This window comes from Roseibium sp. AWQ4_254, assembly GCF_056161025.1.
This window is the reverse complement of record NZ_JBSWYH010000024.1, coordinates 1-57,671: the sequence shown is the minus strand read 5'-3', so window position 1 is coordinate 57,671 and position 57,671 is coordinate 1. Positions and strand designations below refer to the sequence as shown.

Annotated in this window: 47 protein-coding genes (1 of these 47 running past the window's edge); 31 read left to right on the top strand and 16 right to left on the bottom strand. The window is 59.8% G+C overall.

The window, feature by feature from the left end; genetic code table 11:
* The 5 genes from ACXAIC_RS18095 to ACXAIC_RS18075 all read left to right on the top strand — a co-directional run.
* Window positions 1-856 carry the 3' portion of a hypothetical protein gene (locus ACXAIC_RS18095; RefSeq protein WP_475183346.1) on the top strand. It extends 623 nt beyond the left edge of the window, so the window shows 856 of its 1,479 coding nt (coding positions 624-1,479); the start codon falls outside the window, past its left edge; the stop codon is at window positions 854-856.
* Window positions 857-943: 87 nt separating this feature from the next.
* Window positions 944-2,098: a c-type cytochrome biogenesis protein CcmI gene (gene ccmI / locus ACXAIC_RS18090; RefSeq protein WP_475183341.1), complete on the top strand. Its 1,155-nt coding sequence runs from the start codon at window positions 944-946 to the stop codon at window positions 2,096-2,098.
* Window positions 2,099-2,155: 57 nt separating this feature from the next.
* Complete coding sequence (ccmE, locus tag ACXAIC_RS18085; RefSeq protein WP_475183336.1) at window positions 2,156-2,605, top strand: cytochrome c maturation protein CcmE; 450 nt, start codon at window positions 2,156-2,158, stop codon at window positions 2,603-2,605.
* A 205-nt stretch (window positions 2,606-2,810) separates the two neighbouring features.
* Window positions 2,811-4,799 carry a heme lyase CcmF/NrfE family subunit gene (locus tag ACXAIC_RS18080; protein ID WP_475183331.1) on the top strand — a complete coding sequence of 663 codons (1,989 nt, stop codon included), beginning with the start codon at window positions 2,811-2,813 and terminating at the stop codon, window positions 4,797-4,799.
* Window positions 4,800-4,804: 5 nt separating this feature from the next.
* Window positions 4,805-5,308, top strand: coding sequence for a cytochrome c-type biogenesis protein (locus ACXAIC_RS18075; protein ID WP_475183328.1), 504 nt, complete (start codon window positions 4,805-4,807; stop codon window positions 5,306-5,308).
* Between the two features lie 28 nt (window positions 5,309-5,336).
* Here the strand turns inward: ACXAIC_RS18075 and ACXAIC_RS18070 are convergent, their stop codons facing one another.
* Entirely contained in the window at window positions 5,337-6,275 is a 939-nt protein-coding gene (locus ACXAIC_RS18070) for a LysR family transcriptional regulator (protein WP_475183324.1), read from the bottom strand.
* A 211-nt stretch (window positions 6,276-6,486) separates the two neighbouring features.
* Here ACXAIC_RS18070 and ACXAIC_RS18065 point away from each other — a divergent pair, with 211 nt between their 5' ends.
* The 6 genes from ACXAIC_RS18065 (at window position 6,487) to ACXAIC_RS18040 (ending at window position 13,268) form a co-directional block, all read left to right on the top strand.
* Window positions 6,487-8,085, top strand: coding sequence for an ABC transporter substrate-binding protein (locus ACXAIC_RS18065; protein ID WP_475183321.1), 1,599 nt, complete (start codon window positions 6,487-6,489; stop codon window positions 8,083-8,085).
* Between the two features lie 134 nt (window positions 8,086-8,219).
* Window positions 8,220-9,281: an ABC transporter permease gene (locus ACXAIC_RS18060; RefSeq protein WP_475183317.1), complete on the top strand. Its 1,062-nt coding sequence runs from the start codon at window positions 8,220-8,222 to the stop codon at window positions 9,279-9,281.
* Window positions 9,281-10,216 carry an ABC transporter permease gene (locus ACXAIC_RS18055; RefSeq protein ID WP_475183313.1) on the top strand — a complete coding sequence of 312 codons (936 nt, stop codon included), beginning with the start codon at window positions 9,281-9,283 and terminating at the stop codon, window positions 10,214-10,216. The genes ACXAIC_RS18060 and ACXAIC_RS18055 overlap by 1 nt, the downstream gene beginning before the upstream one ends.
* Window positions 10,213-11,124: an ABC transporter ATP-binding protein gene (locus tag ACXAIC_RS18050; RefSeq protein ID WP_475183309.1), complete on the top strand. Its 912-nt coding sequence runs from the start codon at window positions 10,213-10,215 to the stop codon at window positions 11,122-11,124. The genes ACXAIC_RS18055 and ACXAIC_RS18050 overlap by 4 nt, the downstream gene beginning before the upstream one ends.
* Window positions 11,121-11,897: an ABC transporter ATP-binding protein gene (locus ACXAIC_RS18045; RefSeq protein WP_475183305.1), complete on the top strand. Its 777-nt coding sequence runs from the start codon at window positions 11,121-11,123 to the stop codon at window positions 11,895-11,897. The genes ACXAIC_RS18050 and ACXAIC_RS18045 overlap by 4 nt, the downstream gene beginning before the upstream one ends.
* Before the next feature lie 123 nt (window positions 11,898-12,020).
* Complete coding sequence (locus ACXAIC_RS18040; protein ID WP_475183297.1) at window positions 12,021-13,268, top strand: bifunctional alpha/beta hydrolase/OsmC family protein; 1,248 nt, start codon at window positions 12,021-12,023, stop codon at window positions 13,266-13,268.
* Between the two features lie 19 nt (window positions 13,269-13,287).
* Here the strand turns inward: ACXAIC_RS18040 and ACXAIC_RS18035 are convergent, their stop codons facing one another.
* Both ACXAIC_RS18035 and ACXAIC_RS18030 read right to left on the bottom strand, forming a co-directional pair.
* On the bottom strand, window positions 13,288-14,367 hold the full coding sequence (locus tag ACXAIC_RS18035; RefSeq protein WP_475183292.1) for a DUF2336 domain-containing protein: 1,080 nt from the start codon (window positions 14,365-14,367) through the stop codon (window positions 13,288-13,290).
* A 162-nt stretch (window positions 14,368-14,529) separates the two neighbouring features.
* A complete protein-coding gene (locus ACXAIC_RS18030) occupies window positions 14,530-15,528 on the bottom strand; it encodes a DUF2336 domain-containing protein (protein WP_475183289.1) in 999 nt (332 codons plus the stop codon).
* A gap of 132 nt (window positions 15,529-15,660) precedes the next feature.
* Between ACXAIC_RS18030 and ACXAIC_RS18025 the strand changes: the two genes are divergently transcribed.
* From ACXAIC_RS18025 to ACXAIC_RS18005, 5 genes are all read left to right on the top strand, one after another.
* Window positions 15,661-16,308 (top strand): glutathione S-transferase, encoded by a 648-nt coding sequence (locus ACXAIC_RS18025; protein ID WP_475183286.1) that lies wholly within the window; start codon window positions 15,661-15,663, stop codon window positions 16,306-16,308.
* Window positions 16,309-16,558: 250 nt separating this feature from the next.
* A complete protein-coding gene (locus ACXAIC_RS18020) occupies window positions 16,559-18,094 on the top strand; it encodes a Do family serine endopeptidase (protein ID WP_475183280.1) in 1,536 nt (511 codons plus the stop codon).
* 189 nt (window positions 18,095-18,283) lie between these two features.
* Window positions 18,284-18,970, top strand: coding sequence for a response regulator transcription factor (locus ACXAIC_RS18015; protein WP_475183276.1), 687 nt, complete (start codon window positions 18,284-18,286; stop codon window positions 18,968-18,970).
* The gene (locus ACXAIC_RS18010; protein WP_475183272.1) at window positions 18,954-20,420 is read left to right on the top strand and encodes a sensor histidine kinase; all 1,467 of its coding nucleotides are present in this window, start codon (window positions 18,954-18,956) and stop codon (window positions 20,418-20,420) included. Before ACXAIC_RS18015 ends, ACXAIC_RS18010 begins: the two co-directional genes overlap by 17 nt.
* Window positions 20,365-23,349 carry a bifunctional [glutamine synthetase] adenylyltransferase/[glutamine synthetase]-adenylyl-L-tyrosine phosphorylase gene (locus ACXAIC_RS18005; RefSeq protein WP_475183269.1) on the top strand — a complete coding sequence of 995 codons (2,985 nt, stop codon included), beginning with the start codon at window positions 20,365-20,367 and terminating at the stop codon, window positions 23,347-23,349. Before ACXAIC_RS18010 ends, ACXAIC_RS18005 begins: the two co-directional genes overlap by 56 nt.
* 118 nt (window positions 23,350-23,467) lie before the next feature.
* Here ACXAIC_RS18005 and ACXAIC_RS18000 read toward each other — a convergent pair whose 3' ends face one another.
* Both ACXAIC_RS18000 and pepN read right to left on the bottom strand, forming a co-directional pair.
* Window positions 23,468-25,840 carry a sensor histidine kinase gene (locus ACXAIC_RS18000; protein WP_475183265.1) on the bottom strand — a complete coding sequence of 791 codons (2,373 nt, stop codon included), beginning with the start codon at window positions 25,838-25,840 and terminating at the stop codon, window positions 23,468-23,470.
* A 157-nt stretch (window positions 25,841-25,997) separates the two neighbouring features.
* Entirely contained in the window at window positions 25,998-28,643 is a 2,646-nt protein-coding gene (gene pepN, locus ACXAIC_RS17995; RefSeq protein ID WP_475183260.1) for an aminopeptidase N, read from the bottom strand.
* A 260-nt stretch (window positions 28,644-28,903) separates the two neighbouring features.
* Here pepN and ACXAIC_RS17990 point away from each other — a divergent pair, with 260 nt between their 5' ends.
* The 9 genes from ACXAIC_RS17990 (at window position 28,904) to ACXAIC_RS17950 (ending at window position 40,248) form a co-directional block, all read left to right on the top strand.
* On the top strand, window positions 28,904-29,401 hold the full coding sequence (locus ACXAIC_RS17990; protein WP_475183256.1) for a class I SAM-dependent methyltransferase: 498 nt from the start codon (window positions 28,904-28,906) through the stop codon (window positions 29,399-29,401).
* 66 nt (window positions 29,402-29,467) lie between these two features.
* Complete coding sequence (locus tag ACXAIC_RS17985) at window positions 29,468-30,658, top strand: CaiB/BaiF CoA transferase family protein (protein ID WP_475183250.1); 1,191 nt, start codon at window positions 29,468-29,470, stop codon at window positions 30,656-30,658.
* A 29-nt stretch (window positions 30,659-30,687) separates the two neighbouring features.
* Complete coding sequence (locus tag ACXAIC_RS17980; protein WP_475183244.1) at window positions 30,688-31,299, top strand: NUDIX domain-containing protein; 612 nt, start codon at window positions 30,688-30,690, stop codon at window positions 31,297-31,299.
* 67 nt (window positions 31,300-31,366) lie between these two features.
* On the top strand, window positions 31,367-33,262 hold the full coding sequence (locus ACXAIC_RS17975; protein ID WP_475183239.1) for an adenylate/guanylate cyclase domain-containing protein: 1,896 nt from the start codon (window positions 31,367-31,369) through the stop codon (window positions 33,260-33,262).
* 204 nt (window positions 33,263-33,466) lie between these two features.
* Entirely contained in the window at window positions 33,467-35,353 is a 1,887-nt protein-coding gene (locus ACXAIC_RS17970; RefSeq protein WP_475183233.1) for an ABC transporter ATP-binding protein, read from the top strand.
* Window positions 35,350-37,242 carry an ABC transporter substrate-binding protein gene (locus ACXAIC_RS17965; protein ID WP_475183228.1) on the top strand — a complete coding sequence of 631 codons (1,893 nt, stop codon included), beginning with the start codon at window positions 35,350-35,352 and terminating at the stop codon, window positions 37,240-37,242. The genes ACXAIC_RS17970 and ACXAIC_RS17965 overlap by 4 nt, the downstream gene beginning before the upstream one ends.
* Window positions 37,243-37,388: 146 nt before the next feature.
* Window positions 37,389-38,414, top strand: a complete 1,026-nt coding sequence (locus ACXAIC_RS17960; protein ID WP_475183223.1) for an ABC transporter permease — start codon at window positions 37,389-37,391, stop codon at window positions 38,412-38,414.
* Window positions 38,411-39,592: an ABC transporter permease gene (locus tag ACXAIC_RS17955; RefSeq protein ID WP_475183218.1), complete on the top strand. Its 1,182-nt coding sequence runs from the start codon at window positions 38,411-38,413 to the stop codon at window positions 39,590-39,592. The genes ACXAIC_RS17960 and ACXAIC_RS17955 overlap by 4 nt, the downstream gene beginning before the upstream one ends.
* Before the next feature lie 62 nt (window positions 39,593-39,654).
* On the top strand, window positions 39,655-40,248 hold the full coding sequence (locus tag ACXAIC_RS17950; RefSeq protein ID WP_475183213.1) for a class I SAM-dependent methyltransferase: 594 nt from the start codon (window positions 39,655-39,657) through the stop codon (window positions 40,246-40,248).
* A 213-nt stretch (window positions 40,249-40,461) separates the two neighbouring features.
* On the opposite strand, the gene ACXAIC_RS17945 is transcribed toward ACXAIC_RS17950, so the two are convergent.
* Window positions 40,462-40,749, bottom strand: coding sequence for a DUF1330 domain-containing protein (locus ACXAIC_RS17945; protein WP_475183209.1), 288 nt, complete (start codon window positions 40,747-40,749; stop codon window positions 40,462-40,464).
* A 128-nt stretch (window positions 40,750-40,877) separates the two neighbouring features.
* Here ACXAIC_RS17945 and ACXAIC_RS17940 point away from each other — a divergent pair, with 128 nt between their 5' ends.
* Window positions 40,878-41,768, top strand: a complete 891-nt coding sequence (locus tag ACXAIC_RS17940; protein ID WP_475183206.1) for a LysR family transcriptional regulator — start codon at window positions 40,878-40,880, stop codon at window positions 41,766-41,768.
* A 245-nt stretch (window positions 41,769-42,013) separates the two neighbouring features.
* Here the strand turns inward: ACXAIC_RS17940 and ACXAIC_RS17935 are convergent, their stop codons facing one another.
* From ACXAIC_RS17935 to nthA, 4 genes are read right to left on the bottom strand one after another with little or no spacing between them, the layout of a single operon-like run.
* Window positions 42,014-42,466 (bottom strand): methyltransferase family protein, encoded by a 453-nt coding sequence (locus tag ACXAIC_RS17935; RefSeq protein WP_475183203.1) that lies wholly within the window; start codon window positions 42,464-42,466, stop codon window positions 42,014-42,016.
* Window positions 42,463-42,840 (bottom strand): nitrile hydratase accessory protein, encoded by a 378-nt coding sequence (locus ACXAIC_RS17930; protein ID WP_475183197.1) that lies wholly within the window; start codon window positions 42,838-42,840, stop codon window positions 42,463-42,465. Before ACXAIC_RS17930 ends, ACXAIC_RS17935 begins: the two co-directional genes overlap by 4 nt.
* A complete protein-coding gene (nthB, locus tag ACXAIC_RS17925; protein ID WP_475183194.1) occupies window positions 42,827-43,486 on the bottom strand; it encodes a nitrile hydratase subunit beta in 660 nt (219 codons plus the stop codon). Before nthB ends, ACXAIC_RS17930 begins: the two co-directional genes overlap by 14 nt.
* A complete protein-coding gene (gene nthA / locus ACXAIC_RS17920) occupies window positions 43,483-44,109 on the bottom strand; it encodes a nitrile hydratase subunit alpha (protein ID WP_475183191.1) in 627 nt (208 codons plus the stop codon). Before nthA ends, nthB begins: the two co-directional genes overlap by 4 nt.
* 210 nt (window positions 44,110-44,319) lie before the next feature.
* On the opposite strand from nthA, the gene ACXAIC_RS17915 reads away from it, so the two are divergent.
* Window positions 44,320-44,817, top strand: coding sequence for a peptide-methionine (S)-S-oxide reductase (locus ACXAIC_RS17915; protein ID WP_475183187.1), 498 nt, complete (start codon window positions 44,320-44,322; stop codon window positions 44,815-44,817).
* A gap of 166 nt (window positions 44,818-44,983) precedes the next feature.
* Here ACXAIC_RS17915 and ACXAIC_RS17910 read toward each other — a convergent pair whose 3' ends face one another.
* From ACXAIC_RS17910 to ACXAIC_RS17885, 6 genes are all read right to left on the bottom strand, one after another.
* Entirely contained in the window at window positions 44,984-45,766 is a 783-nt protein-coding gene (locus ACXAIC_RS17910) for a polysaccharide deacetylase family protein (protein ID WP_475183182.1), read from the bottom strand.
* 20 nt (window positions 45,767-45,786) lie between these two features.
* Window positions 45,787-46,587, bottom strand: a complete 801-nt coding sequence (locus tag ACXAIC_RS17905; RefSeq protein WP_475183178.1) for a methyltransferase domain-containing protein — start codon at window positions 46,585-46,587, stop codon at window positions 45,787-45,789.
* 23 nt (window positions 46,588-46,610) lie between these two features.
* Complete coding sequence (locus ACXAIC_RS17900; RefSeq protein WP_475183175.1) at window positions 46,611-47,789, bottom strand: glycosyltransferase family protein; 1,179 nt, start codon at window positions 47,787-47,789, stop codon at window positions 46,611-46,613.
* Window positions 47,790-47,794: 5 nt separating this feature from the next.
* Window positions 47,795-48,928: a glycosyltransferase family 4 protein gene (locus tag ACXAIC_RS17895; protein WP_475183172.1), complete on the bottom strand. Its 1,134-nt coding sequence runs from the start codon at window positions 48,926-48,928 to the stop codon at window positions 47,795-47,797.
* An 88-nt stretch (window positions 48,929-49,016) separates the two neighbouring features.
* The gene (locus tag ACXAIC_RS17890) at window positions 49,017-50,273 is read right to left on the bottom strand and encodes a glycosyltransferase family 4 protein (protein ID WP_475183167.1); all 1,257 of its coding nucleotides are present in this window, start codon (window positions 50,271-50,273) and stop codon (window positions 49,017-49,019) included.
* Between the two features lie 33 nt (window positions 50,274-50,306).
* A complete protein-coding gene (locus ACXAIC_RS17885; protein WP_475183162.1) occupies window positions 50,307-51,527 on the bottom strand; it encodes a glycosyltransferase family protein in 1,221 nt (406 codons plus the stop codon).
* 403 nt (window positions 51,528-51,930) lie between these two features.
* Here ACXAIC_RS17885 and ACXAIC_RS17880 point away from each other — a divergent pair, with 403 nt between their 5' ends.
* From ACXAIC_RS17880 to ACXAIC_RS17865, 4 genes are all read left to right on the top strand, one after another.
* On the top strand, window positions 51,931-54,513 hold the full coding sequence (locus ACXAIC_RS17880) for an ATP-binding cassette domain-containing protein (protein ID WP_475183157.1): 2,583 nt from the start codon (window positions 51,931-51,933) through the stop codon (window positions 54,511-54,513).
* A 97-nt stretch (window positions 54,514-54,610) separates the two neighbouring features.
* A complete protein-coding gene (locus tag ACXAIC_RS17875) occupies window positions 54,611-55,069 on the top strand; it encodes a Crp/Fnr family transcriptional regulator (RefSeq protein ID WP_475183152.1) in 459 nt (152 codons plus the stop codon).
* Window positions 55,070-55,321: 252 nt separating this feature from the next.
* On the top strand, window positions 55,322-56,146 hold the full coding sequence (locus tag ACXAIC_RS17870) for an MBL fold metallo-hydrolase (RefSeq protein ID WP_475183149.1): 825 nt from the start codon (window positions 55,322-55,324) through the stop codon (window positions 56,144-56,146).
* 282 nt (window positions 56,147-56,428) lie between these two features.
* Window positions 56,429-57,259, top strand: coding sequence for a hypothetical protein (locus ACXAIC_RS17865; RefSeq protein WP_475183146.1), 831 nt, complete (start codon window positions 56,429-56,431; stop codon window positions 57,257-57,259).
* Window positions 57,260-57,671 lie beyond the last annotated feature (412 nt).

Sequence of the window (57,671 nt, the reverse complement as noted above, 5' to 3'; positions counted from 1 at the left end):
GAAACATGACTTTGACGTCTTGCGCATGGTCGACAAATGCTCGTCGCGCTTTCCAGACCATCTGCCCCTGATCGCGTCCGCCCTGGTCGACCGCTCAGAAGTCCCCGCAGCGCTGTGCACCTTTGCCGGCCGGCTGGCGGGGGATCTGGACCCCAAGGTGATTGCCGGCAGCCCGTTTGCGCCGATTGTGGACGTGGTCATGAGCGAGGCGGAGCGGTTGCAGATCCTGGCCCTGGACCATCGCAACAACAACCCGGACCCGGTCGCCTTCTCCCGGGCCTTGTCGGATTACCACTCGCTGGTGCGCGGGGTCGAACGGGATATGGACCTGTCCATGGCCGGACGCTGGCAGCAGCGCCTGTCGGAGACCAAGCGCAACATTTCCTCGGAAGTGACGCGTGAGCTGAAAAGCGCTCATGGGGCGATCCGCAGAGCGCTTCAGGTGCCCAGACTCGACAAGGACGGCCAGTTTGAGCAGGACCAGGCGGCCATTGACGAGGCGGTGCGCATCTTGCGTGTTTTGATGATGGCCCGCGGTGCATCCGAAACGCTGGCGGTCAGCGAAGTGGAAAAGCAGACTCGGCAAAGTATAGAGCAGACGCTTGAACTTCTGACCCGGACCCTGATGACGGATCTGGGCAAGGCCCGGGGCCGGGACGTTCTGGCCCAGTTGTCCGCAGTGGATGTCGCTGTGATGCTGTCGGAAATCTATTTTGGCGCCGATTATGCCGCTCAGTTAAGACGCAGCCGCCAGGCGGCGGTGACCAAGGCTGCCGGACATGGCCCGGATGGCTCGCCTCCGCCCGTGTCCGGGCCGGAGCGCCGACTGGTGAAAAGCGCGCTCGGCCAGGGCTGAAAAAGCCTGTTGGCGGCGTGGGCCGCGACGGCGGGTCACAGCGGATCTCTCTTGCATTTGCCGGGAAGGCCTTGTCTATAGAGCGGCATGATTTTCTGGATACTGATCGCCCTTTTGACAGGCGCTGCGGCCCTGTCGGTTCTCGTTCCCCTGTCGCGGCCGGCGAAATCGCATTCCGGTGCGCAGACAAGCGCAGACGAGGCTGTCTATCGGGAACAGCTTGAAGCCATCGACAAGGAACTGGAGCGGGGGCTGATTGATGCGGAGGCTGCAGAGGCCGCACGTACGGAAACCGCACGCAGATTGCTCGCCGCCCATGACAGATCAGATCCCTCCGGCCGGGCACAGGGAGCGGGTGGCGGCATGGCGGTTGCCCGGATCTGCGCGATGGCCGTGCTGCCGGTGCTGGCGCTCGGGCTTTATGGTCTGCTCGGGTCACCGGACGATCCGGATCAGCCCCTGAAGGCCCGGCTGGAGGCCCCGGCCGAAGATCAATCAGTCGATATTCTGGTGGCCCGTGTCGAGCGCCACCTGTCTGAAAATCCGGAAGACGGTCAGGGTTGGGCGGTGGTCGCGCCGGTCTATATGACCCTTGGCCGCCCGCAGGCGTCTGCGCAGGCCTATGCCAATGCCCTGCGCATTCTGGGACCAAACCCGGACTGGCTGACGGATATGGGCGAAGCGCTGACGGTTGCAAATCAAGGCCTGGTGACGGCTGAGGCGCATCAGGCCTTTGAAGAAGCGCTCAAGCTGGCGCCGGGTGCGGTCAAGCCGCGCTTTTTCCTCGCGGTTGCCCTCGGTCAGGACGGCGACGCGGACGGTGCGATTGCAGCTTGGGAAGATCTCCTGAAAGATGCGGATGACACAGCAGCCTGGACCGGTGTTGCCCGCCAGCAGCTGGCCACCCTGAAGGGGCAGACCAGGCCGGAGCAGGCCGAAAAGGCCCCGAACACGCCGCTTGCCGGGCCCAGCCGGGACCAAGTGGAGGCCGCGCAAGACATGCCGGCGGAGGACCGGGCTGCCATGATCAGCGGGATGGTGGCCGGGCTGTCCGGCCGCCTTTCCTCGGAGGGGGGCAGTGTTGAGGAATGGACGCAGCTGATCCGAGCCTACATGGTATTGGGGCAGAAGGAAAAAGCTGAAGAGGCTTTGAGTGCAGCGCAAACCGCGTATGCGGACAGTCCGGCGGATTTGTCACGGATCAAGGACGCGGCCAGTGCGCTGGGGCTAAGTGGCTCTTAAGGGCAGGAGATGTCCAGCCGCCGGAGGGCGGCCGGACGGGAAAACCGGACGGAACACATGACACGTAAGCAGAGAAGGTTGACCCTGATCGGATCGGCAGGCGCTGTGCTGGCCGTCGCGCTTGGGCTGATTCTGGTGGCTTTGAACGATCAGATCGTCTTTTTCCAAAGCCCGAGTGACATCGCGCAACAATCCATTCCGGCCGGGCAGCGCATCCGTCTGGGCGGCCTTGTGGAAGAAGGGTCTGTGGTCCGCTCGGACAATGCCGAAGTCCGTTTCCGGGTGACGGATATGGAGAATACGGTGGCTGTTACCTATAAAGGAATCTTGCCGGACCTGTTCCGCGAGGGTCAGGGGGTGGTGACCGAAGGCATCATCGGCTCGGACGGGGTGTTCATGGCCGACAGTGTGCTTGCCAAGCATGACGAGAATTATATGCCCAAGGAAGTGGCCGAAGCCCTGAAGGATCAGGGCCATTGGCAGGGGGAAGAGGGCCGGGCCAACTAAAGCCAGTTGCGTTTTATCGGATTTGCCTTTTGCTGTTTGAAATCAGAGATTTCTCCGTAAAAGACAAAGCAGTTTGACAGCGGATGAACGCGACACGCTCTGGAGTTGTTCCAGAAAGCCGGGCAGGGGCGTGATACAGAGGCGGGCACCTCTTGCCGGACCGGCAGCGGGGCCATCGCCTTTTCGAATGAGGACGGGACGCGACATGATCGTAGAACTGGGACATTATGCACTGGTGCTTGCCTTTGCGCTGACCCTTTTGCAATCGGTGCTGCCCCTGTGGGGCGCGCTTTCGGGACAAGGGAGGCTGATGGCTGTGGCGCCGCCCGTGTCGGTCATGATGTTCGTTCTGGTGCTGATTTCGTTTGCGGCCTTGACCGCCGCCTATCTGGCGTCGGACTTTTCAGTCCTGAACGTGGTCGAGAACTCCCATTCCGCAAAGCCGCTGCTTTACAAATTTACCGGTGTCTGGGGCAACCACGAAGGCTCCATGCTGCTCTGGGTGCTCATCCTGGTGTTTTTTGGGGCGCTGGTTGGTCTCTTCGGGGGCAACCTTCCTTCGGACCTGAAGGCGGCAACCCTTGCCGTTCAGGCCTGGGTCACGGCCGGTTTTCTGCTGTTTCTGCTAGCCACCTCCAACCCTTTCACCCGAGTTCTGAACCCGCCTCTGGAAGGGGCGGATCTCAATCCGATCCTTCAGGACATCGGCCTCGCCATCCATCCGCCGCTGCTTTATGTGGGCTATGTCGGGTTTTCGATCACATTTTCCTTTGCCGTAGCCGCATTGATTCTGGGCCGTACGGATGCGGCCTGGGCCCGCTGGGTCCGGCCGTGGACGCTGCTGGCCTGGTGTTTCCTGACCTTGGGAATCGCCATGGGCTCTTACTGGGCCTATTACGAACTGGGCTGGGGTGGCTGGTGGTTCTGGGATCCGGTCGAGAATGCCAGCTTCATGCCCTGGCTGGCCGGAACCGCCCTGCTGCATTCGGCCATCGTAATGGAAAAGCGCGAAGCGCTGAAGGTCTGGACGGTGCTGCTGGCCATCTTCACCTTCTCCCTGTCGCTGCTGGGCACGTTCCTGGTGCGCTCCGGGGTGCTGACGTCCGTTCATGCCTTTGCCACCGACCCGGCGCGCGGTGTTTTCATCCTGTGTCTTTTGTGCCTCTTCATCGGCGGGTCGCTGGCGCTCTATGCCTGGCGCGCGCCCATGTTGAAACAGGGCGGACTGTTCGCGCCGATCAGCCGGGAGGGCGGTCTGGTCTTCAACAATCTGTTTCTGACCGCAGCCTGCGCGGCGGTCTTTGTTGGAACGCTTTATCCGCTGGCCCTCGATGCGGTAACCGGTGAGAAAATCTCCGTGGGCGCCCCGTTCTTCAATCTCACCTTCGGGCCCTTGATGGTGCCATTGCTGCTGGCGGTCCCCTTCGGGCCGGTTCTGTCATGGAAACGCGGTGATCTGCTGGCTGCCTGCCAGCGCCTGTACGCCGCTTTCGCGCTCGCCCTGATTCTCACCCTGTTCACATTCTGGCTCTGGGGGATGGAGAAGGTACTGGCACCGCTCGGCGTTGGCCTGGCTGTCTGGGTCATGGCCGGGGCGGTGTGCGAAATTCTAACCCGGGTGAAGATTTTCGAGATAGGCTTGCAACGTGCGGCCGCGCGGCTGGCGGGCCTGCCTGGGTCCGCCTGGGGCGCGGCACTGGCGCATTTCGGCATTGGTGTCACGGTTTTGGGCATCGTCACCGCCTCGGCCTTTCAGGAAGAGCGGATCGAGACCATGCGCCCGGGCGATACGGTCGATCTGGCCGGATATCAGGTGACTTTCGATGGCGGAGCCCCTCGCCAGGGGCCGAATTATACCGAAGATGTCGGCCACTTCACCATCCGCGAGGGCGGGGCTTTCGTGGCTGAACTCGAGCCCTCCAAACGCGTCTATACGGCCCGGCGCATGCCGACAACGGAAGCTGGCATCCATACCACCGGCTTTTCCCAGCTCTATCTGTCTCTGGGCGAGGGGCGCGGAGACGGTGCAGTGGATGTGCGGGTCTATTTCAAGCCACTGATCACCCTGATCTGGATTGGCTGCGTGATCATGTCCATCGGGGCGGTTTTTTCCATGGCGGACCGCAGGCTGCGCATCGGCGCTCCCAAACCGGCCGCGCGCAAGGCGGCCCGCAACCTGGCCCCTGCGGAGTGAGCAAGATGACCCGGATGCTGCTGATGAGCCTGGTGCTTTTTGTCACGATTTTGAGCGGACCGGTCCGCGCCGTGGCGCCGGACGAGGTTTTGAGCGACCCGTCGCTGGAGGCGCGGGCCAGGGCGCTTTCGGCGGAACTGCGCTGTATGGTCTGCCAGAACCAGTCGATCGATGACAGTGATGCGCCGCTGGCAAAGGATCTGCGCATTCTGGTGCGCGAACGGCTGGTGGCGGGGGACAGCGATGCCCAGGTCATCGATTATCTTGTGTCCCGCTACGGGGAATTTGTGCTGCTGAAGCCGCGCATGGCCTGGCACACGCTGATCCTGTGGGCTGCCGGGCCTGCCGCACTCCTGGCCGGGCTCATCGCAATTGGTCTTGCGCTTCGAAACCGCGCCCGCCGGACGGACTGGCAGGTCTCTGCATCCGGGGCGGTACCTCTGACAGCAGAAGAGGAAGACCGCCTCAAGGCCCTGCTGGAGAAACAGGACGGCACCGGTCCGGCATAGCGCCGCGCAAGCCTGCAGCCGCGTTTTTTTAAGAGAGCCGCAGCCGCTCAAGATGGCCGGTGCAGGGATTGGATTTCAAATGGGCCCAGATCGTCTCCACCAGCGGGGACGCGTCGTCGCGGTTCTTGTAAACCCAGATTTCAAGGGGCGTGTCATAGCGCCCGTTTCCTGCCAGGGCAAACTGGCCACGTCGCACCCCCTCATGGGCGCTGCAGGCGGGCAGCCAGAGCATGTTCTGCTGCATCAGCGCCAGCTGTTTCATGAATTCGCATGTGCCACTTTGGGAGGTGCAGACAAATTTTGGATCCTGGGGGGTCATCGCCGCAAAAAGCAGGTCCTCCACTCGGGAAAAATAGCCGGTCTGGCCATAGCCGATATATTCCAGCCCTCCTTCGGGCGGGGCGTCAATGTCAAATGCCGGCTTGCCATCCGCGCTCAGGGCAGTACAAAGATGCATAGTGTCTTCGCCCAATTTGATCGCGTCGAAGGCCTGATGCTCAAAAAATGCCGGAACTTCTGGCTTATAATACAGCACCACCAGATCCATCTTCCGGTCGCCCAGCAATTCGATCATTTCATAGAAGTCATAAGTGTCGAGCGAGACCGTGAAGGCGCCGCAGGCCTTGTGAATCTGGTTCAGCCATTCGGGAATGAAGCTGAGGGCAAGGGAGGTGGAGGCGCCCAGGCGCAGGTCCGGCTTGGAACCGGATTTACGCCGCAAAAACTCGACCCGGTTGATTTCCAGCTCTTTCAGGACATTCTGCGCGGTCGCATGAAACTGTTCGCCTTCCGCCGTCAGGGTGACCGGATAGCTGCTGCGGTCGAACAGGTCCGTGCCCAGCCAGGTTTCCAGGGCCTTGATCCGGCGGCTGAAGGCGGATTGGGTAATGTTGCGCTCGTCAGCGGCCCTTGAGAAATTGCCGCTTTTGCTCAGAACCAGAAAATCGGCAAGCCAGTTTGTGTCCATGGGGCAGCTCCGGGGTAATGCTGAAAAACTGAGCAGGGCAAAACTCTATGCAAAATTTGCATAACAACGCTGTTGGTTGAATTCAAGCAATCGATATAAGCTTTCACGATATGCGAAAAATTCCGTTCAAGTAACGAAACGGAACCGCATCGGACCTTCCGGGCAAGTCCCGGTTTAATTCCATCCGAATTGTTCCAAAGGGGGAATGATCGTGAAACTGACACCAGTTCTTAAAAGTCTTTCGCTTGCAGCCCTTCTGGCAACCTCCGTTGCCTTTCCGGCGCTGGCGGAAACACCGGCAAACACGTTTGTTATTGCGCGCAACACGGCTGACGCCATCACGCTTGATCCGGCAGAAACCTTCGAATTCACAGGTGGGCGGATTGTTGCCAACCTGTATGAGCGGCTGTTCCTGTTCGAGCCGGACGACCTGACCAAACTGGTCGGGGGCATCGCGGAATCTTACGAATTCTCAGATGACGGAAAGAAGATCACCGTCAAGCTGCGTCCGGACCTGACCTTCCATTCGGGCAATCCGGTGACGGCGGCGGATGTGGCCTATTCTCTGAGCCGTGCGGTGAAGCTGGACAAGACCCCGGCCTTCATTATCAAGCAGATCGGCTGGACAGCGGACAATGTGGATGAGGCGGTCGTTGCGGTTGATGACAGCACGGTGGAAATCAACATCCTGTCCGACATGTCGCCCGCGCTGGTCCTGAACCTGCTCTCATCAGGTGTCGCCAACATTGTCGACATGAAGGAGGTCCAGGCTCACGAGGTCGACGGCGATATGGGCTATGGCTGGCTGAAGGATCACTCTGCCGGCTCCGGCCCATTCAAGCTGAAGACCTGGAAGGCGAATGAAGTGGTCATTCTGGAAGCCTTTGACGGCTACCGGCAGGGCAAGCCGGCCATGGACCGGGTGGTGATCCGCCATGTGGCAGAACCCTCCGCGCAGCGCCTGCTGCTGGAAAAGGGTGATGTTGATGCGGCGATGGAACTGACCGCCGATCAGCTGAAAGGGCTTGCGGGCAATCCGGATGTGTCCGCCGAGAGCTACCCCAAGGGCTATCTGATGTATCTGGCGACCAACATGGAACACCCGGTTCTGTCGAAGCCGCAGGTGCGCGAAGCGCTGAAATACATGGTCGACTATGATGGCATGGTTGGCTCTTTTCTGGATGGCCAGTACAAGATCCATCAGAACTTCTGGCCGTCCGGCATGTGGGCTGCGGCAACGGACACCCCCTACAGTCATAATATGGAAAAGGCCAAGGCTTTGATCGCTGATGCTGGCATTGAGCCGGGCACCAAGATCACCATCGATACGCTCAACAAGTCTCCGTTCAAGGAAGTGGCCCAGAGTGTTCAGGCAAGTCTGAAGGAGCTTGGAATCGACTCCGAGATCATCCTGTCCGACGGCGCGACACTCTGGCCGAAATACCGGGCTCGCAAGCATGAGCTGATCGTGGCGCGCTGGGGTCCGGACTATTCCGATCCGCATTCCAACGCCGATGCCTTTGCGCATAATCCTGACAACAGCTTTGAAGCCAAGCTCACCGGAAAGCTGACCTGGCGCAACGCCTGGCCGGCAGACGGGCTGACGGAGCTGACCGATCAGGCCGCCGCAGAATCCGACCCGGCCAAGCGGGAAGCCATCTATGCCAAGCTGCAGAAAATGGTTCAGGAGGATTCGCCCTTCACCATCATGTTCCAGGCCATCGGCACCTTTGGTCAGCGCTCGAATGTCGAGGGCTTCGTCAATGGTGTGACGTCCGATCAGGCCTATTACAAGACGGTCACCAAATAACACCGTTCCAGCCGCCCGCTGCTTGCTTGAGGAGGCCGCGGGCGGCTGTCTGACAGGGAGGCGCAAGGCCGCGCTGACGGCGCTGTGCCATGCGCCTTTTGAAATACCAAGAAAAATCAAGGGATTCGTCCTGAATGAGCGACAGGTCCATAGCGGAGCGCTCCACAGTCGATTTCGGCCCCTATTGGGATGTGGCGCGAAAGATCGGCGGTGGCCTCGTCATGCTGGCTCTCACCTTTATCGGTCTGACCGCAGTCACGTTCATCATTGGCCGCATCATGCCCAATGATCCGGTCGTCGCCATTGTCGGCGACCGGGCCTCCAAGGAGGTTTATGATGCCATGTTCATCCAGCTCGGCCTCGATAAGCCGGTCTGGCAGCAATATCTGATTTTCCTCGGCGATATTCTGCGTGGGGACTTCGGCACGTCGGTGATGACTGGACAGCCGGTCATCGAGGACATCAAGCGCTTTTTCCCTGCCACCCTGGAACTGGCCACCATCGCGACGATTGCCGGGGTGCTGATCGGTGTTCCGGCCGGCGTGCTGGCAGCGGTCCACCAGGGCACCTTGATTGATCACATTGTGCGCATTGTTGGCCTGATCGGCCATTCCATCCCGATCTTCTGGCTGGGCATGGTGGCGCTGCTGATCTTCTATGCCAAACTCGACTGGGTGGCCGGACCCGGCCGGATCGATTTCTTCTATGACGGGATTGTCGATCCGGTGACCGGCATCATCATGATCGACGCAGCCCTGGCCGGGGAATGGGACGTCTTTCACAACGCGCTGTCCCACGTCATCCTGCCAGCCTCCATGCTGGCGGTCTATTCGCTGGCCTATATCGCCCGGATGACCCGCTCTTTCATGCTGGATCAGCTCAATCAGGAATATGTGCTCACCGCCCGCGTGAAAGGGCTGAAGGAAGGCACGGTGATCTGGTATCACGCTTTCCGAAACGTGCTGGTGCAGCTCATCACCATTATCGGCCTGACCTATGCCAGTCTTCTGGAAGGCTCCGTGCTGACAGAAACGGTTTTCGCCTGGCCGGGGATCGGCCAATACATCACCAATTCGCTGTTCAACGCGGATATGAATGCGGTAATCGGCGGCACGCTTGTGGTCGGGATCTCCTTCGTCTTCATCAACATGCTGTCCGATATGCTCTACCGGATTGCCGACCCAAGGGCGAAGTGATGACAGACCGCGCAATTGACCCAAAGTCCGGCGCAGCCTCCTGGCTGCTTGCCGATACGCCCGCCACCGCCTTTCAGGCCCGCTGCCAGCGTATCTATCTTGGCTGGCTGACCTTCCGCGCCAATCCAATTGCCATGCTCGGTCTGGCAATTGTTCTGTTTCTCTGCCTCGTCGCCCTGTTTGCGCCTGTTCTGGCGGGCGGCGATGGCACCACGCAGGATCTTGCCAACCGGCTGGCCCCGCCCAGTGCCGGACACTGGTTTGGCACCGATGAACTCGGCCGGGACATTTTCGCCCGGATTGTCTGGGGCTCCCGGGTAACGCTCTACATCATCTTTCTGGTGTCCATCATTGTTATGCCCATCGGGCTGATCATCGGCACCACGGCCGGTCTTCTCGGCGGTCTGGTTGATGCCACCTTGATGCGCATCACCGATATTTTCCTGGCCTTTCCGCGCCTGATCCTGGCGCTGGCCTTTGTGGCGGTTCTGGGGCCTGGGCTGGAAAACGCGGTGCTGGCCATTGCGCTCACCACATGGTCGCCTTATGCCCGGCTGGCCCGTGCGGAAACACTCACGCTGCGCAACAGCGAGTTCATTATGGCGGCCGAGATCATGGGCGCTTCCAAGCTGCGCATTCTGGTGGCGCATATCATGCCCATGTGCCTGTCCTCGACCATTGTCCGGCTGACGCTCGACATGGCCGGGATCATTCTTACCGCCGCCGGTCTTGGCTTTCTCGGGCTGGGGGCCCAGCCGCCCTTGGCTGAATGGGGGGCGATGATCGCCTCCGGACGGGATTTCCTCCTGGACCAATGGTGGGTGCCGACCATTCCCGGCATTGCGATCCTAGTGGTCTCGCTGGGCTTCAACCTCCTGGGCGACGGTCTCAGGGACGTGCTGGATCCGCGCAGTTCGGGAGGGAAACAACAATGAGCGAACAAGCCATGACAGTGCCCGGCCATCCGGATACCAGCGAAGCCCCCCTGATTTCGGTACGCGATCTCCATGTGCGCTTTTCAACGCCCAAGGGACCGGTTCATGCGGTGCGCGGCGTCAGCTTCGATCTTGGCCGGGAACGGCTTGGCATTGTCGGGGAGTCTGGCTCCGGAAAATCCCAGACCGGCCGGGCACTGTTGCGCTTGACCGCCGGCAATGGCGCCATCGAGGCGGAACGCATGACCTTTGACGGCATGGATCTGATGAGTGCCAGCGACAAGACCATGCGGGGCATACGCGGTTCGCGCATCTCCATGATCATGCAGGATCCGAAATATTCCCTCAATCCGGTGCTGACGGTCGGCGCGCAGATTGCCGAATCCTGCCGCCGCCATGAGAAGGTCTCCCGAAAGGAAGCCCGGGCCCGCGCGCTGGCCATGCTGGAAACCGTGCGCATCCGGGAGCCGGACAAGGTCTATTCCCTGTTTCCCCATCAGGTGTCCGGCGGTATGGGCCAGCGCATCATGATCGCCATGATGCTGATCACCAATCCGCAGGTGATGATCGCTGATGAACCCACCTCGGCGCTGGATGTGACAGTGCAGATGCAGGTGCTGGCGCTGCTGGACGACATGGTGCGCGAGCGGGGCATGGGACTGGTTCTGATCAGCCATGACCTGACCCTGGTATCCAGTTTCTGCGACCGGGTGCTGGTCATGTATGGCGGTCGGATCATGGAAAGCCTGGATGCCAGGCATCTGGATCAGGCGCAACACCCCTATACAAGGGGCTTATTGAACTGCCTGCCGCGTCTGGATGGCAAACACGAGGCGCTGCCCGTGCTCAAGCGTGATCCGGCCTGGCTGTCCGGCCCGGCTGCGACCGGGGAAGGGGGCACGCCATGATCGAAGTCAGCAATCTCGAGCTGGCCTTCGGCACCGGCAAAACCCACATTCGCGCGGTCCGGAACGTCTCCTTCAAGGTGGCGGAAGGGGAAAGCTACGGCATTGTCGGGGAATCGGGCTCCGGCAAATCGACCGTGCTGCGCGCCATGGTCGGGATCTATTCCCACTGGACGGGCCGCATTGCCATTCAGGGCAGCGCCCTGAGCCCCAAGCGCAGCATTGCCTCGCGCAAACATATGCAGATGGTGTTCCAGGACCCTTACGGTTCCTTGCATCCCCGGCGCACGGTGGATGACACCCTCGGCGAACCGCTCGTGATCCACGGGCTCGGCAACCGGGAAGAACGGGTTCTGAAGATCCTGAAGGAAGTCGGGCTTGGCCCTGAATTCCGGTTCCGGTTTCCGCATCAGCTCTCCGGCGGCCAACGCCAGCGGGTGGCCATTGCCCGGGCGCTTATTCTGGAGCCTCGGGTGATCCTGCTCGATGAGCCGACCAGCGCGCTTGACGTTTCCGTTCAGGCCGAGATCCTGAACCTCCTGTCCGACCTGCAAAGAGCCCATGGCCTGACCTACATCATGGTGAGCCATGATCTGGCGGTGGTCGGCCATCTGTGCAGCCGGATCGCCGTCATGAACCGGGGCGAGATGGTGGAGGAAATGAGCGAAGACCAGATGCGCACCGGCAACGTTGCCCATGCCTATACACGCCAGCTCTGGACAGCGTCTCAAGGGTATGATCGGGCCGCGCTGGAAAGCTTCAAGGACTTTGCCTGAGCCGCACGGGTTTACGGCAAGCTCCGCCGGACGGTGTGATTCACTCCCGCCACACCAATCCGTGACTTGCATGCGCTGCGCTATGTATTACCCCTTCGAGGAAGCGGGCCGGAGGAAAAAGGCATGGCGAAGCGCGCGGTGAAACTGGAATTTGACGGGGCCAACGGAGCGAAGCTTGCGGCACGGCTTGACCTGCCCGCCGGACAGATCCAGGCATTTGCCCTGTTTGCCCATTGCTTCACCTGTTCAAAGGACATTCCGGCCGCCCGGCATATTGCCGGAGCACTGGCTGCTGAAGGCATTGCGGTGCTGCGGTTCGATTTTACCGGACTTGGCGGCAGCGGCGGAGATTTTTCCTCAACCGGGTTTTCCTCCAATCTTGAGGATCTGAAGACTGCCGCCGCCTTCTTACGGGAGCATTATCAGGCCCCCCAGCTTCTGATAGGTCATTCCCTGGGCGGGGCCGCCATGCTGGCCGTGGCCGCGAGCGTTCCCGAAGCACGGGCTGTCGTCACGATCGGGGCGCCGGCGGATGCGGATCATGTTCTGCACAATTTCAAGGGATCGGTCGAAGAGATCCGCAAGACCGGAGCCGGGACGGTGGATCTGGCCGGGCGCACATTCACCATCCGCAAGGAATTCCTGGAGGATCTTGAAACACATTCGGTCCGCGACCGGGTGGCCGCCCTTGGCAAGGCCCTGCTGGTTCTGCATGCACCATTGGACGAGACGGTGGGGATCGACAATGCAACCAGCCTCTTTGTAGCGGCCAAACATCCCAAGAGTTTCGTTTCCCTTGACAAGGCGGACCATCTGCTGACCCGGAGCGAGGATGCCGCCTACGCAGCCCGCGTGATTGCAGGCTGGGCGAGCGGGTATCTGGAGCCGGAGCGGCCAGCCCCGAGCAGCGCAGCAGAAGAGGGCGTTGAGGTGCTGGAAACAGGGCAGGGCACCTATCAGGCCATGGTGGTCACGGGACCGCACCGGCTGCTGGCCGACGAGCCGGTGGCCGTTGGCGGGTTTGACAGCGGGCCGTCGCCCTATGGCTTTCTATCGGCCGCCCTTGGTGCTTGCACAGTGATGACCTTGCGCATGTATGCGGACCGCAAGGGCCTCGATGTTGAGCGGATCGGAACGCGCGTGCTGCATGGCAAGGTGCATGCGGCCGACTGCGAAGCATGCAGCGAGGACCAGAAGGAACGGGGCGGCCGGATCGACCGGTTCGAGCGGCTGATCACTATGGAGGGGGATCTGGATGCGGCAACCCGTCAGCGGATGCTGGAAATTGCAGACAGATGCCCGGTGCACCGGACGCTGGAGACGGGCGCGGCAGTTGTCACGCGCGAGGTGGACCCGCAGCCTAAAGGCTGAAAGAGCAGTCTGACGGGGGTCAGGCTGCCTTTTCTTCCAGGGTGTTGAGCCGGATTTTCATAAAGGACAGGAGACGCCGGGCGTCCTTTTCCGTCAGGCTCTGGTAGTCGTTGACCCAGTTCTGCACGGTGGTTTGCGGCTGCTTGTTATTGGTCGCGCGCGCGCGGCAAAGCGCGTGGTAAGCGTTGTTGTCCACGCCAAGAGCCTTGCACAGAACTGCAACGCCGGTGGCATCGTACCGCACCATGACATTGGTGACGTATTTTTGCTCAAGGCCAGCCAACTGACCCAGCAGGAAGGCGATGTCGAAAAGGTTGTTGGAGATCGCCAGCGGGCTAATCGCCTTGTTGATGTCGGCCCGGCCTTCGCGGATGTCCTTCAGAGCAACCTTCACATTGATGCGTGAGGCTTTGCGCTCCAGTTTGGTGCTGGCAACCACCTTGCTGGCCTCGTGGAACAGGGACAGGACCAGCTTTTCGTTGTCTTCACGCATCTTGCGGATCTTGGTCTGCTGTGCGCTGGGCATCTGGGAAATCAGTTTTTCCAAATCGTCTTCGGAGACGTCCGACCGTTCAACCATGGCGTCGCGGATTTTTTCATCCTGTTCGGCCAGCTTCACAAGAAGACGGCCGCCCCAATCGGAAAGTTCCGCGCCAGAGTTGGCAGCAACCGACCGTTTGACCGGGCTTTCCCCGCGCTCCAGGAGCACATCAGTGACGGTTGATTCCAGATGGTTGCGTTTGGAGATCGCCAGAAGGTGCCCCTGGCCCATGGTCTTGGCCAGTTTCAGAATGTCCTCGGAGTCCAGTGCGTTGGACTGGGTCAGCATCGGACGGGCAATGTCGATCTTGTCGCTGGCCAGTTCGTAAGCCACTTCACGTGACGTCGCATCAATGGGAGCCAGGCGTTCGGAGACTTCTTGTTTCTGGTCGTCTTCCATTGTCGGGAGCATACGCTCCAGAACGGTGTTGAACAGCGAAATTTCCTCGGTCTGGTAGCTGTTGGCCCCAGTGACAAAAAGATCTGTGACATGTTCAACCAGCTTGTGCCGTTTTTCCGGCGTGCTTTCTTGCGCTAAGTTGAGAAGATCATTGATCATGTCGAAAACCATCCATTCTTTTGAATGCGACTGTAAACTGCAGACCGTTTACAAGTGGATAAGGCGAAGCGAAAAAACTAATAAAACATAGGTATTATTGACAAGGTCTCGCTGTATTTATTTCGGACTAGTTGTTCGAGGCTTGAGGCTGCTACGCTTTTTCTAGGCAGCCTGGACCTGGGACAGGCCATTTAGTTTGATTTTCATGATGGCGAGAAGGCGCCGGGCGTCCGTTTCGTCAAGCATGTGATAGTTGGTGAGCCACTTGCTGCCGGTGCTCTCCGGAAACTTCAAATGTTTGCATCGTTCCTTGCAAATGGCCTGATATTCCATAGCCCCGATGCCACTGGCCCGGCAAAGGGTCGCAATGCCGGTGGAATCGAAGCGGACCATCAGGTTGTGAACGTATTTCATGTCAAGGCCGGTCATCGCGGCAAGCAAGCCGACCACATCCAGCAGATTATGTTCCAGGGCGAGCTGGTAAACGGCCCGGCTCAAGGTTGTCTTGCCCAAACGAATGCCTGCAATCCAGGCTTTCGGGCTGACTTTGGACGGGCGTTTGGGCAGCTCTGTGCCGGCGGCAATCTCGCCGCTGTCCTTGAACAGGTCCTCAATCAGCGCTTCATTGGATTTGCGCAAATGCCGCATCCGGTCGCCCAGCTGTTTGGGAATGTGCTTGACCAGATCCTCAAACACCGGCATGCGCATATCCGCGCCCAGATTGGCGGCAATCGTGTTCTTGACATCCTTGCTGCCGCGTTCGATCAGGATTTTGGTCAGGTCTTCGCTGACATGCTCCCGCTTGGCCATCGCCTCCAGATGGCCGTCTTCCTTGGTGGAGGCCAGAGCGTGCAGCGTTTCGTCCGTGAGGGAGTTTGATCTTTCCAGCACAGGTCTGGCGACCGTGATGTCGTCACTCGCAATGGCTGCGGCCAAAGTGGCGGAGGTGGCGCTCACATCAGCAAGCTGTTCGGACACTTTCCGCCTGAAATCAACTGTCAAAGTGTCATAGACCCCTTCGAGTATGTCGTTCAAGAGGGTGGTCTCATCGGAGCCATGGTCTTCAGCGCGACCGCACAGCAAGTCGGTGACGTGCTCGGCGAGCTTGTGTTTCTTTTCTGAAGAACAGTCCTTCGCAAGTTGAATAAGTGTATTGGTCATCGCAAGTACCTATGCCTGGAGACCTTACGGAAAGAACCTTTACATCCGGTGAAGAGCCGGGCAAATCCGGGTCTCCCGGGTGCAGCACACGGCCTGTTGACCTTTCCGGGTCCATGAGCCATGCCATGGCCTATGAGCGCGCTTCCAGTCCTTTATTCCTTCCGCCGGTGCCCTTATGCGATCCGGGCACGCCTTGCGATTGCTGCAAGCGGGGTTGCCGTCGAATTGCGTGAGATCGTTCTTCGGGACAAGGCGCCTGACTTTCTGGAAACCTCGCCGAGCGCCACGGTGCCATGCCTGAAACTGGGGGAGGGGGTTCTCGATGAAAGCCTCGACATCATGGTTTGGGCGCTTGAACAGCGGGATCCGGAGGGCTGGCTGATACCTGGGGACGGCAGCCGCGCGGACATGCATGATCTGATCGCACTCTGTGACGGTCCCTTCAAGCGGCATCTGGACAGGTACAAATACGACACCCGCTATCGGGACGTGCAGCGGACGCAGGAACGGGAACTGGCCTCCCAGTTCCTGTGGAAGCTGAACCGTAAGCTGGAGGGACGGGCCTGGCTGTTCGGCGCCGCCGGCAGTCTGGCGGACTATGCGGTTTTGCCGTTTGTGCGGCAATTTGCCAATACGGACCGGGACTGGTTCGACCGGCAGGACTGGCAGCCGCTGATGACCTGGCTTGGGAACTTCGAGACGTCTGGCCGTTTTTTGAGTGTCATGCCCAAATGGGCCCGCTGGCAGCCAGGCGACCCGCCAGTGCGCTTTCCAGGGTGAGATGAGGGCTGTGGAAAAAACGCTGCGATAGTTGCTGCTTAAGAAGTGCTGAAAAAACAAGCGTTTTTTTGCTTTTTGAGCGGGCTGCCTCAAGCGGCTGACCGGATATTTCCGCAACCTAACAGATTTGTAATCCCCCCGACAGGCAACGGTAAGGCGGGAGTGCCTAGGTTTGAGCTCAAGCCTGAAGCGAGTGACCCCGCACGCTTCTCAGAAAGGCCTTCAAAGTTACGTGCTCAGAGGAAGAATTATGCAGACCAAACGGCCAGTCTCTCCCTTTCGGACCCATCGCGCCAAATTGCTGGCAGGCGTCATGGCCCTCGGCGCTGCCGGGCTTTTGACCGCCCAGACCTTCGTTCCAGCACAAGTGGCTCTGGCGGATCCGGTTCGGGTGGATGCCAAGGTTCCGGCAGATTTTTCGGCAGTTGTTCGGACGGTCAGCCCAGCTGTTGTGAGTGTCCGCGTGAAGCAGGCAGCCGAACCGAAAATGATGAATTACAGCGGCAATGGTGAAGGCCTTGAAGAGTTCTTCAAGGGCCTGCCGCAAGGCAACCCATTTGAACGGTTCTTCCGGGACTTTGGTGGTCAGGGCGCAGATCAAGGTCAGCGTCAGCACCGGTCCCCGCGCCAGTACGGCATGTCCCAGGGTTCCGGCTTCTTCATCTCCAAGGACGGTTACGTGGTGACCAACCAGCACGTCATTGATCATGGCACGGAATTCACCGTGATTGATCAGGACGGCAAGGAATACAAGGCAACCTTGATCGGCGCGGACAAAAGGACCGATCTGGCTCTCTTGAAAGTCAATGCTGACAAGGACTTTACCTATGTGCAATTCGCCAAGGAGGCGCCTCAGGTGGGCGAGTGGACAGTTGCGATTGGCAACCCGTTCGGTCTTGGCGGCTCGGTGACGGCCGGTATTGTCTCCGCCCGTGGGCGTGACATTGGCGCCGGTCCCTATGACGACTTCATCCAGATAGATGCCCCTGTGAACCGGGGCAATTCCGGTGGCCCGGCCTTCAACATGCATGGCGAGGTCATTGGCGTGAATGCGGCGATCTTCTCGCCCTCGGGCGGCAATGTCGGAATTGCCTTTGCCATTCCGGCCTCCACCGCCCAGGGCGTGATCATGGAGTTGAAGGATGACGGAACCGTTATTCGTGGCTGGCTTGGCGTGCAGATCCAGAATGTGACGGATGACATTGCCAGCAGCATCGGCCTTGATCATGCCCATGGGGCGATGGTCGCCGAGGCACAGGAAGACAGTCCGGCCCGGAAGGCGGGCTTGCGTTCCGGAGATACCATCCTCGCCGTTGACGGTGCGGATGTGGAAGGCCCGCGCGAGCTGTCCAAGATGATTGCCGCCTATGATCCGGATACGAATGTGGATCTGACCATATGGCGGGATGGCAAGAAGCAGGACGTGACCGTCAAGCTTGGCCGGCTTGAGGACAAGGAGCAGGTGGCAGGCGGATCCCAGATCCAGCTGGAAGACGGCCGAACGGAGCTTGCCGACATGGGGATCATTGTCACCACGAAGGCGGAATTGGGCATGGAAGGCAAGGGCGTGGTCATTGACGACGTCGACCCGGATGGCCCGGCTGCGGAAAAACGCCTCTCCCGCGGCGATGTGATCCTGGAAGTTGCCGGAACGAAAGTCGAAACCGGTTCTGACGTGATCAAGGCCATCGAGAAAGCCAAGGAGGAAGGCCGCAAGGCGGTGCTCTTCCGGATTGAAACCAACGATACCACCCGCTTCGTGGCTCTGCCCATGAAGGTGGTCTGAGATCAGGCGACGGTTCCTCATGAACCGCACCTGACGGCGCAACCGGCTTGCCCTCTGCCCCAACCCCGACGGGCCGGTTGACGTCATGGGTTTGCGACCCGCAAACCCATACTGACTGGCGGCGGCGCCTCACATCCATCGCCGCCGCCAGCCATTTCTTTTTCAAATCACTCACGCTACAAGGAGGGTATGTTGCGGATTTTAGTGATCGAAGACGACCCCGAAGCAGCCAGCTATCTGGTCAAGGGCCTGAGTGAGCTGGGCCATACGGCTGACCAGGCCGGGGACGGCCAGACGGGTTTGGATATGGCGTTTCACAGCCGATACGACATTCTTATTGTCGACCGGATGCTGCCCAAGCTGGACGGCCTGTCGATCATTCAGGAACTGCGGCGGGAAGGCGATCATACACCTGTCCTCATACTGTCAGCTCTCGGCCAGGTCGACGACCGGGTCAAGGGCCTGAAAGCGGGTGGTGACGATTATCTTCCCAAACCCTATGCCTTCACCGAATTGCAGGCTCGTATCGAAGCTCTTGCCCGGCGTCCGAAATCCGCATCCCAGGTGGAAACCACCTATCAGGTGGGTGACCTGACCCTTGACCGGATGGCCCATTCCTGCCGCCGGGGGGAGACCGAAATTCCCTTGCAGCCGCGTGAATTCCGGCTATTGGAATATCTGATGCAACATGCGGGGCAGGTGGTGACCCGCACCATGCTCCTGGAAAATGTCTGGGAGTATCATTTCGACCCGCAGACCAACGTCATCGACGTTCATATTTCGCGCCTGCGCGGCAAGATCGACAAGGGCTTTGAAACGCCTTTGCTGCACACCATCCGGGGAGCCGGATACTCGATCCGTGACGCGGCTCACTAGATTTGTCCGCACGACGGCGTTCAAGCTGTCCCTGCTTTACATGGCCGTGTTCACGGTGATGTCCGGCGCAATTGTCTTTTATGTGTCTGAAAATACCGACAACCTCATGTCCGAACAGGTGGTTCAGACGGTTGATTCCGAGCTGAAGGGCCTGTCGGAGGTCTATTTGCGTGGCGGCATCCGCGATCTGGTGGAAACCATTGCCGACCGCACCCGTCACCCGGATGCAAGTCTTTATCTTCTGGTCGACTTTTCCGGAAACGCGCTTGTCGGTAACATTGCCCGTCTGCCGACAGTGGTGCTGGAAGAGGCCGATGGCGGCCTGCGCCGGGTCCGATATACTCGTCTGGGAGAGGGCAAGGAAGATGTCGAGCGCCAGGCCATGGTCCGCACGTTCGAGTTGCGCGGCGGCTTCCGGCTTCTGGTCGGCCGGGATCTGGGCGACCAGCTGAGATTTTCCAATCTTCTGGCCAACGCGTTGCGCCTGTGGCTGGTCCTGATGGTGGTGATGGCCGTCATCACCTGGCTGTTTGTCAGCCGCCGGGTGATGCGGCGCATTGATGACATTTCCGCATCCAGCCGCATGATCATGCATGGAGACCTGTCCCAGCGGCTGCCGCTTGCGGGCACCAATGACGAGTTTGACCGGCTGGCGATCAATCTCAACGACATGCTGGACCGCATCGAAGTGCTCATGCATTCCATGAAAGATGTGACCGACAATATCGCTCACGATCTGAAGACGCCCCTGACCCGGCTTCAAACCCGGATCGAAACTGCCCTGCGCGAGGCAAAGGGGGAGGCGGGCTACCGGTCGGCGCTGGAAGGCACTCTCACTGAAACCGATCATCTCCTGCGTATTTTCAATGCCTTGCTCAAGATTGCGCGGATTGAATCCATGGCTCTGGGCTCCAGTATGGAGCCGGTGGATCTGACCCGGCTTGTGGCGGAAATTGCCGAACTCTACGAACCGCTGGTGGAAGAAGAAGGCGGGCTGCTGGAAACCCATGTTCCAGATGGATTGCGGGCGGACTGCAACAAGGATCTGATCAGCCAGGTTCTGGTCAATCTGATCGAAAACGCCCTGAAATACGGCCGTCCGGAAAATGGTGTTCCGGTCCTGCGCCTTGGGGCCCGCCAAGAGGGCGGCCGGGTGGAGCTGTCGGTCACCGACAACGGCCCCGGCATTCCCGAAGAGGCCCAGGAGCGGGTTGTTGACCGGTTTGTGCGTCTGGAAGAAAGCAGATCGGAGCCGGGAACCGGCCTGGGATTGAGCCTCGTCAAGGCCGTTGCCCGCTTGCATGGGGGAGACTTGCGCTTCAAGAATGTGGACCCGGGCCTCTCGGCCCGCATCGACCTGACACCGGTCGCACAGGATAACAGCGGGAGCGGGTATGGAGACGCAACATCCGGGAGAGAAGAGCAGCCGGACGGACAAAAAACCTTCTAGCGCCGGACTGGCCGGGCGCATCCGGATCGTGCCGGACACCGCCGAGCCGGGGCGGGCGGCCCTGTTCCTCAAGGATCTTCTGGATCATCCCCAAGCAGGACCTTTGCTCAGCTGCATGGTCTGCGATCTGCCGGAGCTTGAGCCCTTTCTGCTCGGGATCATCGGCAATTCCCCTTATTTGCGCGACCTCATGCTGGCCGACCCGCAGCGCCTCGTCAGTCTTCTGGCGGCGGCACCGGAACAGCGTCTGGACACTCTGTTGGCGCAGGCGCGTGAGCTCAGAGCGGAGGACGAAGCCGGGCTCATGCGCCAGCTCCGGCTGTTCAAGCAGGATCTGGCGCTGACCCTTGGCCTTGCGGATATTGGCGGGGTCATTGATCTGGATCAGGTTACCGGTGCCCTGGCCGGATTTGCCGACGCGGCGCTCACAGCGGCGATACGGTTCTGCCTGAACGATCTGGTCCGGCGGGGCAAATTCACGCCTGCCAACCCGGAGCGGCCGGAAGTGGGCAGCGGCCTGATTGTGCTGGCCATGGGCAAACATGGCGCGAATGAACTGAACTACTCTTCCGATATCGATCTGATAGTGCTCTACGACCCGGCCAAGGCGCCCATGACAGAAGGGGCGGAGGCGCCGGTAGAGTTCGTCCGGCTTACCCGGCGTCTGGTCAAGATCCTGCAAGACCGCACGGAAGACGGATATGTTTTCCGCACGGATCTGCGCCTGCGCCCGGACCCGGGGGCGACACCGCTGGCCATGTCGGTTCCCGCAGCGCTGGTCTATTACGAATCCCTCGGCCAGAACTGGGAGCGGGCTGCGCTGGTGAAGGCACGTGCCTGTGCCGGCGACATTCCCGCCGGAGACGCCTTCCTGCATGAGATTGTGCCCTTCATCTGGCGCAAATATCTGGATTTTGCGGCCATTGCCGATGTGCAGTCGATCAAGCGGCAGATCCACATGCACAAGGGCCACAGTGCCATTGCCGTTGCCGGACACAATGTCAAACTGGGCCGGGGCGGCATCCGCGAGGTGGAATTCTTTGTCCAGACCCAGCAGTTGATCGCCGGTGGCCGCAATCCGGCTCTGCGCGGGCGGCGCACGCTCGACATGCTGGCCGCCCTGTGTGAGGCCGACTGGATCCGTATGCAGACCCGGGAAGAGATGCGCGCGGCCTATATTTTCCTGCGCATGGTCGAGCACCGCATTCAGATGCTCAATGATGAGCAGACCCAGCTACTGCCCAAGGATGAGGAGGGGCGCACGCGCATTGCCTATCTGATGGGGTTCGGCACGCTGGCCGCGTTCGAGAGCACGTTTTTAGGCCATATGCGAAATGTTCAGCATCACTATTCTGAGTTGTTTGAAGACGAGCCGGGCCTCTCGTCCGAGCTGGGCAATCTGGTCTTTACCGGCGACGACCATGACCCGGACACGCTGGAAACTCTGGCGCGGCTCGGGTTCAAAAACCCATCGGAAGCTGCCGGGATCGTCAAGTCCTGGCATTTCGGCCGCTACCCCTCTACCCGTTCCACCAAATCGCGGGAACGGCTCACCGAAATGCACCCTTCGCTGATCGGCGCCCTGGCTGCCACCGACAATGCGGATGCTGCCCTCAGGGCCTTTGACACCTTTCTGGCTAAATTGCCTGCCGGCGTGCAGCTTTTTTCGCTGTTGCGCTCCAACCCGCAATTGTTGACGTTGCTGGCAACCACCATGGGCGCTGCGCCGCGTATGGCCGAAACCGTGTCCAAACGTGTGCATGTGCTGGATGCAGTGCTGGACCCGGCCTTTTTCGGGGCTATGCCGAGCGTTGAAGAATTCCGCACCGGTCTCGACCGGACGCTGGCCCAGTCCCGCTTCTACGAAGAAGCACTCGACCGGGCGCGGATCTTCACACAGGAGCAGCAGTTCCTGATCGGCCTGCGGCTGATTTCTGACACGCTGTCGGCGGACCGGGTCGGCTTTGCGCTGGCCCGGCTGGCGGAAGTGGTGGTCGACCGGATCTTGCAGCAGGTAATGGTTCATGTGGGGGAAACCCATGGGGCGGTGCCCGGTGGCAATGTGGCGGTGCTGGCAATGGGTAAGCTGGGCGGGCGGGAAATGACAGCCGCCTCCGATCTGGATCTGATCCTGCTGTATGAGTCCCGCGATGAGGTCAAACAGTCGGACGGCCAGCGGCCACTTGCTGTCACCCAATATTATACCCGGCTGACCCAGCGGCTTGTGACGGCCCTGTCGGCCCCGACAGCGGAAGGGGCCCTTTATGAGGTGGATTTCCGGCTGCGCCCCTCCGGCAATGCGGGGCCGCTGGCGACCAACTTGGACGGCTTCATTGCCTATCAGCAGGACAATGCCTGGACCTGGGAGCATATGGCCCTGACGCGCGCGCGGGTGATTGCGTCCACATCGCCGGACTTCACCGGCAAGATACGGCAGAATATCTGCAGCACGCTGACACAGGCACGGGACCCGGCCAAACTCGCCGATGACGTTAGGTCCATGCGCGCCCGGATCGAAAAGGAAAAAGGCACCAAGGACATCTGGGACATGAAACAGGTCGCGGGTGGCCTCGTCGATATCGAATTCATCGCCCAGTATCTTCAGCTCGTGCATGCGGGGACAATGCCGGAGGTTCTTGCGCAAGGCACCGAGGACGCGCTGGAGCGGCTACGGGCTGCCGCTGCGCTCGGGCCTGCGGATGCGGAACTCCTTCTGGAGGCCTTGCGCCTGTATCAGCGGCTTACTCAGGTTCTGCGGCTGGCCCTGTCCGGAAAATTCGTTCCTGCAGACGCGCCGGGCGGCGTGCTGGATCTTCTGGTCCAGGCCTCGAACATGCCGACCTTCAACCGGCTGGAAACCGAACTGGCGGAGCTCCAGCAAAAGGTCCGCTCGGCCTTTGTCCGCATCGTCGGTGAGGTGACGGCCTGAAGAAGTATATGCCTCCGGTGCGAAGGCGCCTCCGGAAGACAGGCGAGAACGGCATATTCCCGTCTTGAGGATCTTTTAAATGGCTGAGTGCGCTGGCCGGACAGACCGCCGCGCGGCGTCAGGCGGTTTTCTGTCGGGGCTGGTCTGCGCTGTCGGCAAGCGAGAGGGTGAAGCTGACGGTCGTACCTTTTTTAACTTCCGACTCGATCTTCAGATGACCGCCATGAAGCTCCACCAGGGAACGGGCAATGGCGAGGCCGAGGCCGGAACCCTGATGGGTTTTGGTGAACTGGTTTTCCACCTGCACAAAGGGCTGTGCCAGCCGTTCCACGTCCCTTTCCGAAATGCCGATCCCGGTGTCGGAGACCTCGAAGCGCAGCTTGTCGCCGCGCGGGCGGGCCTTCAGGACCACCACACCATTGTCGGGGGTGAACTTGACCGCATTGGCCAAAAGATTCAGCAGGATCTGCTTCAGGGCGCGCTTGTCCGCGTGGACGGCAAGGTCTTCGGCCACATCGGTGGTCACGGAAATATTCTTTTCGGTGGCGGCGCCAGTCACGATCCGGCTGGCGTCAATAGCCGCATCAGCGGCGTTGACGACTTCGGTCTCTATGGACATGCGGCCGGCCTCGATCTTGGACATATCCAGAATGTCGTTGATCACATTGAGGAGATAGGTGCCGGAGGAATAGATGTCCTTGCAATAGTCGCTGTAGCGCTCCGTGCCGATCGGGCCGAACATTTCCTGGGTCATAATGTCGGAGAAGCCGATAATCGCATTGAGCGGCGTTCTCAGCTCGTGGGAAATATTGGCGAGAAATTCGGACTTGGCCTTGTTGGCGGCTTCGGCGCGTGTCTTTTCTTCCTGATACTTGTCGGCCATCTCTACCAGCTGGCGGGCCTGAATCTCCAGGGTCTGGCGGGACTTCTGCAGGTCGGTCACGGTGGCCTTGAGGCGCTTTTCTGATTCCACCAGCTTTTCTTCGTGCTTTTTCAACGCGGTAATGTCCGTGCCCACCGACACGAAACCGCCGTCCTTCGTACGCCGTTCGGAAATCTGCAGCCAGCGGCCGTCTTCCAGTTGGGCTTCGTAGGACCCTTCAGGCGCGCCGCCGCGCTGGTTCACCGTCACCGGCTGCGGGGCGACTTCCGCGTTTGAAGCGGCTGCCATCACATCCTTGTAAGGGGTGCCGGATTTCACGGCCGCGTTGGGCAGGCTGTGCAGGGACTGGTACTTGGAATTGCAGATTACCAGCTCGTTGCGGGCGTTCCACAGCACGAAAGCTTCAGAAATGGTCTCGATGGCGTCCCGGAGGCGCAAGTCAGCCATCCGGCTTTGTTCAGCCAGCTGGTGCTGTTCGGTAATGTCGATACAGATGCCGATCAGGTGCGGCTCGGCCCGGCCCGGTTCGGACTGGATTTCCCCGCGCGCCCGTAGCCAGATCCAGCTGCCATCGGAGTGGCGCATGCGGAAGGTTTCATCCACGAGGGTCTCACCGGTCTCAAGCAGGTGTTCGGCCAGTCCCAGCAGGTCGATATCGTCCGGATGGGTGATCGCGGAGACTTCAGCAAAGCTCAGGATGTCGTCCTTCGGCTCCTGACCGAGAAGCTCATAGAGGGAGGATGACCAGAACATGCGCCCGCGGGAGAGGTCCCAATCAAACAGGCCGCAGCGCCCGTGGGTGAGGGCGGTGTCGATCCGGGCCCGTGTGGCCGCATACATGTCGTCCGCCTGTTCGGCCCGGGACGCCTGGCTGAAGAGGCCGTAAATCACAGCCAGCAGCACCAGAGAGGTGCCGGCAAAAAGGGTCACATTGGCGGAAAGGCCAGTGCGCCAATCTGCATAGACCGCATTCTCCGGCTGCAGCACGGCGACCATGCCCAGCTTGCCGTCAAGATGATGCACTGTGGCCAGATAGGGCTCACTGCCCAGGCCGTTGCCAAGGTCAACCGGGACAGACAGGACCCCGGCGCGCGCACCAAACACTGTCAGGGGCTGGGAGGGGGACAGAAGGCCGGAGATCGGGCGGTTTTCCAGCCCGGGTTTGGCCGGGGCAGTTGCGGCAATGATGCCTTTCTGATCGACAATCAGGAAGATCCGGGACCGGCTGGTCGCGCCCGCAGGCAGGCTGTCGGCCAGGGTGCGTTTCAGCGTGGTGCGGAAGCCGGTTTCGGGAAGGCTGGCCTCGGCCTCATTCAGCCGGTTGGCCACAACCGTTGCCATCAGGCTGAGGGTGGTTTCTGCCGATTGGCCGGTGTCAGAATGTTCTGTCGCCAGCTCTCCGGCGCGGAACACGGCCAGGATGACGATAAAGACAATTGCAAGGCCGGGAATGATGCGCCGCATCAGGCTGTCGGGGCGCAGCAGGTTGTCCCGCAGCGTTCCGAAGAGCGTCACAAGGCGGAGGGCCGGGCTGCCGGTATGGCGTTCCGGGTTCGAATCGTTGTCGCTGCCACGCGTGGAAGCGTCGCTCGCCAGTGCTCGCGCCATAGGAAGTGTGCCTCAAGTTCCGCCGCATCGGAGCGTGCTCCGAATCACTTCCATTTGAATCAAATCTTATGTCTTTGTCCAGCCCCGCCGAAGAAGAAAATGGTTAACGTGCAGCCAATTTTACCGCTGACTTGTTAACCTTTTCCAGTAAAGCCCACTATTGCAATGTTCTGTCTACGATATCCCGGCTGTCCCTCGACAGGTCTTCGCTTGATGAAATCTTCAACAGGGCGGCTTCCGCAAGTCGACTGCGTTGTGGATCAAGTGCCCTCCAGGAGCGGAAGCTGGTTAGAAGTCGAGAGGCGACCTGGGGGGTCCGGCTGTCGATCAGGAGCGCCGATTCGGCAATGAACTCAAAGCCCGTCCCGTCGCGCCGGGCGAATTGCGTCGGATTTCCAGTGGCAAAAGACTGCAGCAGGGACCGGATCCGGTTCGGATTTCCCGCATCGTAAAGCGGGTGGGTAAGAAGCTCCTTTACCTTGGGTAAGGTTTCGTCGCCGGGCGCGGTCGCCTGGGTCATGAACCATTTGTCCATGGCCAGAGAGTTGTTCCGGTGGCGGTCCAGGAATGCGGCCAGGGCCTCGCTGCTGCGTGTCATGCGGTCATGAACCAGAAGGGTCAGGCAGGCGAGGCGGTCTGTCATGTTGTTGGCGGCGGCGAACCGGCTCCAGATCAGATCTTCGGTGCCGGCAGCACCGGAGGCGGCATAATAGTAAAGGGCCCGGTTGGCTAGAGCCCGGTCTCCGGCCGGTCCGGCCTGCGGCGAGTAGTCGCTGCCAGGCGCAAGTGCATCGGCAGTTCTCAGGAAGGCGGCCTGATGGCCCCTGGCAATCGCCGTGCGAAGGATCTGACGGGCGCTGTGTACCGCATCCGGGTCAACTTCCTTGCCAATCTCCTGGGCAATGTCCGGCTCGCTGGGCAGCGTCAGGGCCAGGGCCTTCAGGGCGGGGTCCAGATCCTGGTCCTCCAAAACCGCACCAAAGACGGCCACACCGCCGGGATCCGCCTGAGCCTCCTTCCCTTTGCCGATCAGGCCGCTCATGCGCACAAGATCTTTCAGGGCAAGGGTCTGCACCGCCTGCCAGCGGTTGAACGGGTCCGTATCATGGGCGGCCAGAAACCGCAGGTCCTCAAGACTTTGGGGCTGGTCAAGCCGCACGGGCGCGGAGAACCCCCGGGCAAGGGACAGGACCGGCGCGGCGGGCAGGCCGGAAAACGTGATCTCCTGCCGGGCCTCTTCCAGCACCAGCACATCCCCCGACAATCTGGCTCCGGCCGCATCCGGCAGGGCGATATCCTTGCCGTCCTGTCCGATCAGGCCGAAACGCAACGGGATCACGGCCGGTTTGCCGGCCTTTTGTCCCGGCAGGGGGGGGATGGTCTGCGACAAGGTGAGCGTGTAGGTCTTCTTCTGTGCGTCATGGTGGGGCTTTACGCGCACAACCGGCGTGCCCGCCTGTTCGTACCAGAGCGCAAATTGGCCAAGATCCACCCTGGCCGCTTCTTCAAAACAGGCCAGAAAGGCTTCAATCGTTGTGGCGTCCCCGTCATGGCGCTGAAAATAAAGATCAAGCCCCTTGCGGAAGCCGTCAGCTCCCAGAAGAGTCTTCAGCATCCGCACGACCTCGGCGCCCTTTTCATAGACGGTGGCCGTGTAAAAGTTGTTGATCTCGTGATAGGCGCGCGGGCGCACCGGATGGGCGAGGGGGCCGGCATCTTCCGGAAACTGGTGGGACTTCAGGAGCCGGACATCGGCGATGCGCTTGACGGTGCGCGAGCGCATGTCAGCGCTGAATTCCTGGTCCCGGTAAACCGTCAGCCCTTCCTTCAGGCACAGCTGGAACCAGTCCCGGCAGGTGATGCGGTTGCCGGTCCAGTTGTGGAAATATTCATGGGCAATCACCGCCTCGATATTGGCATAGTCCTGATCGGTTGCGGTCTCCGCATCAGCCAGAACATATTTGTCATTGAAGATGTTGAGGCCCTTGTTCTCCATGGCCCCCATGTTGAAGTCGGAGACAGCAACGATATTGAACACGTCCAGATCATATTCGCGCCCGAACACCTCTTCGTCCCAGCGCATGGAGCGTTTCAGCGAATCCATGGCCCAACCGCAGAGCGGCTCATTGCCGTGTTCGACATAGATGTTCAGGGCGACTTCCCTGCCAGATGCGGTGGTGAACCGGTCCGGAACGGCCGCCAGATCCCCGGCAACAAGGGCGAACAGGTAGGAAGGTTTGGGGTGGGGATCATGCCAGACGGCAAAATGACGGCCGCTGCCGGGAATCTCTCCGGTGTCCTGAAGATTGCCGTTGGCCAGCAGCACCGGGTAGTCCGCCTTCGAGGCCTCCAGACGGGTCGTGTAGACAGCCAGAACGTCCGGGCGGTCGAGGAAATAGGTGATGCGCCGAAAGCCTTCAGCCTCGCACTGGGTGCAGAAGGTGCCGGAAGATCTGTAAAGACCCATGAGCTGTGAATTGGCATCCGGGTTGATCCGGGTGGTCAGCGTCAGGTCGAAAGCCCCGTCCGGCGGCGAAAGAAGCTCCAGCTTGTCCGCTGTGACTGAATAGGCGGTCTCTTCAAGCAGGGTTCCGTTCAGCGCCACTGTCAAAAGATTCAGATCGTCCCCGTCCAGGCACAGGGGCGTCCCGGCCCGTGTGCCGGGCTGGCGGTCAATCCTGAGGACCGCGATAACCTTCGTGGCCACCGGGTCAAGCTGAAACGTCAGGTGAACCTTGTCGATACGGTAGGCAGGCGGTTGGTAGTCTTCCAGCCGAATGGCCGGCGCCGTTTCGGATCGCATCGAGGTCTCCCGGGAGTTTGTTCAGATGTCAAAGCCTGTCCGCGGACGATTGACCCGCATCAGGCCTTGGCAACGGCTCAATACACATAGCCGTGCCCCAACCGCGTTAACATGATCACCAAATGGGGCAAAGTCCTGATTTTGCAACTTTTGCCTTGGCGATGTTTTGTTTTTCGCATTCTGGTTGCGGGGATGAGGTTTTGACCTTCCGCGGGCCATTGACTATGTCAGAGGCGTCTTGAGTCACTGGGAAAGTCTAAATGAGCCGCCTGGACAGTTTCATCCGCCGTATGACATCGCAGAAAATCCTGCTGGAACATCTTGTCGACAAGGTCAATGCCGTAGATGGTCCGGTTCTGGAACTGGGGCTCGGGAACGGCCGCACCTATGACCATTTGCGGGAAATCTATCCGGACAAGGAGATTTTTGTCTTCGATTTCGCCATGAACTGCCATCCGAGCTGTGCGCCGGATGCGGAGCACATGATCCTGGGCGATATCCGCGACACACTTGCCTTTTGCGGCCCGCGTGTCGGCGCATTGGCCTCCTTTGCCCATATCGATATAGGCTCGGCCGATCCGACCAACGATCTTGCAATTGTCCATTGGCTTGAGCCGCTGCTGAACCAGCGCATGGCGGTCGGGGGATATGTACTGACCGCGCTGGCGCTCAATCTGCCGAATTTCGAAGCCCTGGAAAAGCCGCAAGGCATCCATCCCGGCAGATATCATATCTACCGCAAGACCGCAGACGCCTGAGCAGCGCTCCCTTCTTGATATCTGTGCCGTTTTTTCCTCCTCCCGATCTGAACAGGAACCTCACGCATGTCCGCGCCCCTTGAAGGCATTAAGGTTGTCGAACTCGCCCGCATTCTGGCCGGGCCCTGGACGGGGCAGACCCTGTCTGACCTCGGGGCGGATGTGATCAAGGTGGAGAGCCCCAAGGGGGATGACACGCGAAGCTGGGGGCCGCCCTTTGTGAAGGATGCGGACGGCGAGGACCGGGATGCGGCCTATTTTCACGCCTGCAACCGGGGCAAGCGCTCTGTGGTGGCCGACTTCCGGACCGAAGAAGGTCAGGAGATCGTGCGCCGTCTGGTGGCCGGTGCGGATATTGTGATTGAAAATTTCAAAGTGGGCGGTCTCACCAAATACGGTCTCGATTATGAGAGCCTGAAAAAGGTCAATCCAAAGCTGATTTATTGCTCCATCACCGGGTTCGGCCAGGAGGGCCCCTATGCCCACCGGGCCGGGTATGACTTCATGATCCAGGGCATGGGGGGCATCATGGATCTGACCGGTGAACCGGATGGCGGCCCGCAGAAGATTGGCGTTGCCTTTGCCGATATCTTCACCGGCCTTTACGGTGTGGTCGGCATTCTGGCCGCACTCCGGCGCCGGGACAGGACCGGGGAGGGCGAGCATGTTGATATGGCGCTTCTGGATGCCCAGGTGGGGGTTCTGGCCAATCAGGCCCTCAACTATTTTGTCTCCGGCACGGCGCCCAAACGCCTTGGCAATGCCCATCCCAACATTGTGCCTTACCAGGTGTTCCCGGCCAGCGACGGCCATTTGATCATTGCGGTTGGCAATGACGGCCAGTTCCAGCGCATGTGCGGGGTTTTGGGCCTTCAGAATCTGGCTGAGCAGCCGAAATTTGCAACCAATGCGGCCCGGGTTGCGGCAAGAAGCGAACTGGTTCCGCTGATCGCAGCGGAAACGGCAGTCCGCGCCCGGGACGATCTTCTGGCTGCCTTGGAACTGGAAGGGGTTCCGGCGGGACCGATCAATTCGGTGAAAGATGTGTTCAACGATGCCCAGGTGGTCCATCGGGGCATGAAGGTGACGCTGAAAGCGGATGGGGTTGAGGGCGGCACTGTCTCCTCTGTGCGCACGCCGATCACCTTTCAGAACAGCTCTCTGGTTCTGGACCGGGCAGCCCCGTCTCTGGGCGAACATACCGCTGAGATCCTTGCAGAACTTGGCCTCACTGAAGAGAAGTCGTCCAAGGCGTGACCCGGGCGGCAGACAGCAGGACGGGCAGTATGAAAAATACGGACTATCTGAGGTTTCTGGACTCCACCGTGCTGGCGGATGACTGGGGCCGGTTGACCCGCTACCGGTTTCAATACCGCCGCCAGGATGGTGGCTGGCAGGAAATGACCCGGGAAGCCTATGACCGGGGCAATGCGGTTGTCTGTCTTCTGTTCAACCCGCAGACCGGTTGCGTTCTGTTGACGCGCCAGTTCCGCCTGCCAGCGTTTCTCAATGGCAAGGACCCTTTTCTGGTGGAAGCGCCTGCCGGTCTGTTGGAAGGGGTGCAGCCGGAAGAGCGGATGCGCGCGGAACTGATGGAAGAGACCGGCTTCGAAGTCCCTGCTCTGGAGCACCTCTTTGACGCGTTCATGAGCCCTGGCTCAGTGACCGAATATCTGTCTTTCTATACCGGCACCTACCGGCTCAAGGACAAGACGGGCGAGGGCGGGGGCGCGGAGCATGAGGGCGAGGATATTGAAGTTCTTCATGTGCCGCTTGAAGAGGCGCTTTTGAAAACCCGCACCGGGGACATTTGCGATGCCAAGACGATCATGCTTCTGCAGGAGCTTGCCTTACGGCAGATGATGGACAAGAAGACAGGATCCGGCGCGCCAGCCTGACCTGCCTTTAAGGTAGTTTGACGTTAAGGGACGGAACGCTAAGATCGCAGAAAACAGGACAAAGCTGGTGAGCGAAGACAGCAAACGGGACCGCCGCATCAAGCTTCCGCTGACAAGCATTGTCGGCGTCGGGTTCGGTGCGTTTGTCGCGATTGCCATCGGTCTGGTGCTGGCGCTTTCCGTCAGCGCGAATTTCAGAAACACGTTTTCCCTGCTCAATGACAAAATGATCTTGAGCACGGAGGCGCTGGAAACCCAGTTGCGCACCCATTTCACGTCTGTCCAAAAGGCGGTTGTCGGCCTGAAACCCTATTTCGAGGGCGGCAAGGTCGGCTTTGACGATCCGGAGCGGACCCTTCAGGACCTGTCCATTGCCCTGCAATCCAACGCGGATCTCACAACCCTTGTGATGACGTCACCGGATGGCCGGCGGCTCGGGATCTACCGGGCGCCGTCTGGAAAATTATGGCGGATTGAAACCGATACGCCGCCGCCGGGCATGGATGTGCGCGATCTTCCAGAGCTGACACCGGACAGTCCGCCGACCTGGGGTGCGCTGGTGAAGCACAGCGTCGGCCTCTTTGCCAATGTTTCCGTGCCGCTGGTAGAAGACGGCAAAATGGCGGGCATTCTGACTGCCGCCAGCTCCATGAAAGACATTGCCGAGCTGGTCAAGGCCCAGGATGATGGCAGCGACAATACCATCTTCATTCTGGATGGGGACAGCCGGGTGATCATGCATTCCGACGCCAACCACCTTCAGACCGGCGGCAACATCAAGAACAATCTTCCCGGCCAGTGGAGCCGTGTGGGAGACCCGGTTCTGGCGGCCATGGCGGATGAGGAGCCTTTGGAGGAATTTCAAAAGGCTGCGGACCTGGGCATCAATGTTTTTTCGGTCGAGACGGAAGACAAGGACTTCATCATCATGAAGACCCGGCTCGAAGGCTTCAGCGACCAGCCCTGGACAATTGGCCAGTACTTCCTGAGCGCCACTGTCTCGCGGGAGGTGCGCCGGCTGGCCGGGTCCATGTTTGTCGGCTTCGGGGCGCTTGTGGTGTCGGTTCTGATCGCGTTCTGGCTGGGCCGCCGGGTGGCACGGCCGCTGCGCAATCTCGCGGTTCAGTCCCGGCGCGTGGGCAGCCTCTCCCTCAACGAGGTTCAGCGTATGCCGCGCAGCCGGGTTGCGGAGATTGATCAAGTCTCGCTAGCCTTCAATTCCATGGTCGAAGGGCTCAAGGCCATGAACCCTTATGTGCCCCGGTCCCTGTTCACCAAGCTGATGCAGCTCGGCGGTGCCCAGGCCGCCGAAGCCCGGCAGGCGGAGCTGACGGTCCTGTTCACCGATATTGTCGGTTTCACGGCTCTTTCGGAACATTTGAGCGCAGCGGACACCGCGCGGCTCCTCAATAGCCATTTCGCGATCCTGGTCGAGGCCGTGGAGCGGGAAGGCGGCACGGTCGACAAGTTTCTGGGCGATGGGATGCTGGCCTTCTGGGGCGCGCCGGACGCACGTCCCGACCATGCGGAAGCTGCCGTGCGCACGGCGCGCAGAATTGCGCAGACATTGCACGCTTCCAACAAGAAGGCGGCGGAAGAGGGCCGGCCGGAAATGTCCATGCGCATCGGCATTCACACGGGCGAAGCGGTTGTCGGAAATGTGGGGGCGCTGGACCGGTGGAACTATACGGTTGTCGGCGACACGGTGAACGCGGCCGAGCGGCTTCAGACCCTCGGGCGGGAAGCGGAGGGAACGCCGGAGATGACGATCCTTGCCAGTGCGGACACGGTGGCCAAACTCCCGGGCGACGTCAGCAAGCGGGCCGTTGGGGCTCATCATTTGCGTGGGCGCAGTGGCCTTATGGAGGTCTATTGGATCGATCCGCAGCTCCAGGTCTCGCTGGAGGTGCCCGAACAGGACAGCGCTGCGCAGACGAGCCGTCCAGTGTCGGCGGCAGAATAGCCCCGCGCAAAATCAATTACTTGGCGGAAGAAGGTGCAAGATTCTGAAAAAATAGGGGGAATCTGACTGCCGTAATTCAGGTCACTGCGCAGCAACACAGAATTCCTCATTGCTATCCAAAGGCAAATTTGGTTGTCTTTCTGTCGCAAAAAGGGCTTAGTAAGCCTTTTTGCAGACAATCCTGGCCGGGGAAGGAATAACGCGGTGAATGTTCTCTCGATCGAGGGATTAACGGTAGAGTTTAATACGGCCGAAGGGTGTATCCGGGCAGTTGACGACGTTTCCTTTGCCGTTCCCGAAAACTGCACAGTGGCATTGGTCGGGGAATCCGGGTCCGGCAAGACAGTTATTTCCCAGACCATCATGGGCCTGCTTCCCCAGGCCGCCGAGATTACCGCCGGCAAGGTTCTGCTGGCAGACCCGAGCGGGGCCGAGCCGCCGGTCGACATTGCCGCGCTTGAGCGCAAGGGGCCGCAGATGCGGCATCTGCGCGGCAACCGGGTTGCGATCATCTTCCAGGAACCGATGACCTCTCTGTCGCCGCTGCACACAATTGGCGACCAGATCGGTGAGGCCGCCCTGCTGCACCGGAATGTCTCCGGAGCCGAGGCCCGTGAGCTCACAAGGGACATGCTGCACCTCGTTCAGTTTCCTGATCCGGACCGGGCGCTGGACAATTATCCGTTTGAACTGTCCGGCGGTCTGCGCCAGCGGGCCATGATTGCCATGGCGATGATCTGCCGTCCGGCGCTTTTGATTGCCGACGAGCCGACGACTGCGCTGGATGTGACGATCCAGGCGGAAATCCTGAAACTCATCCGGGAGGTTCAGGCCGAACTGCGCATGTCCGTGCTGATGATCACCCATGATTTCGGCGTGGTCGCCAACATGGCCGACGAGATCGCGGTCATCTATCACGGCCGGATCATGGAAAAGGGCACGGCCCAGCAACTCTTTTCCAATCCGCAGCACGATTATCTGAAAGCGCTCTTGAACGCGGTTCCAAGTTTCCACATGGACAAGAGCGAACGTCTGGTGCCGATCCGGCCCATTGAGCTGAAGTCGGAGGATCTGACACGCAACCGGCCCAAATGCGATGTGACGCCTGGCGAGCCTCTGGTGGAAATGCGCAATGTCACCAAGTGCTTTTCCCTGCGCAAAGGCTCGCTTTTCAGCTCCAAGGCCAAAACCATGACGGCTCTGGATTCCATCAGCTTCACCATCCGGCGCGGAGAATGCCTGGGGTTGGTGGGGGAATCCGGCTCGGGCAAGACCACTGCGGCCAAAGCCATTTTGCGCGCGCTCACCCTGGAAGGCGGCGAGGTTCTTTACAACCGCGGCCAGGGTTTGGAAGACATAGCAGGCCTCAGCGGGGAAGACCTGATGGACTACCGGCGCCGGGTTCAGCTGATCTTTCAGGACCCGTTCTCCTCGCTGAACCCGCGCATGACCATCAATGACACGCTCATGGAACCTTTTGAGGTTCACGGCATCGGCACGCCGCAGGAGCGGGCGGAGCGGGTGCGCAATCTCATGAACCTTGTGGGGCTCGACCCCAGGTTTCTGCGCCGCTACCCCCATTCCTTCTCCGGCGGCCAGCGCCAGCGCATCGGCATTGCGCGGGCGCTTGCACTCAATCCGGAATTCATCTTGTGCGATGAGCCGACCTCCGCCCTGGACGTATCGGTACAGGCGCAAATCCTGAACCTGTTGCAGGATCTCAAACGGGACCTGAACCTGACCTATCTTTTTGTCAGCCACAATCTTGCGGTGGTCGACTATGTGGCGGACCGGATCGCGGTGATGTGCCGGGGACGCCTGGTGGAACTGGGCGAAACCCGCACGGTGGTCGGCAATCCGCAGCATCCTTACACCAAAGCGCTGCTGTCGGCCGTTCCCGAGCCGGACTTGTCCGCACCGCTTGATTTTGCTGCGCTGGACGCCAACCGCGCGTCCGAGCCGCAGCTTTGGCCGGAGCCGTTCAGGCTTGAAGACGGCACAGAACCGTCATTGGTCGAAATGGAACCAGAACATTTTGTCTGCGCACCCGGACTTAAGAATTCCGGGGCACTTGAGGGGACAGCAGCATGAATTTCAAACACCTGGCAAGGGCAGGGGTGTTCCTGACCGCCGCCATAATGGCAGGGCCCCTGGCCGCGCTTGAGTTTAAGGAAACTCCGGGGCTCGACCCGTCCCTACCACCGGTGGCAGAGCGTCTTCCCGCAGAACCGCTGGTGGTCGATCTGGAAGCCAAGGGCCGGACCGTGGGCACTCCGGGGGGCGCGCTTGACACCTTGATCGGCCGCTCCAAGGACGTGCGCCTGATCAACGTTTGGGGCTATGCCCGGCTGGTCGGCTATACGGAAGAGCTGGAGCTTGTGCCAGATCTCTTGAAGGAAGTGGAGGTCGAGGATGGCCGGATCTTCACCCTGCACACCCGCAAGGGCCACAAATGGTCCGACGGGCAGCCTTTCGGCGCCGAGGATCTCCGCTATTATTTTGAAGATGTGGTCAACAACAAGGACCTGACCCCGTCGGGCCTGCCGCCCTTTTTGATGGTGGATGGCAAGGGACCCAAGTTCGAGGTGTTGGACGAGACCACCGTGCGGTTCACCTGGGACGCGCCCAATCCGCTGTTTCTGCCGGAGCTCGCCAAGGCCCGTCCGCCCTTCATCTACCGTCCTGCCCACTATCTGAAGCAGTTTCACGAAAAATATGGCGATCCGGATTTCATTGCCAAGGAAGCCGCCAAGGTCAAGGTGCGCAGCTGGGCGCCGCTGCACAACAAAAAAGACGACATGTATAATGCGCGCAATGCCGATCTGCCGTCCCTGCAGCCCTGGGTGCGCAAGCGCGACGACAGCGAATTGCGCTTCATTCTGGAACGCAATCCCTTCTATCACCGGGTCGACAGCACGGGCCAGCAATTGCCCTATATCGACGAAGTCATCATGACCGTGGCCGACCGCAAGCTGATCCCGGCCAAGACCCAGGCGGGCGAGAGCAATCTTCAGGCCCGGAACCTGAGCTTTTCCGACATCACGGTCCTGAAAAAGGGCGAAAAGCGCAATGATTACACCACAGCGCTCTGGTCCAACTCCAAGGGCTCTGAAATTTCGATCCAGCCGAACCTGACCGTCAAGGATCCGGTGTGGCGCACATTGCTGCGCGATACGCGCTTCCGGCATGCCCTGTCACTGGGCATCGACCGGAAACTGATCAACCGGGTTCTGTTTTTCGGCCTTGCGACACCGGGCAATGACACGGTTCTGCCAGCCAGCCCGCTCTATAAACCCGAATACACCACCAAATGGGCCAAATACGATCCGGACAAGGCCAATGCCCTCTTGGATGACATCGGTCTGACACAGCGCAATGACGAAGGCATCCGTCTGATGCCGGACGGCCGGCCCCTGGAGATCATCGTGGAAACGGCGGGTGAAGCCCAGGTGCAGGAAGATGCGCTGGAGCTGGTGACCGAGATGTGGCGTGAACTGGGGGTGAAGCTGTTTGCCAAGCCGAGCCAGCGCGACAACATGCATAAGCGTGCCATTTCCGGCGATCTGGTGATGGCCGTCTGGTGGGGGTTTGAAAATGGCATTCCCACCTCCGAAATGCCGCCGGATGACTATGTCCCGGTGCATGGGGACCGGTGGTCCTGGCAAGCCTGGGGGGATTATTATGAAACCCACGGGGAAGGCGGTGAAAAGCCGGACTGGCCGCCGGCAGTCCGCCTGATGGAGCTTTACAAGGCCTGGCTGAACTCCAGGACGGCGGACGAACGGGCCAAGATCTGGGAAGAGATACTGGATATCCATGCGGAAGAAACCATCCATATCGGCCTTGTCTCCGGCGTGCGTCAACCCGTGGTCATCAAAGAGGTTGAAAACGTGCCGCTGGAAGGGATCTATGGCTGGGATCCGGGCGCCCATTTTGGCATTCACCGGATGGACGAGTTCTATATGGATGATGAGGACTGAAAGCTGCTCCGTCAGGTCCGGAACAGGATCTGACGGGCCGCCTGCAGGGAGACGGCATGCGCTTGCGGGCATGAACTCAATAGGGCTGCGGCATTGCAGCCAGGCTGGCGGGCGGGCCAGCCGTATCGGGCCTAAGGGGAGACCAGGTGCTCTATTACATTATACGCCGGATTTTCATGATGGTCCCCACCTTGCTGGTGATCAGTTTTCTGACTTTCTTGATCATTGAATTGCCCGCAGGCGATTATATTTCCAACCAGATTGCCGCGCTCAAATCCACTGGCGAGGAATCGTCTGTCGCCAAGCTGGAGTTTCTGCGCAAGGAATATTCGCTCGACCGGCCGTTCTTCGAGCGGTATCTGATCTGGATCGGCCTCTGGCCAGGAACGAACGGCCTTGACGGGCTGCTGCAGGGCAATTGGGGCTGGTCGTTTGAATTCGACAAACCGGTGGAGCAGGTGGTTGGGCCAACGCTGCCACTGACCATCGTGCTTAATTTCGCGACCATCCTGTTTGTCTATGTCGTGTCATTCCCGATCGGGATCTTTTCCGCAACCCGGCAATATTCCTGGGCGGATTACGGCTTCACCTTGCTGGGATATATCGGCCTGGCAACACCGAATTTCCTGCTGGCACTGATCCTTCTTTATCTGTTCAATCTGTGGTTCGGCCTGTCGGTCGGCGGGCTGATGGCGGCCGAATATATCGACCAGCCCTGGAGTGTGGACAAGGCCATGTCGGTCATGGCCCATCTGATCGTACCGACCATCGTGATCGGCACGTCGGGAACTGCCGCCATGATCCGCAGGTTGCGCGCCAATCTTCTGGACGAGCTGCACAAGCAATATGTGACCACCGGCCGGGCCAAGGGGCTGAAGGAAAACCAGCTTCTGGTCAAATATCCGCTGCGCATGGCGATCAACCCGTTCATTGCCGATATTGGAAACTTGATCCCCTCCATGGTGTCAGGCTCCGTGATCGTCTCCGTGGTGATGAGCCTGCCAACCGTTGGCCCGGTCCTGCTGTCAGCCTTGCAGTCCCAGGATCAGTTCCTGTCCGGCTTCATTCTGCTCTTTGTGGCGGTTTTGACATTGATCGGCATGTTGATTTCCGATCTGTTGCTGGCGGTGCTGGATCCGCGCATCCGTCTGGGCGGAGGGGCTGCGTCATGAGCAGGGATGTGAAAGACGGCGCGCCGGTGCGCGAGGTGGAGCATTACGTTGATCCGACACCGTTCAATCCGGCGGTGACGGAAGACATGACGGCGGAGCAGGAACGGTTCTACCAGGCCTCCCAGTGGCGAATCATGTGGTGGAAGTTCAAGCGCCATAAGGTCGCCGTCTGGTCCGGTGTGATCCTGATCCTGTTTTATCTGTGCGTGCCCTTTGCGGAGGTCATCGCGCCCTACAGCCCGAACTCCCGGGACGCCGATCACCTGTTTGCGCCGCCCCAGTCGGTCCACCTCTTCCACGAGGGCTCATTTGTCGGGCCGTTCGTTTATGGCATGTCCTCCGCGATCGACATGGAAACCCTGCAATGGGTCTTCACGGAAGATCCGGACGACGTTCAGCCCATCCGGTTTTTTTGCCGGGGCGCGAAATATAAGTTCTGGGGCCTTTTTGACGCCGAATTCCATCTGTTCTGCCCTGCGGAAGGCGGCACCCTGTTTCTTGTCGGCACAGACCGGCTGGGCCGGGACCAGTTTTCCGGGCTGGTCTATGGCGCGCGCCTGTCCCTCACCGTGGGCCTGATCGGGGTTACCATCTCGATCGTGCTCGGATTGTTTTTCGGCGGGATTGCCGGCTATTTCGGCGGGGTGCTTGACAGTGTGATCCAGCGCATGATCGAGATCATCCGCTCTCTGCCGGAGCTGCCCCTGTGGATGGCCCTGTCTGCGGCCCTGCCGGTCACCTGGAGCCCAGTCTGGATTTATCTCGGCCTCACGGTCATTCTCGGGCTTCTGGATTGGCCGGGTCTTGCCCGTGCGGTGCGCTCCAAGCTGCTCTCCTTGCGCGAGGAGGAATATGCCAAGGCGGCGGTGCTGATGGGAGCCAAACCGAAACGTGTGATCACGCGGCACTTGCTCCCTGGCTTCACCAGCCACATCATTGCCTCCGCCACCTTGTCGATCCCGGCCATGATCCTGGGGGAAACCGCGCTGTCTTATCTCAATCTCGGTCTGCGCCGGCCGGCCATTTCCTGGGGGGTTCTGTTGAACGAGGCCCAGAATATTTCGGTCGTAACCGTTTATCCCTGGCTGATGGCCCCGGTGCTGCCCATCATCATTGTGGTTCTGGCGTTCAATTTCCTGGGCGATGGTTTGCGCGATGCGGCAGATCCCTATAAGTGAAGACCCGGAATTTGATTTGTCCGGCGGGCCGTTCCGGCCCGCCTTTGCCATCAGGAAACACCATGTCAAAAAACGCCACCACCGCCGCAGGCTGGGACGAGGAATATGAAGCCGGGCGCTGGGCCTTTCTGCGCTCGCTTCCCGAAAGCGGGCGCTATGGCATTATCGGCATGTGGCTGAGCCTGACCGGGGCCATGGACGAGGTACTGGATATCGGCTGTGGTGAAGGCCTGCTCTATGAGCGTTTGAAACCCATGGGGGTCAAACGCTATGTGGGCATGGATCTCTCTCCCGCCTCGCTGCAGATCGCAGACGTGGATCCGGCTATTGCCAGCCTGCGGGCGGGCGACATGCATGCTTTTGAACCGGAGGCAGGCGAAACCTTTTCCGCCATTGTCTTCAATGAGGTTCTGCATTTTGCCGACGATCCGGCCGCCGTGGTCAGCCGCTATGTGCCGTTCCTGAAAAAAGACGGTGTGATTGCCCTGTCCATGTATTCTCCGAAAAAACCTGAATCCGGTGCCAACAAGCTGATCAACAGCCTGTGGGCGGCAACCGATGATGCGGCCACATGGGAAGTTCTCGACGATTACCGTCTGGTCTCAGACAAAAAAGGCGTCACTTGGCGCATGCGTCTGGTGAAGCCTAAGGGATAGAGAGGACCAGGACATGGTTCGGTTGCTGGGCCTCCTCTTTGGCATCACAGTCTCCTTCCCGGTATGGGCTTGCCAGCCACCTCACATTCCCTCTGCAGACGTCAGCTATCAGAATGCAGAGCTTCTGTTTCGCGGGCGCATTTCAAAGATTGAATACATAGAACCGACCGGCAAATGAAAGAAAGCGGAAACCTCACCGGCTGAACTCTGCACTCACCCCGGCAAGACCACGATGGTCGACATGCCACCCTTGTTGCGCAGCGCATGGGTATCGGCAAGATCCGGATCGCTGATCCAGGCCTTGGCGGCATCCAGGGCCGGGAAGGACAGCAGCGCGGCGATGTCCGGGGCGGTGCCAGCCGCTTCCAGAACGGTCACATCCGGGGTGGCGGCCAGGATGCTGCCGCCATGCTTGGCAAGCGCCTCTGCGGCTTTTTCCCGATAGGCACCAAGGCTTTCCTTGTCGGAAATGGTGATCATGGCAAGGGCTTGAATGGGCATGAGGCAGGTCCTTTTCCTGAAGCGTTTCGACAAGCTGACGGTATCGTGAAGCTGGTCTGCGGAAAATTCGTCAATTCCCGAAAGTCATTGTGCAAAAATGCACAGAAGGAAAAAGGCTTGGGATCGCCATGGACAATTGGGATGATCTGAAATTTGTGCTCGCAATTGCCTCCGCAGGCACAGTGACCAAGGCGGCGCGCGGCTTGGGGGTGACTCACTCCACCGTGTCCCGCCGCCTGTCCGCGCTGGAAGAGCGCATGGCCACCCGCCTGTTTGAACGGCTGCCGGAGGGCTTCGTGCCAACCACCGCCGGAGAGGAGGCGGTTGCGGCGGCCCGGCGTATGGAAGCGGAGATTCTGGCGCTTGATACCCGTATCACCGCGCAGGATGCGGAGCTGGAAGGACCGCTGCGGGTGACGGCGGCCCAATTGCTCTTCCAGGTGCAACTGGCGGAAATCATGCGGCAATTTTCAGAGCGCCATCCGCGCATCGAACTGGAAATGGTCGCCGCCAATGAAAAGCTGAGCCTGCACCGCCGGGAAGCGGATATCGCCGTCAGGGTGACCGATACACCCGGAGACAGCCTGTTCGGCCGCCTCGCCACCGGCCAGCGGCGCGGCTACTATATGGCCCGCAGCTTCGCCCGCCAGCACCAGGGGCTTCTGGAGACCGGCCGGTCCCGGGACGCGCTGGCCTGCGTCACCTTCAAATGGTGGGGCAGGGGCGTGCCGAAAGAGATCCGGACCCGCTATCCGTCCGCGTTTATTCGGCTGGTGGCGGATGACATGATCGCGCTTCACGCTGCGGTGCGCACCGGAATGGGGATCGGCCGGCTGCCGTGCTTTTTAGGAGATCTTGATCCGGAGCTGATCCGTGTGCCGGGGATCGAGCTGTCCCGCTATCTCGACATCTGGGTCCTGACCCATCCGGATCTGAAAAATGTCGCCCGCATCCGCGCCTTTCTGCGCTTTGCTGCGGACGCCTTCAAAAAGAATGGTCAGCTCTATCTGGGGGGGTGAAGGCCAAACTTTGCATAAGGTTCTGAAAAGAAGCCATTTCGAGCGGGGCCCAAGAGCGCGTCGCGCTTCCTCGGATTTGCCTTTCGATGCCTGACACTGAAGTTCGTTACATTTACCGGCGCGCTCCGAACGAACTTCGAATTCGAGAAGGTGGCGAGCAAGTTTATGTTTCTAGTGTGGTTTTCGAATTTGAAATCCGATCCGGCGGTTCCTGCTAAGATGAGGCGTTTATCAAATTCACCAAACTAGATCCACCGGCGCACGTTTTGACAATAGTCCTCATAGGCCGCCCCGAAGATGCGCCGCAACTGATTTTCCTCCGGCTTGATCTGAAATTCGGTCAGATACCAGAGAAAGGCCGGGAAGAGGACCAGCGACAGGAGACTGCCGAAATAGAGGGAGACCCCGAGGAGCAGGCAGGCAAGGCCGAGATACATCGGGTTGCGGCTCAGCCTGTAAATTCCGTCGGTCACCAGGGCGCTGGTCTTGTCGGGGGCCATTGGATTGACGGTGGTTTTGCGCTGCCAGAAGGCCTTGAGGGCCAGAATGTCCAGCAGCAATCCCAAACAGACCAGAAGTCCGGCAAGGGGGATCTGTCCCGGAAACCGGACCGACAGATCCGGAAAGAGGGCGGAAACTACCCAGGTCAGGACGGCCGCAACTGCAAAGACCAATGGTGGCGGGACCTTCAGTTTCATGGGGCTTCGCCGCCACGGGGGGGATCTTTCAGCTCGATCGGCTGCCCATGCGGGGTGGCTTTTGCAGCCGCGCCCCAGGCCTCTTTCAGCTGGGCAAGCTGACCGGACCCGGCCACGCCCTTGGCGCTGAGCAGCGTTTCAAAGGCCGTCAGCCAGTGATCGTAATAGCCAAGTATGCCGCCGCTGCCATCTCCGTCCTTGGCCAGTTCCGCCCCAAGGGCTTCGGTCCATTCCGGCCATGTAAACAAGCCAGCCTCACGAGCTTTCAGCGTCATGGCGAACACCCGGGCTTCCCAGGGGGCGCTGAACACCGGCCCGCCGTCCTGGTCCAGCGGCAGGCGGGGCAAGGAGGCAAAGGGGTCAGGCAAGCTCAAGATAGGGCTCCCAAAGGTCCAGGCGCAAGGTGAGACGGGGATCGCTGTCCGGCCCCCAGACATCCGTTCCCTTGAAGGCAACGCCATAGAGCCAGGCTGGTTGTTCCCCCAGACCTTGCGCATTTGTATCGGGAAAGACGTGAACACCGTGCACGGCCTCGATCCGGCCGGACACATGGCGGGCATAGCGGGGCAGGCGGGTGTGGTGTTCCGGATGCATCTGTCTGGTGCGCACCGCATCCCCGACCCGGTAGCGGGCGGGCTGGCGCACGGGCCGGTCGGCGGGCGCTCCTTTTGACAGGGTCTCGGCAACCTCATCCGCTTTCAGGACCCGTTTCACAGGTTTGGGCGCGTCAAGGGAATGTCCGGCCGCCAGTTCTTCCTGAGTTACAAGCCCTGCCTGCACCAGCAGCTTTTCCAACCCGAGGGTCCAGATTTCATAGTAGCTGGAGGACAGATAAACGGCCGGCGGCAGGCTTTCCCGGGCAAAGCGCGACCGATCCAAAGACCAGGAGCCGGTGGCGCCCATGGCAAGCGTAAGGGCAAAGGCCCGCTCTTCCCAAATGGCATGAAAATTCGGCTCGTTGTCTTCCAGCTCGATCGGTCCGAAGCCCATCTGGCCACCAAGATCCTGGGCGCCGTTCATAGGGCTTTTCCTTCGGTCAGCACGCCCGGATCAAGCGCAAGCCCGGTGCCGATCATGCTGTTGCGCGTCACCAGCCTGGCCAGCTCCTTTTCGCTCCAGCCCCCGGTTCCCTCCGGTCGCCGGGGGATCACGAGATAGCGGACCTCTGCAGTGGAGTCCCACACCTTGATTTGGGTTGTTTCCGGCAAGGTCACGCCGAATTCGGCCAGAACACCGCGCGGATCGCGGACGGCCCGGGACCGGTAGGGGGCGGATTTGTACCAGACCGGCGGCAGGCCGAGCACGGTCCAAGGGTAACAGGAGCACAAGGTGCACACGACCATATTTTGGGTGGACGCCGTGTTCTCGACGGCGACCATGTGTTCGCCCTGGCGGCCGGTAAAGCCGAGATCGGCAATGGCCGCCGTGGCGTCCTGCAGCAGGTGGGCCCGGTAATTCGGGTCCGCCCAGGCGGCCGCCACCACCTTGGCCCCGTTCTTGGGACCGATCTTGGTTTCGTAGGTGTCGATCAGCTCGTCCAGCGCAGGCGGATCGATATAGCCCTTTTCCGTCAGAAGCGTTTCCAGGGCGCGCACGCGCAGGTCAATGTCGCTGAGTTCGGAATGGTCGTGGTCGTGGGACAAAGCGGCCTCCCGGCAAAGGCGTTATGCTGTTTTTTCAGATGATAATCGCTTGGCACAAAAAGAAGAAGCCATATGGTGGTTTTACGTATGTCTGGCAGCAGGTGGCCTTCCAGTGCCTTTATCTCGTTGGGGGAATCTCCGCCAAGGCGTTTGGGCCAGACGGGGTTCTTTGGCACAGTTGACGAAAACCAGCAGATCTTGGAGGCACAGGTGAAAATCGGTTTGGGCGGCGGCTGCCATTGGTGCACCGAAGCTGTGTTTCAGGCGCTGTCCGGCATTTCAAATGTGGAACAGGGCTTTATCCGCTCAGACCGGCCTGACAACAGCTGGTCGGAGGCGGTTCTGGTGACGTTCGATCCGGCTGCTCTGCCACTGGAACGCCTGATCGAGATCCATCTGCGCACCCATTCCAGCACGTCGGAGCACAAGATGCGCAGCAAATACCGGTCGGCCATCTATGTCTATGATGCTGGCACGGGCGTGAAGGTAAGCCGGATCCTGAGGACGCTTCAGCACGGGTTTGAGGCGCCGCTGGTGACGAAAATCCTGACGCTCTCTGCCTTTCGGGTGTCGGACGAACGCTTCCGCAATTATTATGCCTCCGGCCCGGAGCGCCCCTTCTGCAAGACCTATATCGACCCGAAACTGGCCCTGTTGCGGCAGCGCTATGCCAGCGCCCTGCGCGCAGCGGCGGAGGCTGCGGAATAGGGAACCATGAGCTGCCGCGCGGATTTGCTGGCATCCTTGCCGGTATTATCCCATGGGGAAAAGCTGCGAAACTTGGTGTAGTTTTCGAATTTGAAATACGCTCCGGCGGTGACTGCTAGAATGAGGCGTCTTTTAAATTCACCACACTAGAAGTCTTTCGCGGTGGTCAGGCGGCCTGTGCGAACAGCTCTTTCACGCCGGGCCAGTCTGCGCCCTCGTGATGGGCCGCGATGGCCAGAAAGTCTTCCAGAAACGCAAAACTGGCCTCGTCATGGGCAAGATGGTGGCTCAACAGGCCAAGCGGCTCTGAGCGCGTGTTACGGCGCCGGGTGAGCTGCAGGTCAAAACGTAGGCGGGCACTTTCCCAACCGATGAAACGCACCGGCTGTTTCCATTTCAAGATATCGACATGGCACTGAAGCTGATGCGCGCGCGGGAAATTGTGAAAGGTGAAGGTGGAGAGGCCCGGCAGGCCGATTTCCGGCAGGCGCCGTGAAATCTCCGGATCAATCCGGTTCCAGGGTGGCACCATGGCAGGCACGAAACGCGCGCCGAACAAGTGCTCCAGCCGGGCCTTGCCGTCCTGAAGCTGCGCCATCAGTTCATGCGGGTCGCGCCGGGAACCAAGTTCAGCAGCCTTTTCGCGCTTTGCCTTGATCTGGAAATTCTTGTGCTGCCAGCCATGTTGCAGCACGAGCGCATGGTCTTCGCCTGCCAGCCGCTCCGCCAGCGCCCCGGTGGCGTCCTTCGGGATGACGGCAAGGCCGATATCGACATGATGAGCGTTGGCAAGGGCCAGCAGCCGGTCCAGGGCAGGCGTTGGAGCGACGGCGTCATCGTCCCGCCACCAGAACCGGACCTTGCGGCCCCGCTCGGCGAACCAGTCGAGATGCTGAAGAAGCGCGTCTTTGAAGCGCTGGGAATTGGCGGATTTGGAAACAGGGGTCAAGGAACGCGGATCCGGATGGGTCAGGGGCAGGTGGCTGTGAACAGAAAATAGCCTATCGTGGCAAACAAATGGTCCTTTTTGCGCAGCTTTGCAATTTCGTTCTGCCAGTCTTTCAGCTCCGCTTCGGACACGAGCCCTGCCTGCAGCGCCTTTTCTCCAAGCCCCGAAAAATAGCCTGCGCCCAGATCCTGCGGGAAAATCAGGACCCGTGACGCGATGGCGATCTCCGTGAACCCGAGATCCTGCAAAGCCTCGTGCAGCGGCCCCGGCAACCAGGCCTGCTCCACCGCCCGGGACACTTCGTAATCCATGATCCGGCGCATGAGCGGGCGGTCGGCGGTGTTGATGGTGTTGGTGGAAAAATCCGGTTCGATCAAGGCAAGGCGCCCGCCCGGCTTCAGCACCCGCTGCATTTCCCTGAGGGCTGTTGTGAAGTCCTTCAGATAGATCAGCATCCGCTCAGCGCGGACACAGTCGAAGCTGTTGGCCTCAAACGGCAGATCGCAGGCATCACCCACTTGATAGCGGATATCCTGTCCGGCGCTTCTGGCCCGCTTTTGAGCCTCCTGAATGAAGTCCGGGCTGAGATCAATCCCCGTCAAGCGCCCGGACGGGCCGGTGAGTTCGGCCAGCCTCAGGGTCTCAAGGCCAAACCCGCAACCCACATCCAGAACCGCCTGGCCGTCCGCTATCCCGGTGCGCTGGCGGGCGAGGGCTTTCAACTCCTGCAGCTGTGTTATGCCGTCAAACGCCTCCAGTGCCGCAATATAGCCGGAGGTCTCGTGCACCTCGTTCATTGTCTTGAACTGACGCAAATCCATGGGACCCTGCCTTTCCAGAAGTGTTAAGACGCGAACCCTGCTGACCCGCCGTCCGCTCGGGCTTTCAGATCTTCTACCAGAATGTCAGCGCTTGTGGCCGCCCCGCCCAGCAAGACTTTGTGCCTCTTGCGGGGCAGATGCAGGGCATCGTCCACAGCGGCGGCCAGCTTTTCCGGTGTGAGGCCCGCCTCAGAGACCACGACGGCGCGGCCATGGCGGGCAAGGGCTTCGGCGCGCTGGCTCTGTTCGGTTTCATTGGCCTGGGCAAAGGGCACGAAGACGGCCGGAACACCGGCGCTCAAGATGTCCAGCACCGTGTTATATCCGGCCTGGCTGACCGACAGGCGGGCCCGTTTCAAAAGCGCCGGAAAATCCGGGCGGGCCCGCTCGACCCAAACCCCGTCTGGCGCGTTCCTTCGATAGAGTGCAAAGGCGTCTTCCGAAACGTCATGGCCAATCAGAAGACGCCATCTTGTATCCCCGGCGCGGCGCGACAGGGAGCGGGCTTCCAGCGCGGCGGATAACAGAGCCTCTGCCACCGCGCCGCCACCGCAGGACAGGATCACCTCATCCGTGCCATCCTTTCCCTCCGGGTGGGCTTGCCGGTCTGCATCGGCATAGCCGGTATAGCGCACAAGCGGCGCGACGCGGTCCGCAAAGGGAAAACTGTCGGCAAGCTGGATGAAATCTGGATCGGAATGAACCAGCACCCGGTCATAGAACCTCAGGGCCTGACCGGCCATCCATTCTTCTTTCCAGAGCTCCTTCTTGCGCACCAGAATGTCACGGATAGAGGTGGCAATCACCGGCGGGCGGGGTTTTGCCTTTGCCCGCTCCAAAAGCGGTGTCAGCTCGAAATCCAGCTGGCGGCGGCCAAAGGGATAGGTCTCTGTCAGCAGCAGATCGAAGTCCTCGGCTTCGAAGGCTTGAATCGATGCGTGAACACGTGCCTTTTTCCAAGCTTCGTCAATATCCTGGCCCTCAAGGGTGACAAGCCGCTTGAAACGTGCATCCGGGCTTTTGCACGGCGGGAGCGCAACCACCTGTAGCGTGCCCGTGTCAAGCGTGGGCGGGATTTTGTTGCCGCTGGCAAGTGTGACGGCGATCCCTTTTTGGGCAAGCGCCTTGCCGATGGCCGCTGCCCGGACCACATGGCCAGTGCCCAGAAGGTGCTGCACATGGATAAAGGCCTTGAATTGCATGGTGCTCACGCTCCTTGTGTGCCTGAGTTCGACGCTGCGGTGCGGTTGCGGCTGGCGCGCTGGAGCAGGGCCTCCAGCCGGGCCGCTCCGGCCGCCAGTGTGTGCCGGGCACCGATATGGGCGGCCGCCGCCCGGCCCATCGTCATGGCCATGTCCGGGTGGTCAAGAATACGGCGCAGATTGGCCGCGAAGGCCTCCACATCGCCTTCCGGTGACAACAGCCCCGTGTCCCCATGGCGCACAATATCGGGAACGCCGAATGTGGCGCCTGCCAGGACGGCCGTTCCCGCCGCCTGCGCCTCCAGAAAGACAAGACCGAACGCTTCCCGGATTGCTGGCCAGACCAGAAGATCATGGGCCGCGTACTGGGCTGGCAGATCCTCCGGCGGCAGGGCCCCTAAAAAAGTGATCCGATCTTGCGGAAAAAGGGACAGGATATGGTCCCGGCAAGGACCGTCACCGACAAGGGTCAGATGCCAGGGCCTGTCTGTGAGCATTTTGAGGGCGCTTGCCAGAACCTCATAGGAGCCGGTTTTGTCCCCCTCGCGCATCATGCCCACTGTGAGCAGCCTGAACGGCGTGTGCACTGACGAGCGGGCCGTCAGTCCTGCGGCCTGAAACGGGCTGGCGTCCAGAAAGGGCAGGACGACTTGAAGACGGTCTTCGGCCACGACCGGGCGCAGGCAGTCAAGATCGGCGCTGTGGATTGCTGCAACTGCATCCGCCCGCTTCAGGGCGGCGTCTGCGGCGGCGAACCCGGCCGCCCAGGAGCCGGTCTGACGTTTTGGCGCCCGGCTTGCCTCGACAATCGCGTAAGGAAGGCCGAACCGCTCGGCAAGTGCCGGGCCGATCCAGTCAGGCGCCTTGTGGTAGAGGTGATAGGTCAGAAACAGATCCGGCCGGTAGCCCTCCCGGGTCCAGTGATCGGCAATCCGCTCCGCTTCCGACAGGGCCTCCCGATGCAAAAGGCCGCTGTTTAGGTCCACGGGGTCCTTGCGCCAAGACCGGAACCGGCTGGCAATGCGCACCTCATGCCCGAGGCTTTCAAGGGCCCTGACGATCAGCCGTCCCATGGTCCTGTCTCCGGAGGGAACCGGATGGTCCAAAGGCTTCATTGGAGCGGTGAAGGCGATTTTCATAAGCGGTCCCTGAAGGGTGGCCAGACACGCTGTTTATATACGCTTTTCAGGCATGCGGTCCGGACAGTCTGTCCGGGAGGCGGTCCGTTCAGGCGGTCCGGGCGGGCGGTTTGGGCCGTGAGCGTCTCAGCACCTTACGAAACTTCTCCGCCAGCCGGTCAAGCCCCGGATCGGTCGAAAACGCGCTGCGCACCCGTTTTGCCGCTGCCAGACCCAGAAGATGGCGCTTTTGCGGATCCCTGATCAGCTTCGCAAGAGCGGCCGCCAGCTGCACCGGCGCGCCAGGCTCCACAAGGCATCCGGTTTCGTCATCCAGGATCAGTTCAGGGATTGCGGAAACTTTGGTGGACAGGCAGCACAGCCCCATGGATTGGGCTTCCATCAGCACGTTCGGCAGGCCGTCCCGGTCGCCCGTGCGGGCAAGTTTGGAGGGCAGGACGAAGAGATCTGCGTTCCGGCAGGCCGCGATCACCTCTTCTCGCGGCTGGGCGCCGCGCCAGGTAATTCTGTCGGACAGGCCGAGGCCGTTCGCCATGGCCTTGAGCGTTTCGGACAGCTCTCCGCCACCAATATGGGTAAAGTGCCAGGCAAGGTCTTCAGGCAGTTGGGCAAGGGCGGCCATAAGGTCGTCATATCCCTTTTTTTCCACCGCCCGGCCGACTGAGACCAGCTGCACCGGTGTGGTTTTGCCGTCACGGGGGGAGACGGTGCCGTCCGGCTCCGGAAAGCTGGAAAAATCCAGCCCATGATAAAGCAGCTCCACTTTGTCCGGATCGTCCGAAAGGCGTTTTAAGTGATCCACATTGACCTTGGTGCAGGTGACCCCCCAGGCCGCATCGGCGATCTTGGTCTTCAGGTCCCAGTCCGGGCTGGTCCAGATGTCTTTGGCATGGGCGGAAAAGGACCAGTTGCGCCCGGACAGGTGCGCTGCGTAGCGGGCCGCCGAACAGGGCGTGTGCAGGTAATGGGTGTAGATCCAGGTGATGTCTTCCGGCAGCTCATGGGCAAAGACGCAGCCCTGTGCCCAGCGCCGCTGCCGGTCTGCGTTTGGCTGCCGCCGGTAGTCGGCGTCAAACAGCGCTTTGGCCGCGCCATAGGTGGGTTGCTTTTGCGCCCATCGTTTAGCTGCCGCAACCCGGGCCGGATCGTCCTTCACATATTCGGGCAGGTAGAGAACCTCTGCCGAGATCTGCCGGTGCAGATCATGAATGTAAGGGTCATAGGGCTTGCGCAGGGCTACGATCAGGATGTCGATACCGCGTCTTTCCAGCCCCAGCATTTCCTGGGCGATAAAGGTTTCGGACAGGCGCGGATAACCTTTGACCACAACGGCGATACGGGACATGGACCGGGTCTTCTTGTCGTTCGGGAGGGGAGGTCAGAAATTGACCAGCTTGGCGTCAGTGTCTTTGGGCGCTGAACGCTCGAAAATGTCTCCCACCCGGTTGGAAATCACATCAAGCCCGTCGAGCAGATTGTCGACCCCGGCTGAGGAGGGAGAGGAGAGGGACGGAAGGTCGGAGAGGGCGGCGGACATGAGGTCTGAGTCGGGATAACGGTCGATCGGCAGTACCTTCAGCAGGCCGCTTCTTTCCGCCCGCTCGGCCCGGATCGCCTGTTCACGGCGCGGGATCACACGCGGCACCATCAGGGTCGGTTTGTCGAAGGACAGGATCTCGCAGAAAGTGTTGTAGCCGCCCATGCCGACAATGGCGGTGGCACTGGCCAGATAGGGCTCGATCTGGGGCGTGAACCGGATGATCTCCACATCGCGCAGATGTTCGGCCCGCTCGCTGAACTGGGCCGCTGCGGCAGCAGGCATGAATGGCCCCAGCACGATCAGGGCCGGAAACAGCGGACGCTGGCGGGTCTCGTAGGCGCGCATCACCCAGTCGACCATTTCCACCCCGTCGCCGCCGCCGCCGGGGGTCACGAGAATATAGGGCTCTTCACCAAAGGGAGAGGGGACGGGGTGATCCTGGGCGCGCTCCGGCAGGTCCCGCCGGAGATAGCCGGTATAGCGTAGCTTGGCCGTCACGCAGTCAGGAACGTCAACGCCTTCCAGCGGATCGCAAATGTCCTTTGGTCCGTAGACCCAGATCTCGTCATAAAGATCCTTGAGCGCGGGATAGACATTCTTGCGGTCCCATTCTTCGCGCAGGACATCCGGGTCATCCATGACATCGCGCAGACCAAGCACCAGCCGTGTATCTGTCTGCTTGAGCGCTTCCAGCGTTCCCAGCACTTCGCCGCGCAGGCCGAGCGGCTCCTTGTCCACGATAAAAATGTCAGGCTCGAATACTTTGGCTGTGTGCTCGATGATCGAGGAGCGGATGGCCAGGGTCTGGTCGATGTTGATGTGCAGCGAAAGCGGGGTGTATTCGCCGTTGCGCAGCTTGATCACGCCGGGAATGCGCACAAAATCAACGCGGGAGCGGAATTCGAAACTGCCGATGATCGGCGAGCCGGACAGGATCAGGACAGACAGGGTGTCGAAGTCGCCGACCAGGGCATGGGCAATGGCGCGGCAGCGCCGCAGATGGCCCAGCCCGAACGAGTCATGACTGTAGATCAGTATTTTCGGCGTCTTGGAACTCATACTGGACCTGAACAAAAACTTCCCCAATGAGCTTATGTCTCAATTGCCGGGCACTTGTCACGCCCTGATGTGTATGCAAACGAAGTCCATCCAACAAGTGCAGAAATGCCGTCGTGGCAAACCATCAACCGGGCTGGCACACTGGTGCCTGAGGGAGCTAGGATCGAAAAAGCCTATTTTGCTGAGGTATGTGTTGATGCCGGTTCTAAAAGGTCCGGGCGCTCTGCGGATGTCTGGGCCCCGTGCCGCCTTTGGTCCTGTGAGCGGGCGCCCGCATGCGCCGCGTCCGGCGGGGGCGGGCCTTTGACCCGGCAAACAAGGTCATGGTCATCGTCAACGGCCTTTGATACAAGCTGAAATCAATTGCAAAAGCACGTCTGTTTCGTGACGTTTGGATGAGTTTATGGAAAAAAGCCTGTTTCGCTTTATTTGGAAATACAGTGCCCGTCAGCAGATCTTCATTCTCATGGTCACGGTGCTCACCTATCCGGTGGTGTATTTCCTGCTCGAACTGCCAAAGCTGATCGTCAACGATGCCGTGCAGGGCGACAATTTTCCGCGCAGCATTCTGGGGGCCGATTTCGATCAGGTTCCCTATCTGGTGCTGTTGTGCTGCACGTTTCTCGGCCTTGTGGTCGTTTCCAACGGCCTGAAATTCTATCTCAATGTCTATAAGGGCCGTTTGGGTGAGCGCATGCTGCGCCGCTTGCGCTTTGAACTGTTCCAGCGGGTGCTCCGCTTCCGCCTGCCGCATTTCCGGAAAGTGAGCTCTGGCGAAATCATTCCAATGATCACCTCAGAAGTGGAGGATGTCGGCGGCTATATCGGCGAGGCGTTTGCGCTTCCGGCCTATCAGGGCGGCATGCTGGTTGTGCAGCTGGGCTTCATTTTCATGCAGGACCCGCTTCTGGGGCTGGCTGCAGTCAGCTCCTACCCGATCCAGGGTTATGTCATTCCTATGCTGCAAAAGCGGGTTGTGCTGCTGTCGCGCAAGCGGGTGAAGAATGTGCGCGTCATCGCGGACAAGGTGGGCGAGAGCATCACCGGGGTGGCTGAAATTCATGCCAATGACGCGGCGGCCTGGCATTCGGCGGATATTTCCGACCGGCTTTATGAGAATTTCAAGATCCGCTACGAGATCTTCAACCGGAAATTCCTTATCAAGTTCCTGAACAATTTCATGAACCAGCTGACGCCGTTCTTCTTCTATCTGATCGGCGGGTATCTGGTGATTGAGGGCAACTTGAGCATCGGCGCGCTGCTGGCGGTCATTGCAGCCTATAAGGATCTGGCCGGACCTTGGAAGCTGCTCCTGTCCTTCTATCAGATGACAGCGGATGTGAGCGTCAAGTACCAGACTGTGGTGGAGAATTTCGATCCGTCAGACATTCACGGCACGGAACGGCTGACCTCCGATGAAAGCGTCCGGCTGGATGGCGATGTGAGATTCGACCGGGTGAGCTTTTCCGGCGGCGCGGCAGGCCAGGAAGTCCTGGATGTGTCGCTTGAAGTCCCTGCCGGAACGGCCTGTGCGATTGCCGGGCCGGACGGTTCTGGCCGGTCCGAAGTGCTGCAATTGGCCGCCGGGCTGGTGTCGGCCTCTTCCGGCAAGGTTGAGATCGGCTCTCATGATCTGGACAAGCTCACTGACGCCACTTTGGGCCGGGAGATCGCCTATGTGGGGGGGGCAGTGCATGTGTGGACCGGCACCATCCAGGACAATCTGCTTTATGGCCTGCGGCACCGGCCGCTTGTGCCGCCCGAACGGGATGCGGAGGAGGAAAAACTCTACAAGCGCCGGGTCAGCGAGGCGAGCCTGACCAAGAACCCCATCTACGATATGGCCGCAGACTGGAACGACCTGTCTGCAGCCGGGGTGGACAGCGATGCGGAGCTTCAGGAAAAGGCCCTTGAACTGCTGGAAACAGTTGGTCTCGACAACGATATCTACCGGCTCGGGCTGCAATCCCGGCTTGACCCGTCGATGAATGATGAATTTGCGGAAAAGATCCTGTCTGTCCGCAAGACCCTGGCTGGCCGGATCGCCGAAACCCCGAAGCTTGCCGGTCTTGTGGAATTGTGGAGCCCGGACCGCTTCAATGCCAGCGCCAGCCTTGCGGAGAACCTGTTCTTTGCCGTGCCGTCCGATCCGGAGATCACCATGGATCAGGTGCCGGATCTGGAGGAGGTCAAAACCTTCCTGGCCGAGACCGGTTTTGACAAGAAGCTGCAGCAGGTGGGGCAGAAGATTGCCGAGACCATGCTGGAACTGTTTGCCAACGTCTCCGGTGACAGCGGTCTTCTGGGAACCTATTCCTTTATCAACCAGGATGAACTGCCGGAATTCGAGCGCATTGTTCGGATCGCGAAATCCGGTCAGCAGAAACCCGGTTTGACCGATGCGGACCGGTCCCGGCTCATGGGGCTGGCCTTCAAGCTGGTGCCCGCCCGGCACCGCCTCGGGGTCATGACCGACGAATTGCGGGACGAGATCATTGCGGCCCGCAAGCGGTTCCTGGACGGGGTCGTAGCCCCCAGTGACAGGTTCGTGACCTTCAACCCGGATGTTTATCTGCCGCCGCTGACCATTGAGGACAATCTTCTCTTCGGCCGGGCCCGCGTTGACCGCCGGGATGCCCGCCGCCGCATAGACGAGGTGATCCGCACCATCGTGGAAGAGACGGGCCTGCGCCGGCCGGTGATTCATGCCGGGTTCGGCTATCATGTCGGGGTGGCCGGATCGCGCCTGTCAGCCGGTCAAAGACGGCGGATTGCGCTTGTCCGCGGCCTTTTGAAAAACGCGAAAATCACCATATTGGATGACATTGCAACCGGCCTGACCGAAGACGACAAGGCGCTGCGCAATGCCCTGCGGCAGGTCCTGTCCGGGAAAACCTTCCTGTATGGAACTTCAAATGTAGAAATCGCCGCCGAATTCGACCGGCGCTACACCTTGGATCAGGGACGGATTTCAGAGAATGCGTAGATAAGTGCAAGTGTTCTTAAAAGGCGTAAGATCTTACGAACGCGATTGCATGCCAAGAGGGATATATGCCAGAAGAAGATGAGGCCGGGAGCAGAGTATGACGCTTGAAACTGAAGTCGAAGCCCTTCGAAAAGTTCCGTTGTTTCACGGGATCGACGAGACAAAGCTGCGCCTGCTTGCCTTTATCAGCGAGCGGACCGAGTACCGCCTGAATGAGCGCATGTGCTCCCAGGGGGAGGAGGGCGATTGTGCATTCATCATTCTGGCAGGGGCAGCCGATGTTCTGGTCGACACGCCCGAAGGCGAGAAGAAGGTCGCCCAGGTGGGGGAGAATTCCATCCTTGGGGAAATCGCCATCCTGTGCGACGTGCCCCGCACGGCGACCCTGGTCGCAGCCAGCGACATGGATGTGCTGACGGTCTCAAAAGACGACTTCTTGAAACTCTTGAAAGAATTTCCTGATATATCGCTAGAGGTTATGCGGACACTTGCGCTGCGCCTGGAGCGGACGACCCGGGATCTGGCTGACGCAAGACGTGAGAATGCCGGCGGTTAGGCCAAGGGAACGACCTGGAGACGTGGTTTGTGAGACATAAAACGGGATATGACGGGAAAGGAATCGCGCGGCGTGTCTGTGATATGCCGCCGGAGTGTTTCGGGCCGCTGCAGCGTCCCATGTCCCGTCGGGCGGCAGGCTCCGGCATGCAACGTCCCGCTGCCCGGGCCCGGTTTCTAGCCATGTCTTTGTCCCGGCCAGATCGATCCGGACCATACCGGCAGCATGGTCACATCGCCTTGGGAGACAACCGTGGCAGATGACTTCTTTCTCCGCTGCTGGGGTGCCAGAGGCTCCACACCCGCACCGGGGGCCAGTACGCTGCGCTATGGGGGGGAGACGGCCTGTTTCGAAATCCGGGCGGGAGACGCCCTTGTTCTGGTGGATTGCGGATCGGGCGCGCGCAATTTCGGCATGGAGCTGTGCAACGGCAAGACGCGCGAATTCGATCTGCTCTTTACCCACACCCATCTTGACCACATTTGCGGTCTGCCGTTTTTCAAGCCCGCCTATGACCCCAATTTCAAGGTAACCGCCTGGGCAGGCCATTTTCAGGACGGCACCCAGCTTATCGACATTGTCAGCCGGATCATGTCGCCGCCGATTTTTCCGGTCGCCGCCAAGACCCTGAAAGCGGTCGACTTCAAGCGGTTTTCGGCCGGAGACGACATTCCCCGCCAGGATGACCTGCGCATCCGGACGACGAAGCTGAATCATCCGGGCGGAGCGTGCGGGTACCGCTTCGATTTTCAAGGGAAGTCGATCTGCATCATCACCGACCATGAACATGGCGAGCCGGACATCGACGCAGCCTTGCCGGAATTCGTCAAGGGCGCGGACATCATGATCTATGATGCCATGTTCACCGACGAGGAATACCCAACCTTCAAGGGCTGGGGCCATTCGACCTGGCAAAAGGCGCTGCAGCTGGCCCGGGCCGGGCAGGTGAAAACCCCGGTTCTCTTCCACCACGATCCGCGCCGCTCGGACGACGAACTCGACGAGATCGGCCTTGCCGCCCAGAACGCCTATCCGGGCACCCTGATCGCCAGCGAAGGCATGATCCTGACGCCTTAAGGGCGGGCTAGAGCCTCGTGCGATAAGTCTGCACGATTTGACCGGATCTGCTTTGACGGCGGCATACGCGCCGCATCATACACAAAGAGGGTCCAATTCTCAGTGAAAATCAAAACCAACACTAAGTTTGAAATTCCTATACCTCTAAATGTAGCATTGGTACTTCGCGCATGTAAAAATTGCGGATGGCCGTAAATTGGTTGCGTTTCGCTGATACCAGCCAAATCGGAGATTACGACGCAAGCCTTGGTCCAACAAGTTCCGAATTGGTGAGGTATTTCCATGAAGCTCAAACTCCCAGATAGGTCAATGTTGGCCTCTTGCTTGTCGCTCGTAGCGGTAATTACATCTTTCTCAACATTCTCCGACGCTGCGGAAAGAGATTTGACATATTGGGTTTCAGAGCATTTTGAAGAAACGCCCAACATCTTTGAAAAACGTCCGTCGGATTTGGTTGAAAGCAACCCCACAGTTGTCGATCTCAGAGGTATCGATTGGCACTACGACGCGGATGGTGATGTTCGTTTGTGCTTTGACAACCGACCTCTTATGAAGACATTTGAAGGACCTAAAATCAAGAACCAAAAATGGAAACAACATTGCCGATACTACAATACCCGCTTGGACTATAAAAAAAATTCACCTGAAAGCATACTTAAAAAGCAAATTACCGAGGGAGTTCTTATTTACAGGAGTTTTGATGGAAAACCGACATGTAAAGCTACATTTACTATAGCTTCACTTTACTCAGTTTTGCAGTCTATTGGCGATGGTATGGACCTTAATGCCGATAACGACCTTCTTGTATACCCATATTTCAGGTCTCATCCTGACCCCTTCTATGGATACCCTTCAATAAAGAAGTATCTCGATCATCGAGATACTTTTAAGTTTATTGAGTATTCGTATGGAGGATACAAATCCTCGTTGAAATACTCAATTTCCTGTTTGTTACCTGCGTTTCAGACTTACTGGGCGGAAGTCCGCGATAAATGCGTTGAGGCTGTTGAAAACAATAATTTCAAAAACAATCAAGAAAAATACTTCCCGATCCTCAAATTCAAACAAGAAATTTTCAGAAAAGTCGCTCTGCAATGCGGCAGGAACAACTAAAGAAATTTTTTCAAGGTGGTAAAAAGATCGAAATCACTGAAGATAACATTTACCTGTAATCGTGGTATTTGTAATTTGCACATGTAAAATTTGCGGATTCCATAAATTGGTTGCGTTTCGCTGTTAGTAACGAAATCGGAGGTTGCGACCCAAACCTTGATCCAACAAGTTCCGTATTGGTGAGGTATTTCTATGATGCGAAAGCACTTAATTCAACAGAGATTGGCAATATTTGTAGCGACAGTTTTCATTTTTTCATTCAGCTCCACAACATCTAGAGCCGCCGAAAGCAACTTAAAGTATTGGGTGTCTGAGAATTATCTGGGCACCCGCAACAACCCGCTATTTTGAGGCGTCCCGACGGCTTTCAGCCATGAGGCCCGCGTTTTTGCCCCGGATCGGATTGATCCGG

Coding starts and splice junctions, on each gene's coding strand:
- ccmI (WP_475183341.1), top strand. CDS start 944: ATGATTTTCTGGATACTGATCGCCCTTTTGACAGGCGCTGCGGCCCTG.
- ccmE (WP_475183336.1), top strand. CDS start 2,156: ATGACACGTAAGCAGAGAAGGTTGACCCTGATCGGATCGGCAGGCGCT.
- ACXAIC_RS18080 (WP_475183331.1), top strand. CDS start 2,811: ATGATCGTAGAACTGGGACATTATGCACTGGTGCTTGCCTTTGCGCTG.
- ACXAIC_RS18075 (WP_475183328.1), top strand. CDS start 4,805: ATGACCCGGATGCTGCTGATGAGCCTGGTGCTTTTTGTCACGATTTTG.
- ACXAIC_RS18070 (WP_475183324.1), bottom strand. CDS start 6,275: ATGGACACAAACTGGCTTGCCGATTTTCTGGTTCTGAGCAAAAGCGGC.
- ACXAIC_RS18060 (WP_475183317.1), top strand. CDS start 8,220: ATGAGCGACAGGTCCATAGCGGAGCGCTCCACAGTCGATTTCGGCCCC.
- ACXAIC_RS18055 (WP_475183313.1), top strand. CDS start 9,281: ATGACAGACCGCGCAATTGACCCAAAGTCCGGCGCAGCCTCCTGGCTG.
- ACXAIC_RS18050 (WP_475183309.1), top strand. CDS start 10,213: ATGAGCGAACAAGCCATGACAGTGCCCGGCCATCCGGATACCAGCGAA.
- ACXAIC_RS18045 (WP_475183305.1), top strand. CDS start 11,121: ATGATCGAAGTCAGCAATCTCGAGCTGGCCTTCGGCACCGGCAAAACC.
- ACXAIC_RS18040 (WP_475183297.1), top strand. CDS start 12,021: ATGGCGAAGCGCGCGGTGAAACTGGAATTTGACGGGGCCAACGGAGCG.
- ACXAIC_RS18035 (WP_475183292.1), bottom strand. CDS start 14,367: ATGATCAATGATCTTCTCAACTTAGCGCAAGAAAGCACGCCGGAAAAA.
- ACXAIC_RS18030 (WP_475183289.1), bottom strand. CDS start 15,528: ATGACCAATACACTTATTCAACTTGCGAAGGACTGTTCTTCAGAAAAG.
- ACXAIC_RS18025 (WP_475183286.1), top strand. CDS start 15,661: ATGAGCGCGCTTCCAGTCCTTTATTCCTTCCGCCGGTGCCCTTATGCG.
- ACXAIC_RS18020 (WP_475183280.1), top strand. CDS start 16,559: ATGCAGACCAAACGGCCAGTCTCTCCCTTTCGGACCCATCGCGCCAAA.
- ACXAIC_RS18015 (WP_475183276.1), top strand. CDS start 18,284: ATGTTGCGGATTTTAGTGATCGAAGACGACCCCGAAGCAGCCAGCTAT.
- ACXAIC_RS18005 (WP_475183269.1), top strand. CDS start 20,365: ATGGAGACGCAACATCCGGGAGAGAAGAGCAGCCGGACGGACAAAAAA.
- ACXAIC_RS18000 (WP_475183265.1), bottom strand. CDS start 25,840: ATGGCGCGAGCACTGGCGAGCGACGCTTCCACGCGTGGCAGCGACAAC.
- pepN (WP_475183260.1), bottom strand. CDS start 28,643: ATGCGATCCGAAACGGCGCCGGCCATTCGGCTGGAAGACTACCAACCG.
- ACXAIC_RS17990 (WP_475183256.1), top strand. CDS start 28,904: ATGAGCCGCCTGGACAGTTTCATCCGCCGTATGACATCGCAGAAAATC.
- ACXAIC_RS17985 (WP_475183250.1), top strand. CDS start 29,468: ATGTCCGCGCCCCTTGAAGGCATTAAGGTTGTCGAACTCGCCCGCATT.
- ACXAIC_RS17980 (WP_475183244.1), top strand. CDS start 30,688: ATGAAAAATACGGACTATCTGAGGTTTCTGGACTCCACCGTGCTGGCG.
- ACXAIC_RS17965 (WP_475183228.1), top strand. CDS start 35,350: ATGAATTTCAAACACCTGGCAAGGGCAGGGGTGTTCCTGACCGCCGCC.
- ACXAIC_RS17955 (WP_475183218.1), top strand. CDS start 38,411: ATGAGCAGGGATGTGAAAGACGGCGCGCCGGTGCGCGAGGTGGAGCAT.
- ACXAIC_RS17950 (WP_475183213.1), top strand. CDS start 39,655: ATGTCAAAAAACGCCACCACCGCCGCAGGCTGGGACGAGGAATATGAA.
- ACXAIC_RS17945 (WP_475183209.1), bottom strand. CDS start 40,749: ATGCCCATTCAAGCCCTTGCCATGATCACCATTTCCGACAAGGAAAGC.
- ACXAIC_RS17940 (WP_475183206.1), top strand. CDS start 40,878: ATGGACAATTGGGATGATCTGAAATTTGTGCTCGCAATTGCCTCCGCA.
- ACXAIC_RS17935 (WP_475183203.1), bottom strand. CDS start 42,466: ATGAAACTGAAGGTCCCGCCACCATTGGTCTTTGCAGTTGCGGCCGTC.
- nthB (WP_475183194.1), bottom strand. CDS start 43,486: ATGAACGGCGCCCAGGATCTTGGTGGCCAGATGGGCTTCGGACCGATC.
- ACXAIC_RS17905 (WP_475183178.1), bottom strand. CDS start 46,587: ATGGATTTGCGTCAGTTCAAGACAATGAACGAGGTGCACGAGACCTCC.
- ACXAIC_RS17900 (WP_475183175.1), bottom strand. CDS start 47,789: ATGCAATTCAAGGCCTTTATCCATGTGCAGCACCTTCTGGGCACTGGC.
- ACXAIC_RS17895 (WP_475183172.1), bottom strand. CDS start 48,928: ATGAAAATCGCCTTCACCGCTCCAATGAAGCCTTTGGACCATCCGGTT.
- ACXAIC_RS17890 (WP_475183167.1), bottom strand. CDS start 50,273: ATGTCCCGTATCGCCGTTGTGGTCAAAGGTTATCCGCGCCTGTCCGAA.
- ACXAIC_RS17885 (WP_475183162.1), bottom strand. CDS start 51,527: ATGAGTTCCAAGACGCCGAAAATACTGATCTACAGTCATGACTCGTTC.
- ACXAIC_RS17880 (WP_475183157.1), top strand. CDS start 51,931: ATGGAAAAAAGCCTGTTTCGCTTTATTTGGAAATACAGTGCCCGTCAG.
- ACXAIC_RS17875 (WP_475183152.1), top strand. CDS start 54,611: ATGACGCTTGAAACTGAAGTCGAAGCCCTTCGAAAAGTTCCGTTGTTT.
- ACXAIC_RS17865 (WP_475183146.1), top strand. CDS start 56,429: ATGAAGCTCAAACTCCCAGATAGGTCAATGTTGGCCTCTTGCTTGTCG.